Genomic DNA, 56,128 nt, shown 5'->3' on the forward strand with positions numbered 1-56,128 from the left:
AAAATTATCGTTAACCAACATTTCTCCGGAAGAGTTGCCCGCGTATGCCGAAAAGGCGGGGTTCGAGATTTTAAGACTATCTCCCGCCGAAGTATCCTCTTTTTACAGACTCCCAAAGTTGAAACATAAAGATCCTTTTGATCGATTATTAATCTGGCAATGCATGAGCAATAATATGTATCTGATTTCCAGGGATTCTGATTTACTTGATTACAGGGACCATGGCTTACAAATGGTCTGGTAGCCCGGCGGTATCCTTTATTTATGGTTTAACAGCTTTTTGATGTTCCGTATCCTGAAATCGTACGGGTTGAGGCGCGCGGCTTTTTCGGCACAGGCGCGCGATTCGTCGCGCCGCCCCAGCGCGAGGAGGCTTTCGGCGCGCTTGAGCCAGCCGCCGTAAAACTTCGGCACGATCTCGGTGACAAAGGCGAAGTCGCGCTCCGCCTCCTGGTAACGCCCGGACATGAAGCGCGCCTTCCCCATGCGGAGGAATGGCCATGGGTTGAGGGGATGCCGCCGGGCCGCGGCCCGGTATCGTTCCAGCGCGCGGTCGTGGCGTTCCCCGTCGAGGTGGAAGTCGCCTTCCAGTATATCGGTCACCCAGCAGTTCCCGCCGGCAGCGCGCCGGTGCGCTCGGAAATCTTTCTCGCGGTACCACGAGCGCTTTCGGATGGCGCCGAGCTCGTCCGCGAGCGTGCGGACCCAGCGGCCCACCTCGGCGTCGTCGCGCAGGTAGATGCCGTTATCCTTCGAGCGGAACCACAGCGAATCGTCGATGTCGCCGCGCGCCTTTACCGCGTCGTAGAGCGCGGTTCCGGGATAGAGCGCGACCGGCGAAACGATGCCGTCGCCGGGAAGGGTGCGCCGGATGAGCTTGATGGTCTCTTTGATGTCGGCGGCGCGCTCGGTCTCCATGCCGGCCATCAGGTAGAACGAGAGATAGGCCCCCGCGCGGCGCACGGCGGCCGACGCCTTCTCGATGTCGGCGACGGTCGTCCGTTTATCGTACATCGCGAGTATACGCTCCGAGCCCGACTCCACGCCGAGCTGTATGTGCTCAAGGCCCGCGCGCTTCATCTCGAGGAGCATCTCCCCGTCGAGCGTGTCGACGCGCGACTGGCAGTTCCACATTATGTAGAGCTTCCGTTCGCGGAGCAGACGGCAGAATTTCAGCACGCGCTCGCGGCGAAGGGTGAAGTTGTCGTCGCGTATCGAGAAGTAGATGATTCCGTAGGTCTTCACGCAGTGCTCGATTTCGTCGACGATGTGTTCGGCGCTCCGGAACGCGGTGGTGCGGCCCCACAGCCGCGGCGAACAGCAGAAGGCGCAGCGGTGCGGACAGCCCCGGCTGGTGATGATGTACTTGAACTGCTCGTTGGGGTCCATTCCGCGCATCGTACCGCCGAAGCGCGCCGGGAAGGGGAGCGCGTCGAGGTCCTTTATACGCTCTCCCTGTACGATGCGCTCCGAGGCCGGGGCCTTTTTTGCGTGCCGCGCGAGCAATTCGGCGAAAGCGAGCTCTCCCTCCCCGCGCACGACGTAATCGACCGCCTTCACCCGGCGCAAAATTTCTTCGCCCAGAAACGCGGCGTGGGGTCCCCCGGCGATGATGATGGTTTTCGGCAGTCTCTTTTTAATTTCGACGGCGAGCCGCAGCGAATCGGTCCGGTTGTGCGTGCAGACCGAAAGGCCCACCGCGTCGGGCTTTATGGACTGGATGTGCGCGGCCGCGGAGCGGACGCCCTCTCTGGAGTAATTCGCGAGCGTTACGTCGTGGCCCCGCGCCTCGAGCGCGGCGGCGATGGAAACCGCCCCCACCGGCATCAGGGAGAGAAAGTAGTCGTTCCGGTCCCGGTAATCGCACAGATATGCTACGAGTGTTTTCATCCCATCCCCCGTTAAAAAATTTCGGGAGCGCGGCACATACTTCTTGATTAAATTATGGCGTTTTTCCTACAATCCGTCCAAAATATATTAACTTGTCGCGTAACCGGGGAAACCGAATATTCCCGGGCTTTGCGACAGGCCTATTAACTTGTCGCGCATTCCCGGGGTTCGGGTTTTCCCCGGTTACGCGACGGCGCTTTCGCTCGACATTAGCATTTTTAAGGGCAAGGTCACCGTTCCCTGTTTTCGGCGCGGTGCGTGGAGCGAACCGGCAGGCGGTTTGAAGGCGGCATCGCTGTTTCGATAACAGGAGACGAGTACGGTAAAAATGAGTTTATGCACAACCCGCTTTACGCGAAGGATTACGGTCCTGCTTCCGCTCCTCGTCCTGCTTGCCCTTCCCGCGACCGGGCGCGCCGCGGACCCGCCCGCGGACCCGCTCCCCACAGAGGAGCTCAAACGGGAACTGGCCATCGTCAAGAAGGACGATTTTCTCATTTTCCCCCATGTGAATTACAAACCCGAAACGCAGATCGCCGGGGGGCTTGCCTTCCTCAGCTATTTCCGGATCGGTTCGGATTTTCCGCTCGATATACGGCCGTCGACCCTCGCGACCACGCTGACCTACACCCAGAAGAAGCAGTTCATCTGGCAGCTTTTCCCCGAGTTTTATCTGGACAACGAAAAGTACCACCTGGTGGGCGAGCTCGAGTACTATTATTATCCCAACTATTTTTACGGCGTCGGCAACGACACACCCGACGACGCGCGCGAGCAATACACCTCGTCGACCGTGCGCTTCCGCTCGGATCTCCAGCGCGAGGTCGCCAATCGGCTGTACGTGGGCTTCGTCTATCAGTATGAAAAGACGACGGTCGACGAAAGCGAGGAGGGCGGCGTTCTCGAGTCGGCGGGGGTGCCGGGCAGCTCCTCCAGCCTCGCCTCGGGCATCGGGATTTCGCTCAACCTCGACACGCGCGACAATGTCTTTTATCCCTCGAAGGGCGGCCTGTACCAGTTCAGCGCGGTGTCGTTCGACCGCATGTTTTCCAGTCGCTTCCAGTTCATCCGCCATACGTTCGATCTAAGGAAGTACGTGCCGCTGTGGCGAGGTCACGTACTTGCGCTCCAGGCCTATTCCAACATCATCTACGGAGAAGCGCCGTTCGAGATGCTCTCGCTCATGGGGGGAAAAAAGCTGATGCGCGGGCTTTTCGAGGGACGCTACCGCGACAACACGATGGTGGTGGCGCAGGGCGAGTACCGCATGCCGCTGTGGTGGCGCTTCGGGGCGGCGGCCTTCGCCGGCGTGGGCGACGTCGCGCGGCGCGTTCAGGACTTCGAGCCGGAGGAGTTCAAGTTCACCTACGGCGGCGGGCTGCGCTTCTGCATCAATCCCCAGGAAAAGATCAACGCGCGGCTCGACGTGGGTCGGAGCCGTGACCTCACCGGCTTTTACTTCACCATCGGCGAGGCGTATTGACGCGGCGGGGCGCCAATCGAAGCCTCCAGGCGACGATCATGATCATCGCCCGATCCTGACGCCATATCCGATCACTCCGGCGTGATGAGCTCCTCACCGACACGTTTTTTCAATAAGGCTCTCCTTTACCAAAGGAGCGGTGTGACGCACAGGATGTGCTAATGCCGGTGAAGCGACAGGAGGTCGCGCCTTTCGCCGGCGCGGAGGCTGAGATGGTATACATAGGCCGCGGCGGAAGCGGACCGGTATTCTGAGAAAGGCTCTCCTTTGCCAAAGGAGCGGTGTGACGCACAGGATGTGTTAATGCCGGTGAAGCGACAGGAGGTCGCGTCTTTCACCGGCGCGGAGGCTGAGATGGTATACACAGGCCGCGGTGAAGGCAGACCGGTATTCTGAATAAGGCTCTCCTTTACCAAAGGAGAGCTGCCGGAGGCTGAGAGGATTCAATCAGCTTCCGTATCCCATCGCAGACCATCGTAAATTCATTAAGCACATCCTCATTTGAAAAACGTGCTACGCGGAGGCCGTATCCTTCAAGGACTTGCGTTCTGAATTCGTCATACACCCTGCTCTCGGCGGCAGTATGAATCCCACCGTCAATTTCAATAACGAGTCTGTGTTTCGGGCAGTAGAAATCGACGATATAGTTATCAAGGGGTTTCTGGCGCAACACCGTGCAGTCGAGATTTTTTAGAAACCCGTGCCAGATTCTTTTCTCGGCATCGGTCATATTTTTACGCAATTCACGCGCCCGTTCCTTGAGTTTTGGATTATAGGGGATATGGAATCCCGTGGTTATAAGGCCGTTCTTCTTCATGATGTTCAAATCCCCCCGCCTCCGGCGCGCCCCCTTCGGTGAAGAGGGCTCCAGTTATGCGTATTTTCAGTGGAAGATTAATGCCTTTATTCTTTCCGACAGCAACACGTGCCGGAGGCTGAGATGGTATACACAGGCCGCGGCGGAAGCGGACCGGTATTCTGAATAAGGCTCTCCTTTGCCAAAGGAGAGCTGCCGGAGGCTGAGAGGATTCCCCCCTAAAAATCCTCATTTAGAATGCACTTCTAACCGATAGTAGAGTAAGCCGAAGACAGGACGCGGCCGATGACGGCATATTTCCAGGGAGGGATCGATGGCGGACCCCATTACGCGGATAGAAAAGGTGTTACGGGACGAGATTGACGTGTATTCCGGCCTCTACGCCCTTGAGGAGCGTAAGAGCGGCGCCATAATCGATAAAAACGGCAGACTGATGGAATCGATCTCGCGCGAACAGGAGGCGCTGCTATCGCGTGTGGAAAAGCTTGAGAAGACGCGCGTGCGCCTCATTTTCGAGATGGCGGCAGACGGGCCTTCGGATGACGCACCGTCCGCGCCGACGCTTACCGATATCGCCCGCCTCGTGGACGACAACTCGGCGGGGCGGATCGTCTCGATCGGGATGGAGCTTAAAGGGCTCCTCTCCCGTCTCGATTCGCTGTATAAAACCAACAAGCGGCTTATAGAGGACAACCTGGAATTTTACGATATTCTGCTCTCGGGCCTGAAAAGCACGGCGTCGATCTCGACCGGTTATTGCGTGAACGGGGTCGAGAGATCCCGGGTGTCGGGGGCGATGATCTTCAATAAAACGGTTTAGAGGAGTGCCGCCATGAATTCCACCTTTATGGGGATTGAAATAGGGAAACGGGGCCTGCATTCGCACCAGCAGGCGCTGCACGTCACCGGCCACAACATCTCGAACGCCGAGAACAAGGAGTACTCGCGCCAGCGCGTGGTTATCACCTCGGCCGATCCGCTGTACGTGCCGGCGCTCAACCGCTCAAATTCGCCGGGCAACATCGGCCAGGGCTCGGTGGTGCAGACGGTGGAGCGCATCCGCGACAGCTTCATCGACGACCGCATCGTCGCGGAAAAGGACGTAATGGGATACTGGAACACGAAAAACGATTTCATCCACCAGGTCGAAATGGTATATAACGAACCCTCCGACCAGTCGCTGCGAAGCCGCCTGGACCAGATGTGGAGGGCGTGGGAGGAGCTGTCGAAGTACCCGGAGGAGCGTTCGGCGCGCGAGGTGTTGAAGGAGAAGGCCGTAAGCCTCTCGAACGAGGTGAACCACGTCTACCGCCAGCTCGACGATCTGCAGAAAGACGCCAACCGCCAGGTGTTTCACCGGGTGAGCCAGGTGAACATGTACGCGCGCGACATCCGCGACCTCAACGAGCGCATTTTAAAGGCCGAGGCGCTGGGCGACAACCCGAACGACCTTAAAGACCGCCGCGACGCGCTCATCGAGAAGCTCTCGAACCTCATCAACATCAGCGTGGGAAGGAGCGACCGGGACGAGACCATCGTGTACATCGGCGGCGAGAACCTTGTGCAGGGCGAGGTGCTGCGGCCGCTCGAGGCGGTGATGGACCCCGACAACCACGGGTACCACAAGGTGGTGTGGCGCGACACAGGCACCGACGTGGAGATAAAGGGCGGCGAGATCGCCGGCCTCCTCGAGGCGCGCGATAAGATCATGCGCGAGAACATCAACGACGTCAACGCCTTCGCGATAAACCTGATCGATCTCACCAACGAGATCCACCGCGACGGTTTCGGCCGCCGGGGCGAGACCAACGTCGATTTCTTCCGCCATATCATGATAAGCGACAACGTGGAGGGCAACCACGACCTCAACAACGATGGCATCGCCGACGTCACCGCCGTCTTCAAGGTGGCGGGCGCAAACAGGCTCGACGCCTCGGCGGCGATCGGTATCGCCGGAACGCTCACCTTCGTTGCCAACCGCGAGCCCGAAACCGAGGTTCAAATAGATTATTCCCGCAACGACTCGACTAACAGCGTCATCAAAAAGATCAACGACGCGCGCCTTGGCGTGGCGGCGTACATCGACCACAACGGGCATCTCGCCGTCAAGGCGACCGTCGCGGGCGACACCGACAAAAAGAACTTCATGCTGCGCCACCTCGAGGATTCCGGACAGTTCCTGGTCGGTTTTTCGGGCGTATTGAAACAGTCGGGCGCGCAGGGGGCCTTCGATTACCGGCGGATCAACGACATCGTCAAACTGCTCCCGGACCGCGAACACATCACGATAACGCCGCAGTACAACCCGGCGGCCCACATGGCCGTGTCCGACGCGGTGATGGCCGATGTGGACAAGATCGCCGCCGCGAAGGGGCGCGACCTGGGCGGCACGGGCGATTTCAACACCACCAACGGCATAGGCGACGGCACCAACGCGCTTCTCCTTGCCGCGCTCAGGCACAAGAACGCCATGGTGGACAAAAACTCAACCTTCAACGATTTCTACACTTCGCTCATTTCGCGTATCGGCTCGCAGGGCGAGGAGGCCGGCGACCGCATCAAGAACCAGGAGACGCTTCTTAAAAACCTCGCCAACCTGCGCGAGTCGGTATCGGGCATCAACCTCGACGAGGAGATGGCAAACATGATCGCCTTCCAGCACGGGTATAACGCCTCCGCCCGGGTGATCAACACGATGGACAAGATGCTGGAAACCATACTGCGGCTGGGGGTATAAACCATGCAGCGCGTAACAAACCAGATGATCAACAACACCATGCTCCATAACCTGAACCGCCACAAGGCGGAGATGGACAAGACGCAGGACATGCTGGGCACGGGCAAAAACGTGCGCTTTCCGCGCGACAACCCGATCGCCACGACGAGCCAGATGATCTACCAGAGCAGGCTCACCGAGGTGGACCAGTACATCCAGAACCTGGGCGAGGCGAAGTCGCGCCTGGACGAGGTGGACACCGCGCTCCAGTCGGCGATGCGCATCTTCCAGCGCCTGCGGGTGCTCACGGTGCAGGGGGCCAACGGCATCTATTCCAACTTCGAGCGCAAGGAGGCCGTGGCCACCGAGATCAACGAGATGCTCGAGGAGCTCGTTGCCATCGCCAATACCAGGGGCGCGACCGGCAGGCCCATCTTCGGCGGTTTCCAGACCGGGACGGAGGAAATCCCCACGCCCTTCGTGCCGATCTACCAGACGCTCACCGCCGGCAACCAGGGCGATGCCATGACCGGCGTGGAATACCGCGGCAATATCGGCCGCATGCTGCGCGAGGTGGCCAAGGGCGAGTACCTCGACGTCAATGTTCCCGGCAACGAGGTGTTCTGGGCCACCAACCAGATACTCACCTCGAATAAAGACGCGACCAATTACGCCTCCGAAACCAACCAGCTTGTAAAAATCGACGGGCGCGAGCTTTCGATCAGCGCCGGCGACAACCTCGACGTGATCATCGACAAGATCAACAACGCCGGCCTCTCGGTCCGCGCGATCAAGGGCGGGCGCAACAACCTTATCATGGAGAGCACCACGCCCCATCAGGTATGGCTGGAGGACGTGGGCGGCGGGCGCGTGTTCAAAGACCTGGGGCTTGTCAACACCGATTACCCGCACCCGCCGAACAACCTGGACCCCACGGTCACCGTAAACGGAATGTCGATTTTCGAGATGGTGATCCAGCTCCGCGACGACCTGGTGCGCGGCGACCAGGAGCTTGTTGGAGGGCGCGACCTGGGGCTTCTCGACATGGCGCTGGATAACATTTTGCGGCATACGTCATCGGTGGGCGCCAAGCAGAACCGCGCGGACGAGCTCGCGAAGCGCTCGGAATACGACAAGTCGAACGTGCTGGCCATGCTCTCGAAGACCGAGGGGATCGACATTCCCGAGACCGTCATGAATTTCAAGTGGCTGGAATCGGTGCACCAGTACGCCCTGGCGGTGGGGGCGAAGACGATCCGGCCCACGCTGATGGATTTTCTGCGATAGGGCCCTTGGACGTTCAGTCCTAAGATCGCCCCGGTCCCCGATGGGACCGGGGCTCGCAATGACAGGTTATTCCAAGTGGCATGTCATCGCGAGGAGCGTAGCGACGCGGCGATCTCGAAAGGTGACAGTCCGGTCATGCAACCCGGTGTAAAGCGAGATTGCCGCGCCCCGATGGGACCGGGACTCGCAATGACAAAGCATTTGCCAAACGGTATATCATTATTTTGTTGCGGTATTCTGGGCATCGGCGTATATTGATCCTTCAAGGAGCGGCGCAGTGCTGGTAAAAATCACGACAAAACCATTCGGCGAGACAGAGGTGGATGAAAAGCAGATCATCGATTTCGATGACGGCGTCCTCGGTTTCGATTACATTAAAAAGTTCGCCATCCTCGATTCGAAGGACAATTCCCCCTTCAAATGGATGCAGGCGATGGGCAATCCCGAGCTCGCCTTCATCATCATACGCCCGGGCGATTTCATGTCCGACTATCGGCTCGTCGTGTCCCAGTCCGACCTGGAGGGAGTGGGTGCGGAAAGTCTCGATGGCGTGCTCGTCTTTGCCATCGTTACCATCCCCGCCGATCCCGCGGCGATGACGGCCAATCTCCAGGGGCCCATCATCATCAATCCAAAAAACAGGAAGGGGAGGCAGGCGATAAGCCTCAGCGAAGGCCACAGTGTGCGCCACGGGATACTCGACGAAATGAAGAAAGCCGCGGCACGGAAGGGATAGTAATGCTGGTACTGGCGAGAAGGCTCAACGAGAGCATCATCATCGGCGACGACATCGAGGTCGTGGTCATCGATATCAAAGGAGACCAGGTGAAGCTCGGCATTCGCGCGCCCAAGCGGATCAGCGTCCACCGCAAGGAGATCTACGACGAGATCCAGCAGGAGAACATAGCCGCCATGGGCTCGAACCTGCGGCCCGAGGCGCTTAAAAACCTTTCGGATTTCCTCTCCGGGGGGGCGGAGGACGGGGCCGGCGATAAGGGCGATGTCGATTCGTCCAAGAAAGGCAAGGACTGACCGCCCATGCCGGCCATTTTCTCGATTGAATATTTCATCCAGCTCCTCTGCGCGTTCGCGGCCGTTCTGCTGCTCAGGGAGTTTTTTGCGTTCAGGCGCGTACTTCCCGCCAAGTACCTGCTTACACCGCTTGTCACCTTCTGTGTCATCCTCTTCGCGCTCCTGGCGATCCACTCATCGGGCATGACGCGTTATTCGACCTTCATCCTCATGGGGCTCGTACTCTCGCTCGTCGCCGATACGCTCCTCATGATCGAGGAGATCAGCTTCTTCAAACACGGGCTGATATTTTTCCTTGCCGCTCACTGCTTTTACCTGGGGGCTTTTACCATAGGTTATTCCTTCAGCCCGTGGCACATCGCCGCCATACTCGTGCTGTGCGCGGGGATACTGCTGTTTTACCGTAAAATCCATCGTAAAACCGGCACCCATCATGTTTCGGTGCTGGTATACATGTTCGTTCTGGCGGCCATGCTCTTCTTCGCGATTTCGCACGTGGGCGATTCGGGAAGCACTCGTCCGGTGCTTCTGCCGGCGGGGGCGGCGCTCTTCGTGGTCTCGGACGTGGTGCTGGCGATCAATATTTTCATCAAGAAGATCCCGCACAGCACGGTCCTCACCTGGTCGCTGTACGCCCCGGCCCAGCTCTTCTTCGCGCTGTCGTGTTTTTATTGACGGCATCCCCCGGCTATTAATCTTGACTCCTCCCGGTCGGTACGTATAGCATTACCGCCATCCTGTCGGGAGGTTTGATTCATGGAAACGCGCTCGGGACAAAGAACCCTGTATCCGTTCATGGTCTGCGCATTGCTGGCCGTGCCCTTCGGCCGCGCGGCGGCCTATACCGATGCCGATTTGCGGCTGGCGATCGCGGAAAACGGAAAGGAGGAACGTCTCGCCGAATTCAGGGACAACGAGACGACGCTCAAACTCAAGCTCGAGGTGCTCGACCTCATCAACGAAAACCGCGCGCGTCACGGGATGCCGGCGGTCCGGCTCGATATCCTGGCCTCCCGCGTGGCGAGCAAGACGGCGTCCGAGGCCTCGAAGGGCGATTACTACGGGCACTGGAACCTGCGCGGCGAAAAGCCCTATCATCGCTATGCCTTCGCCGGCGGCATGGACCACGTGATGGAAAACGCGTCCATGATCCAGGGGGGCGGTCCCATGACGAAGGACTACCGTCAGGTGCTGTCGTTTATCAAACAGACGCACATGATGATGTACAACGAAACCCCGCCCAACGACGGACACCGGAGGAATATCCTTCTGCCCTCGCACACGCACGTGGGGCTGGGATTTTCCATGATCGAGAACCGCTTCCGCTACTACGAGCTGTTCGTGGACCGCTACCTCGAGTTCGACGCCGTACCCGCGGCGGTGAAGGCGGGTGAAAAGGTTACTGTATCGGGCGCCGTCGGCGTGCCGGGATACGGCGTCTTCTTCGCGACGGTGTACTACGAACCATTCCCCGAGCCGATGACCGCACCCCGGCTCCGCAGCATGGGCGGATATCCGGACTTTACCAGCGCCAGAGTGGTGAACCTGCCGTTCTGGCAGATCAGATACGACGACGCGAGCCGGAAGTTTTCGTTCGATTTTCCGACGACGCGCCAGGGCCTCTATTACGTGCATATCTACATCAAAAGGGGACATACCGGCAAGGAGCCGCCCTCCTCGGTTTCGACGGCAGGGCTTTCGCCGGTGTCCGGCATGGTAATACGAGCCGATTGACGATTGAATGAAATAATATTGTCGCAGGGAGAAATTCCATGTGGGATTACACCGATAAAGTCAAGGACCTGTATAAACATCCCAAAAACGTCGGCACCATCGATAACGCCGATGCGGTGGGCGAGGTGGGGAGCATTGTATGCGGCGACGCGCTGACGCTTTACCTGAAAATAGAAGACAACATCATTAAAGACGCGAAGTTTCAGACCTTCGGCTGCGGAAGCGCCATCGCTTCGTCGTCGGCGCTCACCGAGATGATCATAGGAAGGACCGTCGAGGAGGCCGAAAAGATCACCAACCGCGACATTGCCGATTACCTGGGAGGGCTCCCCGAGCAGAAGATGCACTGCTCGGTCATGGGGCGCGAGGCGCTCGAGAAGGCGCTGGCCGACTGGAGGGGCGAGGAGGTCGCACCGCACGAGGAGACCGAAGGCGATGTGATCTGCCAGTGCTTCGGCGTCACCGACCCGCTCATCCGCAAGGTGATCCGCGAGAACAATCTCAAGACGGTCGAGGACGTCACCAACTACACCAAGGCAGGCGGCGCCTGCGGCTCGTGTATACCCAAAATAGAAGACATCCTGAACGAGGAGCTTAAAAAACAGCCCGCCTCCGCCGGCGCCGAAGTGAAGAAGGAAAAGCTCCCGCTCTCGAACATAAAGCGCATGCAGCTCGTCGAGGAGACCATCAGCGACGTGGTGCGGCCCATTTTACAGAAAGACGGCGGGAACATCGAACTCGTCGATATCGACGGCAAGAAGGTGATGGTGGCGCTCCGCGGGGCGTGCGCCAACTGCCTGGTGTCCGACGTCACGTTGAAAAACCTGGTGCAGGAAAAGCTGCGCGAGTTCGTCGAGGACGACATTGAAGTTATAGAGGTGCGATAGGAGGCCATGGCGATGAACAGAACGGTGTATCTCGACAACAACGCGACCACGATGGTGGACCCGGAGGTCCTCGAAGAAATGCTTCCGTTTCTCAAAGAGCGTTACGGCAACCCCTCCAGCATGCACGACTTCGGCGGCGACGTGGCGCGCGACCTGGAGCGCGCGCGAATGCGGGTGGCGGAGCTTCTGGGCGCCGAAAACGATTACGAGATCGTCTTTACCGGCTGCGGCACCGAGTCCGACAATTTGGCCATCCTGGGAACGCTCGCCTATTTCCGGGACCGGCGCCACATCATCACCTCCAAGGTCGAGCACCCGGCCGTGCTGAACCTCTACCGCAAGCTTGAACGGGAGGGCTACCGCGCGAGCTACGTTCCGGTGGACCGCGACGGCAAGCTCGATATGGAATTTTTAAAGAAGTCGCTGGGCGATGACACGGCGCTCGTTTCCATCATGCACGCGAACAACGAGACGGGCGTCATCTTCCCCGTGGAGGAGATCGGTCGGCTCTGTCGCGAACGGGGAGTGCCCTATCACATAGACGGGGTGCAGGCCGCGGGGAAGATCCCGATCGACGTGAAGAAAATCCAGTGCGACCTTTATTCGATTTCAGGGCATAAATTCCACGCCCCAAAGGGGATGGGCGTGCTGTATATCCGGCGCGGCACCCGTATCCGGCCGCTCATGTACGGCGGACACCAGGAGCGCGGAAGGCGCCCCGGCACGGAGAACGTACCCGGAATCGTCGCCATGGGCAAGGCCGCCGAGCTTGCGCTCCAAAACCTGCCCGCGGAAGAAAGGGTGCGCGCGCTTCGCGACAGGCTTGAAAGCGGCATCCTCGCTCGCTTCTCGAACGTGCAGCTTAACGGCGCGAAGGACGCTCGCGTGCCCAATACCACGAACGTCGGTTTCGAGTACATCGAAGGGGAGGCGATCCTCCTGTACCTCAATGAAAAGGGGATCGCGGCGTCGTCGGGGTCGGCGTGCTCTTCGGGCTCGCTCGAACCCTCGCACGTGCTGCGCGCCATGGGGGTCCCTTTTACGGCGGCGCACGGCTCCATCCGCTTCTCGCTCAGCCGGTTTACGACCGGGGAAGAGGTTGATTACACGATTTCGGCGCTTCCGGAGATCATCGACCGGCTGCTGGAGATTTCGCCGTTCTGGGACAGCGCGACAAAACAGTGCCGGCCGGTGACGATTTAGGGCCGAACGGTTACGCCCGGTTTGTTTTAATTGGGTTCGGTGGAATGCACCGGCGAATCGTGCAGCCTGAGTGCGGGATTATTCCCCATGAAATACTGCATCGACCAGACGTCGGGGAAGAGGATGACGGGCCTGCCCCGGTCGTCCGCCCCCTGCGCGCAGCCGTGGGGAAGCGAAATGTCGGGATTGTCCGTCCCCTGCAGGTCCCCGAGCCATCGCGTAACGCTCCATTGCTTCATTTCGAGTTTCGATTCGACACCGTATTCATCCCCGAGCCTGTATTGCAATACCTCGAACTGAAGAGGGCCGACCGCTCCAAGCAGCGGGAGGTTGCCTGGGTGGTTTTTAAGAAAAAAGGATTGAACGATGTCCTCGGCCAGGAGGTGATCGAGCCCCTTTCGAAACGACTTGTAGCCGGAAGATGAAATGTTTTGAATGTACGCGAAACACTCCGGCGCGAACCGGGGGATTTCGTTAAAACGCAGGAGCGGGTCCGTGCTGAGAGTGTCGCCGATTCGGAAGTCCGCATTGGTGACGAATCCGATAATGTCGCCCGCGAAGGCCTCGTTGGCGGTTTCCCGTTCCCGCCCGAACACGTTATGGGAATTAGAGATACGTACTTCTTTGCCGCTGCGCGTATTGAAAACGCTCATGTCCCGAAGGAATTTTCCGGAACACACCCTGGCGAAAACCATCCTGTCCCTGTGCTGGGAGTTCATGTTGGTCTGTATCTTGAACACGAACGCGGAGAAGACAGGGCCCTCGAGCGGTACGGTGACATCGCCCGCCTTCCGGGGCAGGGGCTCTTTCGAATATTCCAGAAACCCTTTCAGCAGATGCTCGACGCCGAAATTATTGGAGGCGCTGCCGAAAAAAACCGGCGTCGTCCTTCCCCCGTGCACCTCGGCCGTGTCGAAGCCTCCGTGGGCCACGTCGAGCATTTCGATCTCTTCGATTATCTGTCTGTACGACGGTTCACTGAGTATGTTTTTTACGAGCGGGTCCGCGAGGTCGTGCACGGAAACGGGCGATTTATACGCGCCGCCGGGGACCTTTTCGTAGAGGTGGACCTCCCTGCCGATCCTGTCGTATACGCCCTTGAAGAAAACGCCGCTCTCAAGCGGCCAGCTTACCGGGTAGGCGTGCATGCCGAGCACCTTTTCGATCTGGTCGAGCAGATCGAGGGGAGGCATGGCGGGACGGTCCAGCTTGTTGATGAACGTAAAAATGGGAATGCCGCGTTTTTTACAGATCTCGAAGAGCTTGATCGTCTGGCTTTCAATGCCCTTGCCCGCGTCGATCACCATTATAACCGCGTCAACCGCCGCAAGCACCCTGTAGGTGTCCTCGGAAAAATCCTTGTGTCCGGGGGTGTCGAGAAGATTAAACCTGTATCCCCTGTATTCGAATTGTAAAACGGTGGAGGATATCGAGATGCCCCGTTTCTTCTCCAGTTCCATCCAGTCGGAGGACGTTTCCCGCTGCTTTTTCTTCGCGGTCACCGAACCCGCCAGCTCGATCGCGCCGCCGTAAAGCAAGAGCTTCTCGGTGAGTGTCGTTTTGCCCGCGTCCGGATGGGAGATGATGGCGAGGGTACGCCTCGATCCGATTTCGTTTTCAATGCCGTTGGTCATTTTTCATATATCCTTGCGTGATATCTTTATCAGGGCGGTTAATTGTCAAGAAAAGTTTATATATCGCGCAGACCGGCCGCCTGTTGATCGACATTCGGCAATCTCCACCAGTCGCGACGAAAAAAATAATTAAACATTGACAATTTTTTACACCTGTGGATAATTGGAAGCTATAAAATGTAATGGCCCGCTTGAAATACTCCTCTTCTTCTTTCCTATGAATGATTTCAGGTAAGCAAAAAAGGATTTTTTCGGGGCCGGCACTGCGGGGTTTCCCATGCAGATTATTACAACAGGAGTTTGTCAGTATGGCAGAAGGCGTAGTAAAATGGTTTAATGACCAGAAGGGCTTCGGATTCATTACGAGCAACACCGGCGGCGACGTGTTCGTCCACCACTCAAGCATCATCGGCGATGGCTTTAAGAGCCTTTCAGAAGGCGAAAAAGTGCAGTTCGAAATCGAAAAAGGCGAAAAAGGGCTCAGGGCTGTCTCAGTACGCGTTATATAACACGGTTGCTGTAATGAGGCGATAAAACCCTGGTTTTCCCAAAAATCAGGGTTTTTTTCCGCTTCGATACCGGGAACATTGTGTCTACCAGATTTTTCATAGGAGGTTTGCGTGGCGAAAAAGACCAGAGGATTTAAAAGCGAGAAAAGAAAGAAAGAGGTCGCACGCCAGAAAAAGCAGGAAGAGAAGCGTCTCCGCCGCCTGAACAAGGGGCCGGATGGCGAAGACCTTCCCGATGGATCCGAAATCGGCGACGAGGCCGGCGATGAGGTTGCCGGAGAAGCCGCTGAAGAAGTCGCCGAAAAGACCGCTGAAGAGGCTTAGCGGATTATTTCGTTAATCAGCTTGCCGAGCGTCTGGTCGTGGGTGTGGATGGTCTTCTGGTTGGCTTCGTAGCTTCGCTGGACCTCGATCATGTCCACCATCTCGCGAATAGCGCTCACGTTCGATTTTTCCAGAAAACCCTGAATTACCTTGATCTCACCAGGAGGGAGCGCCGGGCCGGAGAACTCCGTCTCCCGGTACAGGGTACCGCCTTCTTTTTTAAGCTCGCGGACGTTTTCGAAATCGGCGAGCTTAAGCCGGTCGATCACGACGGGCTGGGCCCAATCGTTGCTCGCCATGCTCACCGGATCGCGCGGATCGAGCGACATGTTCGCGTTGACGAGCACCTCTCCCCGCTCGTTTATGATGAAATTATTTTCCTGCACCCGGATGGGCCCGTTTTCCCCCATGAGGGGATAGCCCGTGTGGGTGACGATGACGCCTTCCTGGCTGATGGTGAACGCCCCGTCGCGCGTATAGCGCTCGCCGCGCTCGGTGTTCACCGTGAAAAAGCCTTTGCCTTCGAGTGCTATGTCGAAATTGTTCTCGGTGCGCTGCAGCGAGCCCTGGTCGAACTGGGTGTACACCTCGTTGACCTCGACCCCGGTGCCGAGCTTTCCCACAAGGGGCATGGTGTCGTACGAGCCGGCGGGCGTGATGCCGAGGCCGTCATCGTTGATGCGCCGAATGAGCATGTCCGGGAAGGCCTTGAAGAGCGTGAGATCCTTCTTGAAGCCGGTCTGGTCGACATTGGCCAGGTTGTTCGCGACGACGTCCATGCGCGCCTGCTGGGCGATCATTCCCGTGGCGCCGGTGTAGATTCCTCGGAGCATATCAGGGCTTTCCTCCTTCCTCCCTGATAATATCGGCACCCAGCGGGGATAACTTTTCAGATAATTTTTCGTAGCCGCGGTCCGAGTGATAGATGCGCCGGATCTCGGTGCCGTTCTCGGCGGCCAGCGCCGCGAGCACGAGCGCCGCCCCGGCGCGCAGGTCGGACATCATGACCGTGGCCGAGGTGAGCCGTTTTACGCCCTTTACGACGGCGACGTTGCCCTCGAGGGTAACGTCCGCTCCCATGCGGCGGAGCTCGCCGACGTGCGTAAAGCGGTTCTCGAAGATGGTCTCGATAATGACGCTGATTCCCGGCAGGGTGGTCATGAGCGCCATCATGGGTGCCTGGAGGTCGGTGGGGAAGCCGGGATGGGGCAGCGTGCGCACGATGGTGCCCCTCTGGCTTTTCCCGGGACGTATCCGCACGGTGTCTTTCGTTTTGTCGATGATATAGCCTATTTCGCCAAGGGTCGTCGTGAGCGCCTCGATATCGCCCGGTGCCGACTTCGTGACGGTGACGTCGCCCCGCGTGATCGCCCCTGCCAGTAGATACGTGCCGGCCTCAATCCGGTCGGGCATCACCGTGTAGCCTGCGGGAGTGAGTTTTTTGACCCCCTCGATAACGATGCGCTCGGTGCCGAGCCCCTTTATCTTCGCGCCCATCTTTATAAGGAAGTTCCCGAGGTCGACGATGTCCGGCTCCATGGCGCAGTTTTCGAGCACGGTGGCGCCCCTGGCGAGCACCGCGCCCATCATGAGGTTCGCGGTGGCGCCCACCGAGACCTGCCGCATGGGAAACTGGGCCCCGGCCAGACGCGCGGCACGCGCCTTGATGTAGCCGTGGTCGATGTCGATCTTCGCGCCCATGGCCTCGAAGCCGGAGAGGTGGATGTCTATCGGCCGCTCGCCGATTGCGCAGCCGCCGGGGAGTGACACGTCCGCCTCGCCGCAGCGCGCGAGCAGCGGCCCCATCACATACACCGATGCCCGCATGGTCTTTACGAGGTCGTAGGGCACCTCGGCGTTGCGAAGGGAGTTGACGTTTATTTTCAGCGTGTTCCGCGCGGTGTCGAATTCGCACCTGGCCCCGAGGTACTCGATGACCTTTATAATGGTCTTGACGTCCATGAGGTTCGGCACGTTTTTAAGCACCGTCTCTCCTTCGGCCAGAAGGCTCGCGACGATGATCGGGAGCGCCGCGTTCTTGGCGCCCGAAACGGGCACCTCGCCCTTGAGTTTTCTGCCGCCGCGTATCCGGTATATATCCATCGCCGTATCCTAAAATTTTCCTTTCTTGATGTCGTTGATGTCGTCGAGCTTCTTTTTGATGTCGTAAACCTCCCTGCCGAGGTTTTTGATGGTGCCCATGGCCTTCGTTCCCCCGAAGAGGATTACGAGGATGAGCACGATGATGACGAGTTCCCATATTCCGGGCATAGATTCCCTCCATTGAGCGCGGCACGGGCCGTGCCGTTTGTGCGGGTGGTTTCCGGTTGCACAACGGCCGTCTCCCGCCAACGGCCGATATATCCGTCCGGGGCGGGCTTTTGTCAAATGAAAAAGGGCGGGATTGAGCGGAGCCGTCTATTTATATCGAACCACGCTGCCGCGGACGTGGATGATGTCGACGGTTCCCAGCACCCAGTGCTGGCGTTCGTGCCACGTCCGCACGAAGATGAGATTATCGCCGCCCTTGACGGCCACGGCCTCTTCCATGGCCTTCTCCCTGTCGGCCCGGGGAGTGACCGGGAAAAACCAGAAGAGCCGGAAGGAACTGTGCTGCCCCTCGGCCTCACCCAGCACCTCGTAGTCCATTTTCTCCATGGGCCTGGCGCTGGCCATGACGTCGGCCAGATTGGTCCGTACGCTCACGCAGCCGGCAAGTGCCGCGACCGCGACGAAAAGCAGCGAGGGCATGATTACCCGTTTCGCCGAGAAGAGAATCCCCCTAATTTTTTCGCGCATCTTTTTTCTCCGTCGGGATGAATTTTATCACCTCGCCCTGAACGCTCACCGTGGTGATGCTGAAAAGAATGAACCAGAGGGTCCGCTCCCGGCAGGTCACGCCGACCATGGCGTCGCCGTTTTTCTTGCGAATGGCCTCAGCGAAAGCCCGGTCGACATCGGGCCTGCCGCGCATCCAGAGGCCCAGGAACGACCAGGTCGAGGAACTCCCGCCGGACCAGCCCAGGTTTTCGTATTTCGTGTTTTCACCTATCGGCACGGTCGATTCGAGCTTCGATACCGGTGTGCTCGCGCATGATGTGAACAGCAGTGCGCCGATGAGCGCGATGGCCGCTGTGCCGTGTTTTTTGTTGTGCATTGCGTGCTCCTTGTTCATCATATGGTGCGGATGCCCGCTGTGGGCGCGGGTACTCGCCCTGTGGCGCGGGTACTCGCCGGGCGCGGATGCTCGCCCTGTGGCGCGGATACGCATCCGGGCGTGGATACGCATCCGGGCGCGGATTCGAATCCGCGCTTTCAGAACTTCACCTCCACGCCGAAGTTGGGGATGATGGTGAGCCCCTCGGTCTCTACGATCTTCGGGTTGCTGTCGCTGTCGGTGTACCGGTAGTCCCATTCCTGGGTCGTTTTGGGCTGATGGTTGTAGACGTTGATGAGCTCTATGTACCACGAGATATATCCCCACGAGTGGTTGATCTTATACGTGTAGCGCAGATCGAGCCGGTGGTCGGCCTCGAAACGCGCGCTGTTGGGAGTGCCGTATATCGGCACGTATCGATTCCTGCCGGTTGCAGCCAAATAGTCAGGGTCAGGATCGGCGCCCACGATAGGATAATACGGCATCGACGTGTAATACTGGAACTTGCCGCTCAACTGGTGGCGGTTGTGCCGGTAGCCCAGCACCAGCTTGAATGCGTGCTCCTGCTCGTAGTCCGAATCGATATAGGTGTCGCCCCATTCGTCGCCCGCCAGGTTAGTGGGAACACCGTCATACCCGTCCTCGGTGGGAAGGCCCGATTTGTACTTGGACTGCGTGTAGGTGTAGTTTGCCCATCCGAAGACGCCGTTATGGTCTTCGCGTAAATCCTTTTTGATCAGCACCTCGAGGCCGTAGGCCTTTAACTTTCCGCTGGTAAGGCCTACGAGATATTCTCCCTCGCTTGTCGTGTGAGGGTAGGACTCGGCCAGGTCCCAATAGTTGTTGTAGAAACCTTCCATCTTTATCGTCCACATCCCGATCGCCTGTTCGATGCCGGCGACGCGGTGCAGGGCTTTCTCCGACTCCAGCTCCTCGCCGATCTTCGCGAGGTGCGGCATGTAATCGAAGAGATTCGGATTGGTCTGGAAGAAATAGCTGTATTTGCCCGCGGCAACCGACAGCGTGGTGCGGGTGGGGAATTCGTAGCTCAGCATTCCCCGCGGGTCCGAGGTGAGCTCTTTGGAGCGGTCCAGGTACTCGGCGCGGTAGCCGGGTGCGAAGGTGAGGCCGCCGATCGTAAGTTTCGCCTCGATGTATCCGCCGACGGTCTGGTTGGTGGTGTCTTCATCCAGCAGTATGGGAGTGAACTGGTCGGGATCGGCCGGGTCCCATCCGTCGTTCAGCGCATTGTTCTGGAGGGTTTTACCCCGGGCCGTGAAATGGTACACCGTGTATTCCGGGCCGCCGCGGATTTCCAGAATCTTCTCGATAAGTTGGAATTTAACGCGATCCTTCAGGCCGAATACATACGGCAGCGAGGTGATGTTGATATCCTTCCAGACCGGAGCCACCCCGTCGGAGGGGAGGTTTGCGTAGGTATACGATTTTGTCAGCGAGCCATAGGCGATAAGCCGGTTCGATATCCGCTCGTTGGGCTGCCAGGTGTAATAGAGACCCTGACCGTGCGCCATCTTGTCGGTCTTGAATTCGAGACCGTCCAGCAGCGGATCCTCGTTTTCTTCAAACTCGTCCTCCTCGGCGAACACGAAATAGTCCTTGCTTCCCATTAAGAGCACGGAGATGGAGTTACGGTTATTCAGGTAGTATTTCGCCTTTACCTGATAATCCCAGTAGTCGGGGACGCTTTCCAGCTTGTCGCCCGTTATGAGATAATACATGGTGGGGACCAGGAGCGAGAGATACCCGTACCGGCCGGAGACGATGAGATAGCCGGCGTTCTCGGTCTCTTCCTTGTCGATGTATCCTGTGGGCGAGGGGAAATACGGCTTCCCGTCCTTCGTTTTCAGTATGGGCGTCTGCACCAGGCCCGATGCCGAGATGAGGCCGATATCGGCGTATCCGCCGAACTCTTTCACGCTGTCGACTGTGTTGACGCTGATCACCGCCGCGTTCGCCGAGCCGAACCGGGCCGGGAAGGCGGACGAAAACAGGTCTATCTCGCTCATGAGATTGTTATTGATGACGGAATGCAGTCCCCCGAAATGCAGCGGCGAGTAGATGGGAATGTCGTCGATGAAATAGTTATTGTTGCGGTCCAGTCCTCCCCGTATCACCAGCGGGCCGAAGAAGCCGTCGGTGCGGATGACCCCCGGCAGCGAGGTCAGCGCGCTGATGGAATCGCCGAATGAGGCCGGTACCTCTTTCAGCTCCTTCACCGTCATGGTATAGCGCGACACCTTCTGGATGTCGCGTTCGCCCGTGATGGTGATCGCGGCGCCTCTTATGCTGATGGCGCCCAGGCGGAAATCCCGCACCATGTCGCGGTCTATCCTGATCTTCGTTTTAAGCTGCCGAAGCCCTTCCGACTGCACCATGATCGTGTATTCGCCCGGCTGTGGAATCTGCAGCGTGTAGCTTCCATTCTCGGCCGTGCGCGCCTTTACCCGGGCCTCGAGCACGATGACGGTGCCGAAATCAACCGGCTGGCGCTTGGTGTCGTCGTAGACCGTGCCGCGGAGCGTGAGCGCCTGCGCCGCGGCCGGCGCCATGAAAAGCAGCGCCGCCGCGATACACCACGAGCGTGCGGAAATTTTTCGCTTCACTAATCGTACCATGTCCGTTTATCCTATACTTCCAGTCTGAATTTCAACGGCATTTCCATCCTGATCGGCACCCGTTTCCCGTTTACCACGGGCGGACTGAACTGGGCGCCCATAAGGATGATCTTCGCGTCGCGGGCGAACTCCTTGGCGATTTTCGCATGGATTTCGGAGGGCAGGGCCTTCGAAAGCCGGATCCCCAGGATGCTCACATTCCGCACTTTCCCATTGGATGAAATCAGGAGTTCCACGTTGATGACGGCCTCGACGTTCATCTCGCTCGCTATCTTTGGATAGCGCTTTTCCAGTTTCCCGACAGGGCGCGGCGGCGCAATGTTCGGGAAGAACGCGAGGTCGACGGCATTCGGGTCGTCGCTTACTCCAACGGCCCGCTCCGCGTCGGCGCTGTCTTCGGCGGTGTCGCTTTTATCGATAGAAAGGTCTTTCTTCACGATGCGTCGCGGCGCCTGGACCGTTTCCATGTCAATGAACTGAATATTTTCCATCGGTATCAGATCTTCGCTGTTTATCTCCAGCGATTCGCCGGAGAAAAGGAGGAACCCCATAAACAACGCCGACACCAGGAATGAGAATCCATAGGGATGCCTCGATTCCCAGACCACGAATGTTTTCCATATTTTAAGTATCGTTTCCCTCGCTTTCATTGTCGCTTCCATTGTTCACCTCACCGTCCCGGCGGCGTCGTTTCGCGGGGTTCCGACATAAACACTACGTTCAGAAAGTCCTGCTCTTGTAGAATTCCGAGCACCTCGGATATATAGGCGTAGTCGAGGTTTTTGTCGGCCGTGATGGCGACGGGGCGGTCCTTCTCGCCCTGGCGCATGGCAAGGTCGTCGTGCAGGTTTTCCACGCCCACCCGTGTTCCGTCGAAGTAGATGTCGCCGTTACGCGAAATTGTCAGGTACAGGCTGTCCTGTTCGGCCCCCTGGGTGGTCCCCTTCGGCAGAATCACCTCGACCCCCTTGGGGGGTTCGGTGGTGGTGGAAGCCATAAAGAAGATCAGCAAAAGCAGCGCGAGGTCGGCCATCGCCGAGCCTATGGACAGGGGCCGCAGCTTCTTTAAATACGATCCCTTCCTCATATCCGCCCTCCCCTGTCGGCGTTTTTCAGGGAGACCCGGTTCATCCCGCTCTCCCTGGCGACGCTGAGCGTGTCCACAAGGCGTTCGTAGCGGACGCTTTTACCCATGTATATGACCAGAACGCCGTCCTTCACCGCACCGCTCCGCGCGATGAGTATTTTTTTAAATCCGTCCCGGTCCAGAACGGCGCTCTCATACCCGAAACCGTCGTTCCGGGGGTACACCTCGACAATCTGACGTTCGTGGAGCTGGACCGATCCGGCGGTCCTGGAGGGCAGCGAGAAGAATATGCCCTGGCGCAGTACGAATGATCCGGTCACGATGAAAAATATCAGCAGTAAAAAGGCCATGTCGGCCATGGAGGAGGATTCGAACGCGGGTCCCTGGGCCTCCCTGCGTCGCCGTTCGCGGCGGTGCAGTATTTTTACCAGAAGGTTCCGGTTGCTCATGACGAGTGGTCTCCGTTGATGATTTTATCGGAGAGCCTGGGCATGCCGCCGGTTATCGACGCGATGTACTCCTCGGATCGGGTGTACAGGTTCTGAATGGCGTTGGTGAAGACATAATAAAAGAAAAGGGTGGGCGCCGCCACGATCAGGCCGCCGGCCGTGGTCACAAGGGCCACCTGTATGCCGACCGCCACGACCTTCGCGTTGACGGTGGTGGCCGCGGCGATCGCGGCGAAGGCGCTGATCATGCCGATGACGGTGCCCAGGAAGCCGACGATGGGCGCCAGGTTTCCCATTCCCGAAAGGAGGGCCAGTCCCCGCTCGAGCCCGTTGGCGAAGACCTGAAAACGGTTTCTCAAATCATCTTCCATGTCCTCGCGGAATTTCGCCGGCGAGCTTTCCTTCGCGGCCCTGAGCATTTCGTCCAGCCGCTCTTTTTTCCATACGTTGAAGCGGGTGAAGAATATCATTCGCTCGATTATTATGGTCATGGATACCAGCCCCAGGAGCAGTATGAAAATCATAAGCGGGCCGCCCTGTTTGACCGTCGAGAATAGGTTGGTGCTTTCCGTCGCTTCCGTCGGGTCGCCGGCGACTATGGTATTGTCCGCCTGCACCTTCTCGACGGAATTGGCGTCCGCTTCGGGGGACGTATTTTTTTCAAAGGACTTTGCGGTTTCGTGCGTCGGTGCGCTTTTTTCCCGGGCGCCTGCCGGAGCGAACACGGCGGGGACGGCGGTAGACAGCGCCAGTGATACGATAACTGCGATACCGGTACGGGTTGTGCGAGTCATTACGGTTTCCTCCAAAACACGGTTATACTGAGTCCGCTTCAGGCCGAAGCGGGCGGTCATGCGATTTTGGGTGCGTCATATTCTTTACAACACCGAAGTGCCGTAAAATCGTTACCTGAAAAGCGAAAATTTTCCGGTACCGATCAATCAATCGAATACGAAAGGAATTAACCATGAAAAGATTAAAGGAAGATTAAACGAAGATTAAAATCCATTAATTGTTGTGAGTTTTCGGCAAAAAGACGAAAAAAACGGTACCCCGGCCCGGTTCGCTCTCGACTCGTACCATGCCGCGGTGGAGTTCGAGTATTTTTTTTACGATCGCCAGCCCCAGTCCGGTGCCGCCCGTGCTGTGGCTTCGGGAGGCGTCGACCCGGTAGAAACGATCGAACACCCGCGGAAGCGATTCGGCCGGAATTCCCGTCCCGTTGTCGCCGATGCTGACCATCACCTTCCCCGGTTCATCGGGCGATTCCCCGCAGCAGATCGTCACCTCTCCTCCCGCGGGAGTATGCCGGAGCGCGTTGGCCAGCACGTTGAAAAAAAGGCGCTTCAAAAGCCCGGCATCGCCGTCGATGACGACCTGAATGAAGGCGCCGAATTCCAGGGCGACACCCTTCTGCCGGGCGAGAAAACGCAGGCTCTCGCAGCTTTCCAGTATCACCCTGTCGAGATCGATCCGGCCGAACCCGGGGTTTATCCTTCCGGCGTCCATGCGCGACAGAAAAAGGAGGTCTTCGACGATACGCTCCAGTTTTTCCACCTCCTCGAGGGCGCTTTCGAGCGTGTCTCTGTATTCCTCGCCGCTGCGCACCTGCCGCATCGCCACCTCGATCTCCCCCTTCATTATGGTGAGAGGAGTGCGCAATTCGTGCGACACATCGTCGGTAAACTGTTTGGCCTGTGTAAAGGAGCGCTCGAGGCGGGCGATCATTTCGTTGAGTGTATCGGTAAGATCGGCCACTGCATCGCCTCCGCTCGCCGGTTTCAGGCGCAGGGACAGGTCCTCGGCCGTTATGCGCCTTGCCAGGTTGACGATTTCCCGCACCGGATGAAAGGAGCGTTTTACGAACAGGTAGCCCGCCAGCGAGATGATCCCCAGCAGGAGCGGTCCGACGAGCAGCGAGCGTATCAGTACCGTTCTGAAGGTGGTCTGGATGTCCTTCATCGTCATGCCTATCTGTAATAAATACCGCTGGCCGTCGAGGTCCCTGAAACGTATTGACGCAACGCGGATCGGAAAGTCGAGGACGTCGTGCATCGTCTCGATGACGTATTCTTCATGTTTCAACCGGTCAAGGGTTCCCTGGCCGACGGGAATGAAGTGCCTGGCGAGGGAGCGGTTCTTTATGAGCATGATGGGTGCGTCGGCGGGGGACGTGGGGAAGTCCCGCACCTGGCCGTAGGAAGGCCTTAGAAAAAAGTCATAATCGACAAGTCGGTCGAAGTCCTCGCGATAGGTTTCGATATCGGAATAGAAAGGTCCGTGTTTTCCGGAGAGATTCCCGGCCACGCCTCGGGCGTAGTGGGCCAGATTGCCGTCGAAGCGGTCGTTAATGTCGCTGGAAAAAATCGCATGGGAAAAATTCATGTAAACGAACACGAAAAACGCCACGATCATGACCGCCATGGTGGCGGTATACAGCATGATCAGTCGCGCCTGTAATGAAAGCCTCACCCCTTACTCCGAACGGACGGCATTATGGTTTATCCGCCTTCGTGTCCGACAGCATGTACCCGGCCCCCCGTATGGTGTGGATGAGCCGCCGGTTATCGTCGCGGTCTATTTTGTTGCGGAGATGGTGGATGTAGACGTTGACGGTGTTCGTCATGGAATCGTGGTTCATGTCCCAGACATGCTCGATAATCCGCGATTCCGACAAAACGATGCCGGGGTTTCGCATGAGGTATTCCAGCAGGGCGTATTCCTTCCCGGTCAGCCGGATGTCCACGCCCGCCCGTGCGACCCGCCGCCTCGACGGATCCATCTCGAGGTCGGCCAGGCGGAGCGTCGCCGTCCTGTATTCCTGTACCCGACGGAGCAGGGCGCGAACCCTGGCCAGGAGCACGTCGAATGAGAAGGGCTTGGTGAGATAGTCGTCGGCGCCGGAATCAAGGCCGCTGACGATGTCGTCGTTGGAGTCGCGCGCGGTGAGCATGAGCACGGGGGTCGGTTTACTTTTCGACCTGACATGCCGGCATATCTCCAGACCGCTCATGGAGGGCAGCATCACGTCCAGGATGATGAGGTCGTATTCATTCTCGACGGCCCAGTGGGCGCCGTCCTCCCCGTCGGAACATGTATCGACCGCGTACCCCTCCTCCTTCAGACCCTTCTGGATGAAGGAGGCCACCTTTGGATCGTCCTCTACAAGGAGTATTCTCATCGTTTTCTCCGGCGCTGCCCGTTAATAATAACTGCATCCACCGGAGACCGGACGTGTCAAAACCATTTTATATTTTTTTGGAAGTCCCGGGCGGTATTATTCGGCCGTATCCGCATGGTGGTTTGTGCGGCTGATATCGGTATCCGTGATGATTACGCAGTCCCCCTCAGTGCGCCGGAACGCGGTCGCGGTCCAGGCGCTTCTCCCTCGGTATGGACAGGTGCAGGCGCAATATGCTCTCAGGTTTCCAGGTGGCCCGTATCACCCCGCCGTGCTGCATGACGATGCGCTGCGTCAGGGCCAGGTCGAAGTTGAGCTCGCGGTTGCTTGTCGAATAGAAGGGATTGAACAGGAAGAGCGTTTCCTCCTTCTGCATGTCGGTGCGTATGTCGAGCATGAAATCCACCTCGAACGGGGTGAAGTTGAGGCGGGCCTTCAGCCTGCTTTCGCTGCGCGACAGCAGTATGGAGTGGCGCACGAGGTTGTACAGGCCGAGTTTCAGCCTGGCCCGGTCGACGTAGATATGGTATTCGCCCGGGTTTATGGCCGGCGCATCAAACGTCACCCGGTGCTCCAGCGAGAGCTTCTTCCCGTACTCGATCATCTGCCTGAAGAGGTTTACGATGTTTTCCTTCCGGAGCGATATCTCCGATGCGTCCGAGTATTTCTCGACCTGATCGACGATCCGGTGCAGGCGCTCGGTGTCCGAATGGATTATATTGAGAAAATTTCTGAAATTCTCCGGCCGCTCCTCTCCCGCATCGAGCTTTTTAAGCATCAGGTTGGTGTAGCCGCCGATCGAAACGATGGGGTTGCGAACCTCGTGCGCGACGCTCTGGGCGATCTGGCGGAGGTTTTCCATCTGGCTCATGTAGCTCCTGCCAAGCTGAACCAGCAGGTGCTTTTCGCGCCGGACAAGCCTCCAGACCTCGGTTATATCGCGAAGGATGATGAAAAAAAAGTATTCGCGCGGCGAGTCTCCTTCCCAGTGTGCGTAAGTCGATACGAGGAGGCGCACTGCACGGCTCTTCTTGTGATAGACGATCTCGTAGTCCTGGTGGTTGTCGCACGATTGGAAGGCCTGGAAGAGGAAGCGGTACAGTTCGGGGTTTCTGGACTGGAACAGGTTCTTGATGTTGATTTTGTGCCGCGGCCTGATTTTCAGTCCGAGCAAGGTCTCCGCGGCCCTGTTGCGGACGATCACGTTCTTCTGTTCGTCCAGGACCAGCACCCCCTCGTGGAGCCTGTTGATGAGCTCGATGGTGTGTTTGTCGAAGTTCATGTTCGCACCGGAAGCGGGCAGCGACGAACGTATACATCCCGCAAATCCCCGACAGCCCGCCGCTATGATAACGGCGCCGGCGGTGGAATGCAAAAGGATTTTTGACGGCGGCGTGGAATTAATTATTGACGAAAGGGGATGCGACGATATGGGTAGGTGGGCCGCGTTTTCAGCATGGGCCACGGGGAGTGGATGATGGCAAGGATTCTGTCCGGTATACAGCCTTCGGGCACGCTTCATCTGGGCAACTATTTTGCGATGATGAAGCGGATGATCGAATTTCAGCACGAGCACGAGCTGTTCTGTTTTATCGTCAATTATCACGCCATGACGAGCGTGCAGGACGGCGAAACGCTGCGAAAAAACACGCTTGACGCGGCGATGGATTTTCTCGCCCTGGGGCTCGATCCGGAGAAGTGCTTTTTCTGGGTGCAGTCGGACGTCCCCGAGGTGGCCGAGCTCACCTGGATACTCGGCTGCCACACCTCCATGGGGCTCCTCGAGCGCAGCCATTCGTACAAGGACAAGACCGCCCGCGGCGTGACTCCCAGCTGCGGCCTGTTCACCTATCCGGTTCTCATGGCGGCGGACATTTTATTGTACCAGGCAAACCTCATCCCGGTCGGCAGGGACCAGAAACAGCACGTGGAGATAACGCGCGACATCGCCCTTCGATTCAACGGAACCTACGGCGGGACCTTCGTCGTCCCCGAGCCGCTCATCGCCGACGAGATCGCGCTTATACCCGGCGTGGACGGGCAGAAGATGTCCAAGAGCTACGGCAACACCATCGACATCTTCGAGACCGAGAAGGAGCTGAAAAAAAAGGTCATGCGCATCGTGACCGATTCCACACCGGTGGAGGGGCCGAAGAATCCCGACACCTGCAACCTGTTCGCGCTCTATCGGCTCTTCGCCTCCACCGGGAAGGTCGGGGAACTGCGCGGGCGTTACCTCAAGGGAGGCACCGGCTACGGCGAGGTGAAGAAGGAGCTTTTCGGCCTCATCTGGGAATACTTCGCCCCGTTCAGGAATAAGCGCGAGCGGCTGGCCGGCGACCCCGCCGCCGTTATTGAGATACTCGCGAAGGGCGCCGAAAAGACACGCGCCGTCGCGGCGCTCACCCTGGACGACGTGAAGAAGAAGGTGGGGCTCCGGTACCGGTGAGATGACGCTCCAGGCGTCGTTCATACTGCTGCAGATCCTGATCGTTGTGCCGTTTGCCGCGGGATGGGCCCTGCGCCGGCGCTTCGCGCGCCCGGAAGAATTTACTCGGAAACTCATCCTCTATAACCTCATTTCAGTCGAACCGGCCCTCGTTCTCTGGAGCACCTGGGGCCTGGCCCCCGCCCGGGACCTGGCCGTCCTTCCGCTCGCCGGGCTCCTCCTCGCCGCGGCCGGCTGGCTTCTTGGCGTGCCCATCGGCACGGCGCTCGGCCTTTCCGGAAGGCGCAGGACCGCGTTCCATATCACCTCTTCGCTCGCCAATCACGGCTTCACCATGGGCGGCTTCGTGTGCTTCATGCTTCTCGGCGAAAAGGGGCTGGGCCTTTCCTTCATCTTCACCGCGTACTTCATGCCTTTCATCTTTCTTGTCGTGTTTCCCTACGCTAACAGCGCGCGCCGGGGAGGGACCGGATTCGCCCGTCTCGCGCGCGAATTCATCCGCAACCCGAGGAACATGCCGCTGTACGCGATTCTGGTCTCGGTCCTTTTTCACACGCTGGGAGTCCCGCGCCCGGACTTCGCGTTTCCGCTTGAAGCGCTCATAGCAGTCTCCATGAGCGTCTATTATTTTACGCTGGGCATGAGCTTTTATCCCGGAGAGGTGCGCGGCGCCATGCGCGAGAACGCGTGCGTGGCGCTCCTCAAATTCGTCGTCGTGCCCGCGCTCGCGGCGCTCGTCCTCGGGATGTTGCCCCTCGACCCGGCCGTGCGGGCGGTGATCCAGATACAGGCGTTCATGCCGGCCGCCGTCTACTCGGTCATTACGGCCGTGCTCTACGATCTCGACGCGCCCTTCGCCTCGGGTGTCTTCGTGGTGAATACCCTTCTCTTCCTCGCGGTCGTTCTTCCCCTCATCTTCCTGCTGCGGAGTGCGTTCGTCCCGGCGTGAGACTCCGCCCCGTCCAATCCGACCGCGTCCGGGCGCGGCGGTATTTGCCTTGACGTCGGGTGGCGGATTTGATTCATATCGATGAAGTTGCCGCATGTCCCATGAATTACGCCTTACAAAAAGGGTGCACAGTCATGAACCATACAGACGCGGCGTACCTCGAACCCACGGCGATACTCGACAGCGACCATCCCAGAGTGCGCGCCTTCGCCGCGGCGGCCATAAATGGCTCCTCGGGGCGGATTGAGAAGGCCGTGCGGCTGTTCTACGCCGTGCGCGACGGCATCCGCTACGATCCCTATACGCCCTTTCACCTTCCCGGGCATTACCGGGCGAGCGAAGTGATCGCCCGCGGCAGGGGCTACTGCGTGGCCAAGGCGGCCCTTTTATGCGCGTTGGGCCGCTCGGCGGGAATCCCGTCGCGCATCGGATTCGCCGATGTGCGCAACCATATCGCCACCAGGGAGCTCATCGACACGCTCGGCTCGAACCTCTTCGTCTATCACGGCTTCACCGAGTTTTATCTTGAGGGGAAGTGGGTGCGGGCGACGCCGGCGTTCAACCGTGAGCTCTGCGAACGGCACGCCACCGCACCGCTGGAGTTTAACGGGCGTGACGACTCGATATTCTCCGAGTACAACCGCGAGGACAGGCGCTTCATGGAGTATGTCGCCTACCACGATACGTATGCCGACGTGCCCGTCGGCCTCATCATCGCAGAATGGGAAAAGGAGTACGGCGCAAAACGCGTACGGCAGTGGATCTCGCTCCACGAGGCCGCCATGGGCGGCCCCGTGCGCGATTTCGACTCCGAAGAGGTCGTGAAGGGGTAGGGCTATTCGGCCCCGTCGCGGCTGGCGAGGTCCAGGATTAGGAATTTGTGCGTGCCCGCGCGGTTTATGAGCAGAAGCACCTTGGACCGTCCCTTCAGCGAGCCGACCGCTTTGTTGTACGTGTTGACGCTGTCGATCGGACCGCGCTCAATTTCCTTGACGACGTCGCCCGGCGCGATTCCCGCGCGCATGGAGGGCGAGCCGGGCTTCACCTGCGTGACGATCACCCCCGACTTCTCCGGCGAGCGGTACTTGTAGGCGAGATCCTCGTCGATGTCTTTCACCACCATGCCGAGCATGTCCTCCCTGTCGCGGACGTCGCGGTCGGCGACGGGCGGCGTTACGGGCATGGCGCCGATGGTCATCTCGAGCGGGACTGCCTTCCCCTCGCGAAAGACGTCAACCTTCACTTTAGAGCCGGGCTTTCTGACAGCAACGACGCGGCGCAGGTGATTGACGTCGCTTATCGCGACGCCGTCGATCATGGTTATGATGTCGCCTTTGTTAAGCCCCGAGCCCTCGGCGGGCGATTCCTTTATGATGTCCGCCACGAGCGCACCGCCCGTGCCCGCGTACTTGAAGGCTTCGGCGATGTCCCTGGTGACGTCCTGGATGTAGACGCCCAGCCAGCCGCGCGTCACCTTTCCGCCGGCGATGAGCTCGCCCGCAACCTCCTTTACCATGTTGGCCGGGATGGCGAAGCCGATGCCCATATAGCCGCCGCTCTTGGAGAAGATCGCCGTGTTGATGCCGACGAGCTTTCCGTCTATATTGATAAGCGCACCGCCCGAATTCCCGGGATTGATCGCCGCGTCGGTCTGGATGAAATACTCGTAATCGGCCAGTCCCACGCTCTGGCGGCCGGTTGCGCTTACGATTCCGGTGGTCACCGTGTGCGAGAAGCCGAAGGGATTGCCGATGGCGATGACGAGCTCCCCGACCTCGAGCTTCTCCGAGTCGGCCATCTCGATTGCCGGCAGGTCGGCGGGCGCCTTGCCGTCGATTTTAATTACGGCGATGTCCGTGGCGGGGTCGGCCCCCAGCACCGAACAGTTGAACTCCCTGCGGTCCGAGAGGGTTATCCTGATCGACCTTGTGTCCTTTATGACGTGGTGATTGGTCACTATGTAGCCGCGCTTGTCGATGATGACTCCCGAGCCCATCGCCTTGGGCTCGATCTGGTTTTTGAACGGAAATTTATTGAGCGGATTACCGAACATGTCGTATTCGTGCAACTGGTTTTTCGGCATCTCCCTTATCGCTGAGATGTTCACCACCATCGGCATGCTGCGCCGTATGACGGGTATGACGCTCTCGTTGTATTTTTTAAGAAAATTTTCCTTTATCTCCGGCGGCTTCTTCACGGGGGCCTTTTTTTCGGCCGAAAAACCGGCTGCGGAACCGAAAAACAGGCAGGCGATTGCGGCCGCTGTAGTGCATGATCGTAAACGCTTCATTCGTCGTGCTCCTCTCTGGTGCATGCTCTTCCCCGGAGGCGCGCCTTCGGGGGGCGGGGGCGTCCGCTTTCGCGGCTGTCCGTGCCATTCCGGAATGGTGGGTGTATTTCCACGATTTGTAAAGATATTTTTCAATTCATGCCGTGTTGATAACAGGGGCGGTATTTTTATTGATTCGGACGCGTGGCATTTATATACTGCATACAAAACCGGCGGGCAATTTTCCGGGGGAGTGTTATAAAGCGCGCGATTGGTCCTTTCGAATCATCATGCAGTACGGGGAGTCTTCCATGGGTAAAATCACTCGATGCGGAATAGCGCTCTCGTTCGCGGTGCTTGCAGCGGCAGTACCGCTTCGCGGGGGCGCCGCCCCCGCACCGCACGGGGAAATCCTCGCCGCAATACGCGAAAACGCCGTACGCGCATACAGGGCCTACGACGGCGTCGAGTCTCACCGGCTGGGCCGTTCGCACATCTACGATTCGCGCACCGGTGAGCTCGTCGAGTCGTCGGAGGTGCTCATGATTCGCAGGGAGTATTTCCGCAGGCGACCGGAGTTCACCGCGCTGCGCTACATAAAGAACGGCGTGGAGCTGCCTCCCCGGAAATTCGGCTACCGGACGCGCGAACCGTTGCACTTACCCTTCGACGACGACAACGACCTCAATTACAATGAGCGGATCGTGGGGACGGCCGTCATAGAGGGCGAGCGCTGCCATGAGGTCGAGATAATCCCGAAGCGGAAGACCACGCGCCACTTCAACGGCCGCGCCTTCTTCGCGGTGAACGGGCTCGCCCTGCGCTATCTCGAGGGCACCCTGGCGGACAACCCGCTGGGAGTGAAGAGCCTGCGGCTCCGCGTCCACTTTCGAAGCCTCGGCGAGGCCGCGGTGATCGAGCGTGGGGAATACCTCATCGACGTCCACGTGCCCATCCTCTATCCGCACAGGAGGATCGTTCACAGCTTCACCTCGAGCGACGACCGGCTAATCCCGAAAAAAACGGACTGACACGACGCCGCGCGGCTTTTTTTGTTGAAAGCCGGCGTGCGCGGACGATCATATGAACATCGTGCAGGCCATTCCGGGCGTGGTGGTACGGCCGCCCGAATGACCGCGGCGGAGGGGGCGATGATAACATCAGTCTGCGTGTACAGCTCGTCGAGCGACGCCGTCGATTTGGAGTATTTCCGCGCGGCCGCGGAGATGGGTGCGCTCATCGGGGCGCGGGGAATGGAGCTCGTCTACGGCGGGGCGAACGTGGGGCTGATGGGTACGCTCGCCCGCGCCGCGAAGGATGCCGGGGGCCGCGTGACCGGCGTGATCCCCCGGACTTTCAGCGCGCGGGGACTGGCGTTCGAAGCGGCCGACGAGCTCGTCCTCACGGATACGCTGCGTGAACGCAAGGCCGTGATGGAGGAACGCGCCGGAGCCTTCGTCGCACTCCCGGGCGGTTTCGGCACGCTCGAGGAGACGCTCGAGGCGATCACGCTCAAACAGCTTGGAAGCCACGACAAACCCGTGGTGTTCGTCAATACCTCCGGGTTCTATGACCGCCTCATCGACCTGTTCGAGCGCCTTTACGCGCTCTGTTTCGCGAAGGGCGAAAGCCGCTCGCTCTATCACCTCGCTCCGGATCCGGAAGGCGCGATGGCGTACATCGACGGATACAGCCCTGTCGCGCTTCCGGAGAAATGGTTCTGAGGGTGCGCTGCCGGGATGCGTGTCCGCGAACGCGCCGCTTCCCGCTCGGTCCGTCGGGCAGAAATTGTGGTTGATCGCCGTCCCAGTTTTGGAGTACCCTGTCCGGAGAAGACGTGCGGTGGATCCGCAAGCCATGCAATAGCCCATGATGAAAACCGAAAGCCCCTTCACCGACGCCGCCGGACGGCGCATCCGCGGGCGCGACGCGATCGAAGTCAAATACGGCGATCGCTATACCGTCATCCACGACGCCGCGAGCGGCCGCTTGACCGCGGTCGATTTCACCGGCCATCACCGCATTGCGCCCGCGCGCCTTATGCGCTATTGCAAGGTGGTGGAGCTTCGCGACCCGGCTGAGGCGGGGATAGTATGCGCGGACTGATCATCCGCATACTGGGCGTCCTCGCCGCCGCGCTCATCGCCGGGCACTCGTCCGCGCAGGCCGAGTACAAGGAGGTGAGGCTCCAGGGAACGGAGCTCTACTCCGAGCTCTTCCTGCTCGAAGAGCTCGACCTCGCGACGCTCGAGACGGGGCGGGACCACTTCGACGCGGCCTCGCGCAAAATAAACGCATTCTACCATAAACAAGGCTACATCCTCGCTATCTGCTATCTCGTAAAGGAAACCGACACCCATCTCGTACTCCATGTCGACGAGGGGAAGCTTGGCCGGATCGTCTTCCAGCGGCTGAACACGCTCGACACCATTCGGGTGCGCTACGACTTCAGACTGCCGTTCAGGCTCTACAACAAGTATACGGTGCAGGACCGCATCAACCGCCTTAAAAAGAAATACGGATTCAAGAACATCCAGGCCGTCCTGAAACCCACCAGGAGCTATGAGCGGGCCTTCTTCCAGATCGACCAGAAAATCGGCATACCCATCGTCGGAGGCGTGCAGCTTCCATTTTTCAGGGATTTTGACTATCGATATGACCTCGATATAAACATCGTGCGCACTCCGTCGGCCGTGTCGGGCGGGGCGGCCGTGAGCTACGGCTTCGACATCAACTACACCAAGGGGCTCATCCCTTATGCCAAGTACCGCCATCCCTCGCTCATCACGGAGGGCGACCGCCTGGAAGCGGGGACGTCGATGGGAATCTACTACGGCCTGGACCTCGATTTTGCGGCCATCCCCCGCTATACCTTCATCGAGGTCGAAACGAGGTACCGTTTCACCCCGACGCTCGGCGGCTACTTCACGCCGCTTATCAAGGGCAAGGGGCACAACTCGCGCGCCTCGCGCGCCGATCTCGGTCTCTCGGAATACAACTTCACCATCCTCCGCGCCACGGCCGATCCGGGCGTCACCCTGTTAAAGAAGCTCAGCATGTACGCCGGTTATGGCGCCGAGAAGGCCTTTGTCTTCGACAGCACCGTCGATGAGAGCGCCCCGCGGCCGGTTGAAGTCAACAAAGAGACGCAGTTCTGGAACATCGCCGAGGGGTCGATCGTGCTCGACTTCCTGCCCTTCGCCGAGGACGACATCATCCAGAGGAAATTCAACCTGTCGTACAGCCATTATTTCGAGAGCACCGGTATCCATCGGCAGCGCTTCAACGAGTTCCTGTTCGACGGGCGCCTCGATATCGACCTGCCCAACCTGGACATCTTCGCCTTCAGGTTCGATTACGCGCGCCTTACGGGGGATGTGCCGTTTTATCACGATCGTGCGGTGAGCGGCAGGAGTTTCAAGGGGTTTATGGGGAAGGGGTACTACTCGCACGAAATCGCGCGCGTCTCGAACGGGTACATGATGTCGTTTTACCGCGAGTTTTTCTACGCGGGGGTTTACGTCGACGGCGTGCACTTCAAGGGATACGGCCACAATTTCAACAACGACCTCAAGGGCGACCAGTACGGCCTCGCCTCGGGCCTGGCGGGCCATTTCATAGTTTTCGACCAGTTCGAGTTCAATATCTCTTACGGGCCCGACTACCTGTACTCGGATAAATCCTCGCAGATGAACCTGAGCTTCGACCTTCGAAAAAAGTGGTGATGTTTCCCTTCGCCCCTCACTCCCCCGCGAAGAGCGAGTCCAGATAGCGCCCGTACCCCTCAATGCCGCCCGAGCCCAGCGCCTCGACGACACCGGTGCCCACGATGAAACCGCCCGCAAGAGCCGCCGCCGCGCGCGCGTCGTCGGCGCTTCGTATGCCGAAGCCCAGCACCACCGGGACGGCGCTCGAGCGGCGCGCCTGCCGTATTTTCGAGCGCGTCGAGGAATCGAGGGTGAAGCCGCTTCCGGTTATGCCCCGGATCGAGACGAAATAGAGGAAGCCACGCGCCGCGCGCGCGATCTCGCGAATCTGCCCTGGGGTGTTCTCGGGCGTTGCGAAGTTGATGTAGTCGAGTCCCTGTGCGCCGAAGGCGTCGCGGAAGGGCGCGCTCTCGACGAAGGGGACGTCGGGCACAATGACGCCGTCGGCGCCCGCGCGCTTCGAGAGGTCCGCGAAGCGCGCGAGGCCCCTGTTATGGACCGGGTTCGCGTAGGTCATGAAGTAGATACGCTTCCCATCCGGCGCTTTCGCGCGGATATCCGAAACCGACCGCGCGAGGTCGTCCAGCCTGAAGCCGCGCTCCAGCACCGCCTCCGCGGCGCGGGCGATAACGGGCCCGTCGGCCACGGGATCGGAGAAGGGGACACCCACCTCGAGGAAATCGAATCGCTCCATGCCCAGAAGCGCGGCCGCTTTGAAGCGCTCCGCGTCGGGATAGTCGCCCATCAGGTATACGCCGTTATAGCCGTTCATGCCTTTAACGCCTCCTCGATTATTCCCACGTCCTTGTCGCCGCGACCCGAGAGATTGACGAGCACGGTCTTTCCGCGAAGTTTGCGGCGGTTCCTCATGACATAGCCCAGCGCGTGGCCGCTCTCGAGCGCCGGGAGTATTCCTTCGATGCGCGAGAGCGCCAGGCAGGCGTCGAGCGCGTCGCGGTCGGAGCATTCCGCGTAACGGACCGCGCCGCTGTCCTTGAAGAAGCTGTGCTCCGGGCCCACCCCGGCATAGTCCAGGCCCGCCGAGACGGAATGCACCGGGAGCACCTGCCCCTCGTCCGTCTGCAACAGATAGGTGCGGCTCCCCTGGAAAATTCCGGGGCGGCCCCTCCCGAGCGAGGCGCTGTGGTCGCCCGGCGCGTGCGAGCGCCCCCCCGCCTCCACGCCGACGAGCGTGCCGCCGGGCGATCCGAGAAATGCTGAAAATATCCCGGCGGCATTGCTCCCCCCGCCCACGCAGGCGACCACCATGTCCGGGTCGCGCCCCGTTATGCGGCGCATCTGTGAGCGGGCCTCCCCGCCTATCACCGACTGGAAATCACGCACAATCCGGGGAAAGGGCGCCGGGCCGATCACCGAACCGATGAGATAGTGGGTGCGCCGCGCGCTCGCCACCCAGTCGCGCATGGCCTCGCTCACGGCGTCCTTGAGCGTTCGCTGTCCCGATTCGACCGGCACCACCGAGGCGCCAAGGAGGCCCATGCGGTGGACGTTCGGCGCCTGGCGCGCGACGTCCTCGGCCCCCATGTAGACGCAGCACTCCATGCCCAGAAGGGCCGCCGCCGTGGCCGTGGCCACGCCGTGCTGACCGGCGCCGGTCTCGGCGATGACGCGCCGCTTGCCCATAAATTGAGCCAGGAGTATCTGCCCCAGCGTGTTGTTGAGCTTGTGCGAGCCGGTGTGCACCAGGTCTTCGCGCTTGAGGTAGAGTTCCAGGCCAAGCTTCGCGGAGAGCCGCCGCGCATGGTAGACCGGCGTGGGCCTTCCCGCGTAGTCGGCGAGGAGCCGCCGGTGCTCGCGGCGAATGGCCGCGTCTTTCCGGAAATGCCGGTAGGCGGCCTCCAGTTCGTACAGCGCGTTCATCAGGCTTTCGGGGACGAAACGACCGCCGTACTCGCCGAAGTAGCCGCGTTTATCGGGCATGTTTCTCATGATACACCTCACTCAGTGCGTCGAATAATTGCCGAATCTTTTCCTTCGATTTGATGCCGGGCGCGTCCTCTATCCCCGACGACACGTCGATGCCGAAGGGTCGCGCCGCGGTGAAGAGCCGTTCGACGTTCGCCGCGTTTATACCGCCCGCGATGATGGTCTTTTTGACATGCATAAAGCCGCAAAGCGCCCCCCAGTCGAAGGACTTTCCCGTTCCGCCGCCGGAGAGTTCGTCGTAGCGGTCGAGAAGCAGGAGGTCGTCGTCCACGGGCGCCCGGACCGACGCTAAATCAGCCGCATCGCGCAGGCGGTGTGCGTCGATGATCCGGATACGCTCCCGCAGCTTTTCGGCCGTCGCGCGGTCGTACACCTGCGCGAAGTCAAGCCGGGCGCTTTCCGCCAAGCGCGCAATCCCGTCCGCGTCGGTGCCGGTGAAGACGCCCACGCGCAGAATGCCCGTGCCGTCGAGCACCCGGGCGAGCACGCCGGCGCGCTGTGCGCTCACGAACCGTGGCGATGCCGGATGAAACACAAAGCCCGCTGCCGACACCGGAAACTCCGCCGCCGCGGCCAGGTCCTCCTCGCGCGTGAAGCCGCAGAGCTTAACAAACACGGCGCATCTCCCCGAGGAGGACTTGGGGATCGGCCGCGCGCATGAGGGCCGTCCCCACCAGGAAGAGCCGCACGCCCGTATGCTCGCGTGCCCGGCGCACGTCATCGGCCGAATCGATTCCGCTGGCGCAGACGCGCGTGATGCCGTCGGGAACGGCGCGCAGCGTTGCGAAGGCGGCATCGCGCTCGATCGCGAGCGTTTCGAGGTTTCTGGTGTTTACCATTACGATTCGCGGCGAAAGGGCAAGCATGCTGTCGAGCTCGCGTTCATCATGCACCTCCACAAGCGGCGCAATGCCGATGTCGAGCGTGCGGCGGTAGAGCGCGGCGAGGTCGCGCCGCGAGAGCATGCGCGCGACCAGGAGCACGAGGTCGGCCCCGAGCGCCGCGGCCAGGTCGATCTGCTCCGGGAAGCGAACAAACTCCTTGCAGAGCACGGGAACTTTTACCGCGCGCGCGGCGGAAGCCAGATCGTCCCACGAGCCACGGAAATACGTGGCGTCGGTGAGGACGCTGATGGCGGCGGCCCCCGCTTTCGCGTAGCGCGACGCCCGTTCACCGGCCCCGGCATCGGAGATGCGTCCCGCCGAGGGCGAGGCCTTTTTTATTTCGGCGATGATGCCCGTCGCGCCCTCGAGCACGGCCGGGCCGTTTGCCGCGCGCGAACGCGGCGGCGCGGCTGCAAGGCGCGCGCTGATGTCCGGAAGCTCGCGGCGCTTCAGCGCGGGCATTTTTCCCAGGCTGAAGCGCTTAGTGCGCATGGCGCTCTTCCCTGAGTGCCGAGAGCGTGGAGAGCACGGCCCCGCCGTGGATTGCACCCAGGGCCGTCGTGTAATACGACGGGATATCGCCCTCGCCGCGGTGGGCGAAGAGCGAGAGCGCGGCGTTGAGCGCGATGAGCTTGCCAAGGGGCGTTGGCGCGGACGAACCGATGGTTTCGATAAAACGGTCGGCGTTCTCCGCAGCCGTAAGGTTTTTGGGAAGCGTCGATGCTTCCTCGGATGTGATAAAGCGCTCCGGCTCGATGGTAAACGAGCGTACGCTTCGCCCGCTGACCACGCGCACCTCGGTGGGCGCCACGGGCGAGACCTCATCCATGCCGTCCGCCGCCGAGTAGACCACCGCAAAGTCGTAATCAAGCTGTGCGGCGACGCCCGCGTAGAGCGGGAGCAGGGACGGGTGAAACAGGCCGATCGCCTGCCGGCGCGGCGCGGCCGGGTTGGTGAGCGGCCCCAGGTAGTTGAAGATGGTGCGCACGCCAAGGGCCTTGCGCACCGCGCCGGCGAACCTCATGGCGGGATGATAATTCGGCGCGAAGAGGAAGACGAAACCGCGCTTTCGGAAATAGGCGGAGGCGTCGACGCCCGTAAGGCCTATCGGCACATCCAGCGCCTCCAGGAAATCGGCCGAGCCGCTTTTACTCGACACCGAGCGGTTGCCGTGTTTGGCTATGGGAACGCCGAGCGCGGCGAGCGTGAGCGCCACGGCGCTGGACACGTTGAACGAGCCCGAGTGGTCGCCCCCGGTGCCGCAGGTGTCGAAAAGCCCCCTGTCGCCGAGCTCGCAGGGCGCGGCGAATGCGCGCATGGAGCGCACCGCGCCCAGTATCTCCTCCGGCGTCTCGCGCCGCACTTTAAGCGCCACCACGGCCGCGGCGATCTCGATCTCCGAGACGGCCCCCTGGAATATGGCATTGAAAAGCCCCTCGCTCTCGAGGGCCGAGAGGGTGCCCCCCTCGGAAAGCCTTCGTATCTCATGTATCGCGCTCATCCGCATCCTCCTGTAAAATTCCTGAGCATTGTCAGACCGTGTTCGGTCAGGTACGACTCGGGGTGAAACTGCACGCCCCATGCGTTTCGTTCGCGGTGGCGCACCGCCATGATCTCGCCATCGGAGGCGCGCGCCATTACCTCCAAACACGCCGGAAGCGAGTCCTCTCGCGCGGCCAGGCTGTGGTAGCGCACCGCGTCGAACTCCTCCGGCACGCCGGAAAAGAGCTCGCCGCCGCGATGGCGCACGCGGTCCACCTTGCCGTGCATCACTCGCATGGCGCGCACCACTTCTCCACCGAGAACAAGCACCATGGCCTGCATCCCCAGGCACACGCCCAGAAGCGGCGTGCCGTTACTCGTACGGATGATGTCGAGCGTAATGCCGGAGTTCTCCGGTCCGGAAGGCCCCGGCGAAAGAATGATGCCGCGATAGCGGTGAAGATCGATCGACGAGAGCGGCGTGTCGTTGCGCACCACCTCGATCTCTTCGCCCAGCACGCGGAAGTACTCCACCAGGTTGTAGGTGAAGGAATCGTAGTTATCTACCATTAGCAACACGGGCGGCCTCCTCCATATCGTTTTCGCGCGCGTACCGAAGGCTTATCGAAAGGGCGCGCAGCTTGTGGACGATCTCGTCGTACTCGCGCTCGGGCACGCTGTCGTGCACGATGCCCGCGCCCGCCTGGATGTAGCGATGAACGCCGTCGAACACCGCGGTGCGGATGGTGATGCAGGTGTCCAGGCAGCCGTTGTAGCCGATATAGCCGACCGCCCCTGCGTAGACGCCGCGCGCGTGTCCCTCCATGGAGTCGATGAGCTCCATCGCGCGCACCTTCGGGGCGCCGCTCACCGTGCCCGCCGGGAAGGTCTCGCGCAGCGCGTCCACGGCGTCGCGCCCGGGGCCGAGCGTACAGCGCGTAAGGGAAACGAGGTGGATGACGTGCGAGTAGTCCTCGGGCTCCATAAAGCGCTCCACCCGTACGCTCCCTGGCGCGGCGATGCGGCCCAGGTCGTTGCGCGCGAGGTCGACCAGCATGAGGTGCTCGGCGCGCTCCTTGGGGTCGCCGAGGAGCCGGGCGCGGTTCTCGCGGTTTTCGCGCGCCGTCTTCCCGCGCGGCAAGGTTCCCGCTATGGGTTTAAGGAACACCGTGCCACGGTCCACCTTAACGTGGATCTCGGGCGAGCTTCCCACTATGTAGCGCCCATTCTGTTTAAGGAAGAACATGTAGGGCGACGGATTGACCGAGCGGAGCTTGAGATAAAAAAGGTAGGGGTCCACGCGGTCACTGATGTCGGCGCGCATGCTCAGCACCACCTGTATGGCCTCGCCGGCGGCGATCTCTTCCTTCGCGGCGCGCACCTTCTCCTCGAAGACCGCGCGCTCCTCGCGGAAGCTCATGGAAATCGGCTCCGGGCGCGAGGGAAGATACGGCAGGGTGGTGCGCGAGACGCGCGCGATGATGTCGCGCTCCATCTCCTCCAGGCGCCCGGCCGCCCGGAGGTATTGTTCGGCGATCGGCCGCTCCGGGTCCACGTACAGGCAAACGGCCGCATGACTGCGATCCAATCTATTGTCGTACACGATGAAGTCGTCAACTTGAACAAGGAAGGCCGCGGGAACGTCAGCATCACGCCGAACGCTTTTCCGCAGAATTCCGGTCTCGTTCACCAGGTCGTACGCGAAATAGCCGGCCAGCCCACCGTTGAAGCTCCCGAAACGCGGGTATGAGGGCGAGCTGAGGCGGGCCAGGTCCTCTTTCAGGAAGTCGAAGAGGTTGATGCGCCGGCGCGTGCGCACGCCGTCGACCTCCTCATCCACAAAGGGCGGCGTGCAGCACAGCGTGCGGCGCGCCCCCAGGCCGATGAACGAAAAACGGTTCCACGCCCCGCCGGCGCGCGCGCTCTCGAGGAGCACCACCTGCGGCGCGTCCTCGAGCGCCTTCAGGAGCGAAAGCAGCCCCACCGCCGAGAGGTTGAGCTCGCGGTAGAGCGGTATCCGGTTGTGGCGGCGCGCCAGGCGTCGCACGGCCGGCAGCGAAGGATAGAGGGGCGTCATGTCGTTTCTCCTGTGTGCTGAAAATAAAAAGGCCGCGGGATCGCTTGCGATTCCCACGGCCTTTTTGCCCGTAAAAAAGCCGCGGGTGGTTGCCCACCCGCGGCCTGCATTTTCAGATTATGCCATAACCGTGCCGGAGGACAACCCCTTGGTCGTCCACCACCAGCACTGCCTCGCGATGTTCGTTCTCGTTTTCATTGCGCTTGTGTGCGTTCCGGTTCTCATTGACTGCGGGATTATGGGGGATGTATCGTGTGGGTGTCAAGGATTTTTTAGAATTTTTTTTGGGGCGATTGCAAGTAAGCAAGCGAGCTGCAAACATCCCGGAAAACACGCCAGATGCGGCCTCATCGTACAGGCGGAAATAATGGTTTTAACGCTTGATAAAAACATCCCCCCATTGTCATCTTGCAAAATAGTAGTGATAGATAATAAATCCATGAAATCATGTACGCGGTAATAATTGAAATCGATAATCAATAAACCACTGTCCAAATGGTGGAACGACGTCAAAGAACACTACCGGCCCGATGAAATATTGAAATTTCTTCAGAATAACAGGCATATTCTTGAAGATCGCATCTCCCGACTGGATAACAATAAGTACCTGTACAGATGGGTGCACCGATTCTTCTCGCTGTTCTCGGAAGTCGCGGGAATAATCGACCGCGTTTTCTCGCTCGTCCTGCGCCTTCTCCTGCTCATGCCCGTGGTGCGAATCGGAATTCAAAAATATCGGGACTGGATAAACCATTTAAATTTCAGGGAATTCGTCGAGTTTATAAGGGCGAAAATGTACTCTCTCAGACATCCTCCGCACAACGAGGGCGAGATGAGACTCATCGAAGAGATCATGGAGTACGCCTCGAAACATGGTTTCGATTATAAAACGCTGATTCCCGGAGCCCGGAAAAAATACGTTGAAAAGAAAAACCAGTTGATGCAGCATAAATATTTTCAGGAGTTTTCAAAAACGGTGCTCGAAAGGCTTCTCGCCATTCAGTTTTCATTTCACCGCAATATTTTCCCCGTACTCCCCGATTCGGCGTTCTGGCATAAATTCTTCGAGTTCCTTGAGCGCAGAAAAGTCATCGATGTAATCCTCGTAAATAAAAATGAAAAACGCACCTCTTTCAAATCTGGCACATCGGAAGAAATAGCCTCGACTGACGTAATGGGTATTCTGAAACGTTTGACCGCGATCAAAAACGCCGGCCGCCGTATCTTTTTTATCGGCCATCACGAGGGATATCTCGGACCGTATTTTGTACGAAGCGTCATCCGCAAACTCGGGTTCGATACGCTGACGAAAAACTGCAACACGGTTGTTGGCCCAAGAATGTTTTCCAATCTCGTTCTTCGAAACGGCGCGGCAAATGTCGGGAATCTTTTTCTCACCGTGCCATCGCAGAAAACGACGTCAATCCAGACCCGCGGGCTCGCCGAGGAGCTCCGGAAAACCGCGAAACGGACCCAGTGCCTCATAAAGATGCCCGACCCCGGTCTTAAAATGATACTGGAAAACGAATACGCCGACTTCATGAACGCGTTCGTACGGGGCGACGCCAAAAGCTTCGAGATCTGCACCTCCTCGCTCGAACTGGGCGAGCTTCGGGATCTCAGGGCGTTTTTCAAAAAATACGGCTTCCCCGAAACCATGAAAGAGTTCAGCATGGAGGATTACACCCTGTTCAAAAATGTCCTGGGCGAGAGTTTCCTGATCTTCCCCGAGGGCTCGCGCTCCTACGTGGACCCCGACGGTGCGGTGGTGATGAAATACATCAACCCCAAATACTTCGAGGCGTACATGAGGCCGGGCGATTACATAGCCCCCGTCAACCTTGTCGGCGGATCGGACCTCACCCGGGGCTGGCGCCTCAAACGCGCGATGCTCGGCATATCGATGGACGACCCGTTCGAGGTAACGGCCAAAATGCTGAAAAACTTCGAAGAAGCCGGCCTCGCCGTAATGAAAAAAATAGCGGCCCTCCCCAATATAAAAATCGTGCGGTTCAAGGAAGAGATACAGTTCAGATCGTAAGCCGCGGACCGTTTCGACCTCACCCCCTCACCCCCTCACCCCCTCTCCCATTAAGCTCGGAAGAAAGGAGAGGGGGAGTTGACATGATGAGCTTAAGGTTTAAGAGCCCTCGCCCTTCGGGAGAGGGCGCGCCGGCGGCGGGGTGAGGGCGAAACGGGCCCGGCGTCGTTTCGCTCGTCCTCGCCGATGGAAGGCAGTCCGGCGACATGCAGATCGGCGGGCTTCTCTCGCTCGGCGTGTCGAACGCCGACGAAACGGGACCGGCGCCTCGGCCGGGAATTATCTTGACGGCGACCCCGCGCCATGGGGGGACGCGTCGATGGACCCCGGCGCTTAATACGAGCCCGTACTTTATCGCCAAGAGCTTCGCGGTGCTCTACCCGGCGCGGACGGCGGTGTCCGACCTCGAGATGGAGGGCATGGCCTATTTCGCGACGGTGCCGCCGGGCTTTCGTGTCGCTTTGCATTGTTCCCGATACCGCTCGGAATGAATCACTGTTTGCTGCCGTGCGTGGAAAACAACCGGGTATGGTATCGTTCCGCCGAAATCTTTGCGGAATATATAAAAACTGGTTCTTGAACACATGACGCTATTGCTGGAAAAATATAATAAGTTACATAGCGGCAAAACAATCAACCGAACTCGAATCCGCCGCTCTCAGGGCCCGGTCGGAGGGGAGGACCGTTTTAGCGGAGCTTGCCGATGGAAGGATAATCGGTTTCCCGGCGGATCGTTTTGCCATTTTGAAAACCGCCGGCGAAGACCAACTCAGGGAAGTCCCCCTGCGCCCGAATGGATACGCGCTGCGCTGGGAATCGCTTGAAGAAGACATCACGGTGCCGGGCATAATCGCCGGTCATTTCGAGCCGCCCTGATTCATCCTCTAATTCCCCATCCTCCACAAAAACCGCGTGACAATCCGCTCCCCCAGCCGTAGCCTTGCGCGCATGGTGTTCGTAGCGCAATGTTTCAACCGGATAGTCCCGGTATGCGAAAAGTGAACCGGCCTGCGACCCGCCTGCCGGGACAATGCGGATCAGGTGGTAAAATACATTGACATCCGTCGCGACTGATGTACAATAAAGACACCTGAGAAAATGAGTCAAACGCGAGACGTTACATAAACATCTGTTGCGGCCATGGAAATTAAAGAAAAAACCGGCTATTGGACCAACCTTGCCGTCGACGACCTCGACTCGGCCGAGATAATGCTGGAAAAGAAGAAATACTTGCAGTCGGGCTTTTACTGCCATCAGACGATTGAGAAGATTTTAAAGGCGTATTACTGGTACACCAGAGAGCAGGATCCACCCTATACCCACAACCTGATGAAACTTGCGGAGGCCGGCGGCCTGGTAGAGCTGTTGACCGAGGAACGGAAAAGGCTTATGGATATATTGATGCCTCTTAATATCGAAGCGAGGTATCCCGATAACAAGATGGCGTTGCTGAAAACGCTCACTCATTCGAGATCAACGGGACTATACCGGCAGACAAAAGAGATGTTTTTATGGATGAGATCACTGATAGAAAAATAAGGGAATACGCCGATCTTGTCAGGCGCATCATGCCCGTCAGCGCGATCGTTTTATACGGCAGCCATGCGCGAGGGGAAGAGCGCGGGGACAGCGATATCGATATCGCCGTTGTGGTCGACGAGCTGAGAGGGGATTTTCTCGATGTAAACGCGCGCCTGTTCGCCCTGTGTCGCGAAGTGGACGTCGCGATAGAGCCGAAGCTCATTGTAAAAAAGAACAACGCGAGCGGGTTCCTCGAAAGCATCTTGAAGTACGGTAAAGTGATCGATCCCGAATAATCTCCCCCGCCCCGAACAAAAACCGCGTGACAATCCGCTCCCCCAGCCGTAGCCTTGCGCGCATGGTGCTCATCTCGCTCCAGTCCGGAAGCAACGGCAACTGCGTTTACGTGGAGTCCGGCGGCGTGCGCCTCCTCTTCGACGCAGGGATCAGCGGCCGAAGGGCGCGCGAGCGGCTGGCCGCACACGGGCGCGACATCCGCGGCGTCGACGCGCTCATTATATCGCACGACCACGCCGATCACGTCTCATGTGCGGGCGTGTATCACCGCATGTTCGGAGCGCCGCTTCTCGTCTCCGATCGCACGCTCGATGCGGCGTGCGCGAAGTATGAGATGCGACGCCTGAGCGACGTGCGCCATTTCCGGCCCGGCGAAACGCTCCGCTTCGGACACGTACGCGTACAGACCATCCCAACGCCCCACGACGGCGCCGACGGGGCCGCCTTCGTGGTCGATGACGGAAATGTCCGTCTTGCCGTCCTTACCGACCTGGGGCACGTCTTCGGCGACCTGCGTTCGGTCATCGCCTCGGCCGACGCCGTTTTCCTGGAAAGCAACTACGATCCGGGCATGCTCGCCGGTGGGCCGTATCCCGCCGCGCTCAAGCGGCGTATCAGCGGCGCGGGCGGGCACCTCTCGAACGAGGAGGCGGCGGCGCTCCTTGCCGGTTCCGCTTCGTCTGGGCTCAGATGGGTGTGCCTGGCGCACCTTTCGCAGGAAAACAATACGCCCGAACATGCGCTTGCCGCGCACCGGAACGCGCTGGGAAGCGGCGTTGTCCTGCACCTGGCCCCGCGTTACGGCACATCCCCCTTGCTCAAACTCTGAGGACTCGGGAAGGGCCGCGAATCGCCCGCCGGTCTGCCTCTAAAAACGGATTGACCGCGGGCCCGAAGCGTGTGTATACAGCCTGTTATGGCGCCACGGCGCCGATATCATACTGCATGGAGGAAGCACGATGCCGTTTCTATCCTGGAACGATAAATACGCGGTCGGCGTCGCCGAGATCGACGAGCAGCACCGCCACCTCTTCAAACTCACCAACGATTTCCACGACGCGCTGACCGTCGGCTCGGCGAGGCGGAACCTGGGCGACGCGCTCGACGCGCTGGTCGACTACGCCCGCCGCCACTTCGGCTCGGAAGAGAAGCTCATGAGCGAGTGCGCTTATCCGGAGCTCGCGAACCAGAAGATCGAGCACGACCGGCTTACACGCGAGGCGCTCGAATTCAGGGCGCGCTTCATGGAAGGGAAGCCCGTCTCGACACTCGAGTTCGCCAAAGTTCTCTCGGACTGGCTCGTCAATCATATCATCGTAATGGACAAGAAGATCGGCATCTACATCAAAACGAGGGGCGCGAAGTAGCGGTAATCGCAAACACGCCGCGGGTATCGCTCCCGCGGCGTGTCGGTAATAAGCGTCAGGGTGCGCGTTCAGCCCTCCGTCATCAGTATTCCCCGTTTTCGACCGGGAATTCGTATTCGGATGCCGGCTTAACCGGAAGCAGCTTTTTGTAAATCGCTATCGAGATAAATCCCGCCACGTACATCCACAGGCCGAAGATCGCCGAGGTGAAGAACATCGAGCTGTAGAAGTCGCCCATGTAATCCTGAATGAGAAGAGCGATCGCCATGGCGAGCGAGGCGTTGCGCAGTCCCGTCTCGAGCGAAATGGCCCTGGTCTGATAGTTGTTGATGCCGATGAGCTTCGGAATCACGGCCCCGAGGAGCATTCCCATCAGCGTCAGGACGAAGACCATGGTGTAAAACGCGAATCCGTAGCGCTCGGTGTCGGAGAACATATCGAGGTTGCCGAGCAGCCCCGCGCCGATGAGGAAGAGGAGCGCGATGACGCCAAGCGCCGAGAAGAAAGGCGTCGCCTTCGTCGCGAAGTTCGGCCAGCGGTTGCGGACCGACATGCCCACCGCAAGCGGGACGATCACCAGTATGATGATGGTCTGGATGACCATTTTCACCGGGATGCTGACCTCGGGAACATGAGCGCAATAGACCGTGAGCAGAAGCGGTGTGAAGAAGATGGAGAGCACCGTCGAGAACGAGGTGAGCGAAATCGAAAGCGCGAGGTCGCCCTTGGCATAGTAGGTCATGAGGTTCGAGGTGACCCCGCCGGGGCTCACCGCGATGAGCACCATTCCGACGAAGACGAAGGGGAATGCCTCGTAAAAACCGAGCGCCCTGCCAAGCCCGACGGCGACAAGCGGCATGATCGCCCACTGTAAAAACGCGCCGGCAAGCATACCCTTCGGTTTCTGGAACACGATCTTGAAGTCCTTCATGGTAAGAGTGAGGCCCATGCCCAGCATTACGAAAAAGAGCATGAGGACGATCGATATCTTGAATATCCTGTCCAGAGGGAGCTGTTTGGGCTTCTCCATGAAATGGGCGAATAAGTAGGTCTCGCCGTCCACGGTTCCCTTTATGGTCTGGATCTTGAACGTCAGCCTGTCCTCGAGCATTTTTTCGAGGTTCGCGTAGCGCGACGCTAAGCCCTCTTTTTCGAGTGTTTCCTTCGACGGTACGGCGAGGATGAAAAGCTCTCCCTTGATGCTGCGCACCAGAAAGATGCTGGTCGCATCACCGGTCACCGTGGCCGCGCTTGCTTTTAAAAGCCTCAGGTGGCCCTGAAACTCGGTTTCGTTCGCGTTCCTCCAGTCCAGCTTCCTCGACGCCTCGTTGAGCTTCTTGATGAGCGTCAGGTCTCCGGTGCCCTTTGCGGCTATGGAAAGGCGGCGGTACATATCTTCGTCGGCGTATGCGATGGATGAAACGAATAGCGCGATGACCAGCGCCACCGTCGCTCGAATGGCGGTTGCGGCTCTTCCGCCTTTTAGACCGGTTTGATTCATTATCCAACCCCCTGTTGTTTTTATCTGCCCGTCTCTCAGTCGCGGCGGGCCGCGATAGAGGTGATGTACAAGACGCCGGCCGTCCGTGTGTCCCCGGATCGTAAAGTGATTTGTTCAAAAGACCACCTGCCGAATTTCTCCGGCCATGGCGGAATATCCGTACGCCGTTTAGCGTGTCCAAAGAACAAAATTTACATGAAGACGACACACTGTACACATATAACCTTATCGAGAATGTGTCAATTATTTATTGCGGGACCGGCCTCGCCTCTGAAATACTATTTGCATTAATAATCCGGCGCTTCCATAATCAGGTATCTGGTGTGAGAGAATCAAATGACCGGGAAACGATATATCGCCGCGATTGCGGTACTGGGCCTTGCCGGAATGGTGTTGCATGACGGGTGTTCCCGCGGGGACAATGTCAAAATAGCCGTCATGACCAGGCTCCAGTCCGGGTCCACCGTAGGGTCGAGCGAGATCAACGCCTGCAAGCTCTTCCTTGAAGAGCGCGGAGTGCGGAACATCGAGATCGCGCCTTTCAACGACGACTGGGAGCCAAGGCGGGCCCTCGAGGCATATGCCGAGATGCGTTCGCAGGGTGTACGGATACTGATTACCAGCCACGTCTCCACCTGCGCGCTCGCCCTGCGGGAATCGATAAACAGGGACCGGGTCTTCACCATGGTCACCGGCTCGGCCACTGAAGAGCTCTCGGGAAGCGACGATTATATATTCCGCAACGTGCAGGACGTCCGCACCGAGCAGAAGAGCATGGCCGAATACGTCAACGGCCTTCCGGGAGGGGCGCTTCTCGTTATCCGCGATACTGACAACCATTCATACACCACGCCGGCACTGGGGTATTTCCTGGCGGGTCTTAAAAAGCACTCGGTCCGGGTGATCGACTTTTCGGTCTCCTCGCTCGATACGGCGGCGCTCGAGGGCGAAATACGAAAACGGCCCTTCGATAACGTTTATATGCTTGTGGGCGGATACAAGGTGGTGGCGGGAACGATCGCCCAGATGGCGAAAAAGGCGAGCCCCGGCGCCCGGATACTCTTTACCCCCTGGATGAAGACCCCGGCCCTTCTGCAAACGCTCGGCGGCGCCGTGAAGGACGCTGTTATGCCTTCGCATTACCCGCCCCGGGGCGAGTCCAGGGCCGTCGACGAGTATGTGACCGAATTCAAAAAGCGTTTCGGCTACGCCCCCACGTACATCAGCCTGAACGTCTACGCGGCCCTGGAGATACTTTCGGCCGCGGTCGCGGAGGGAAACACGACACCCGATGAAATCAAATCCTATATTCTCGAAACAAAAAGGTTTGAGACCAGGTTCGGCCCGGTGGTCTTCGATGCGTACGGCGACGTCACGAGGCCGTTGTACTTTATAACAGGTCTCGAAAATGAATTTTAGGCCGATGCGCTCCATACGAAACATCTTCGCAGCGCTCGAGGGCGTCACTCTGGTTGTCGCGATCCTCTTTGTGGTGGTGCTTTTCCGCCTCATTGGGGGCGAGATTAAGAATTCTTTTCTTAGAGGCCAGGCGCTCGATGTAGACATGGTCGAGACGACCATCATGCGTTTCATCGAGGAGAACAGAAGCCTGTTCGCCGTTTTTGTCGGCATACCCGACAAAAACACGTCCTCCACGCTCCTTGACAATTTTACCGATATATATTACTGCGATACCGGTTACGTCATTACCCGTATCGTCAAGAAAGAGCCGGGAAGCCCGATTTTTCCCGGTTACGACCTGGGCGAAAACATGCTCTCGGGAATGCTCGCGAAGATCGACGGCTCAACGCCGGTTGTTTCGGCCGTGTTTCGCTCGCCCGAGGACGAGCGGCTGAGCGTCTACGTGGGCGCGCGGACGGGTCCGGGGTATTTGGTTGGCAGGATCGGGTTCGCCCCTCTCAACTCGGCGCTTCAGAGAATCGCGGATCACAGCGGCAGTATCGTGATCATCGCCACGGAGGACGGTTATATTCTTTCGAGTTCGGGAAACCCGCTGAACATCCATATATTGCCCGACGGAGAAAGCAGCGAGATGAACGTCGCCGGGGTCGATTACCTTTACATGCGCAAGCACAGCCAGGCACTCGGCAAAGACATCGCCATCCTCACGCCGGGCAGCACGGTGTACGCGCTTTTAAACAGCGTAGAGCGTTACTCGCGCCTGTTCATCATACTCTTCGCGCTGATAATACTCGCCAAGATCGTCGGGCAGACGGTGCTGATCATGCGCCCCTTCGACAGGTTCAGCGCCCTCATACGGCGCTGGGAGCCCGACGCGCCGGCCACCGAGGTCCCGCCGGAATTTTTTCAGTACGAGGAGATCGCTTCGCTCTATAAAAGCTTCAACGACAAGTCGGAGCAGATACATGACGCGGTGAAGGCGCTCCGGGAAAGCGAGGGGCTCCTTAAAATTCAGCGCGATCTCGGCATGGCGCTGGGAAGCGCCGCGGAGCTCGCTCCGGCGGTCGAGCTCATACTCGAGGCCGCGCTCAGGATCGAGGGGATTGACAGCGGGGGCATCTATCTCGTCGACGAAGAGACGGGTGCGGTCGAGCTGGCGTGCTCCGCCGGCCTTTCAATTGAATTCATGAACGCGGTGAAACGGTACGACGTTGATTCCCCGAACGCGCGCGTTGTCATGGAGGGGCTGCCGCGCTATCTCGAGCGTCACGAAATCGGCGATAATACGCCGGACATAACACGGCAGGCGACTGTCTTGCGGGAGGGACTAAAGGCGCTTGCCGTGGTGCCGGTCCAGTACCGGGGCAAGAGCATCGCCTGTATAAACCTTGCCTCCAGGAGCGTCTCCCTCATCCCGCAGTCCTTGCGCGACACGCTCGAGTCAATGGCCTCCATGCTGGGTAGCGCTATCGTCCGCATACAGAACCAAGGCCGGGTGGCGGCCTCGCTGCGCGAAAAGGAAATCCTCCTTAAAGAGATACACCACCGGGTGAAGAACAATTTCCAGGTGATAATAAGCCTGCTCAACCTGCACTCGAATAACATAAAGAACGAGGAGCTGCTGCGGCATTTCAACGATTCGCGCAACCGCATCCGCGCGATGGCCCTCATCCACGAGAAGCTCTACCAGTCAGGCGATTTCGCCAACGTAGACTTCGCCGCGCACATGGAGACGCTCGCCTCGGAGCTCTGTTCGCTCTATTCCTCTCCCTCGAATCCCGTCGCGTGCAGGTTCAACGTCGAGCGGATCAACATCCCGATCGATCTCGCCATTCCCTGTTCGCTCATCGTCAACGAGATCCTTTCCAACTCGTTTAAATACGCGTTCCCCCCTTCGTGGGGGGGGAGCGCCGAAATACTTCTAAAAATGCGCGGGCGGGAAGACGGTTCGGTCGAGCTTGAAATATCGGATAACGGCGTCGGAATCCCGGAGGGCGTCGAGATGGGGGCGGCCGATGCCCGGACGCTGGGCCTTTCCCTCATCGGCCTCCTCGCCCACCAGATAAAGGCGACGCTCGAGCTTGACAGGGCCGGCGGAACGCGCTACACCATCGTTTTCCGGGGCGGGGAGTAGCGCGAATTTATTTGTTGATTATTCACGGTTCGAATGTAGCATCTGCGTATCTTCTCCGTGATTTACGTCCCCGGCGGTCTCCGGTAATCGCGAAGGTAGCGGACCCTCCGGGCAACTCCACCGATTAAGGGGTATTCCATATGGCGACCGTTGCGAGGGCCTCGAAGAAGGAGATTTTCGGCTGGGCGATGTTCGATTTCGCCAACTCGTCGTACACCACCGTCATCGTCACCGTGGTCTTCAGCGTCATCTTTCCGCGGCTCATCGTGGGCGACGCGCCCGAGTACCGCACCGGCAATCTGCTCTGGAGCCTCTCGCTCTCCATGAGCTATTTCCTGGTGCTGCTCTCCGCGCCCGTGTTCGGCGCCATCATGGACTACACCGCCGCCAAGAAGAGGTTCCTCTTCGCGGCGACCCTGCTGACGGTGCTTGCCACATCATCACTTTATTTCGTGACTCCCGGCGCGGTGTATCTGGGGATGTTTCTCATCGTGATCTCGAACATCGGCTTCTCGCTCTCGGAGTCGTTCGTATCGAGCTTCCTGACCAACCTCGGGCCTCCCGAGGACCTTGGCAAGATCTCCGGCTACGCTTGGGGCTTCGGCTATTTCGGAGGCCTTTTTTCGACGGCGCTGGTGATGTTCGGGCTCGGCGCGATCACCATGGAGAACTTCCCAAGCCTTCGCTTCGTCGGTCCCATTACAGGCGCCTTCTTCCTGCTGGCGGCCATTCCCACCTTCCTGTGGGTGCGCGAGCCCGGGAAGCCGCGGACGCTTCCCGCCGGCCGCAGCTACGTCGGTATCGGTATCGAGCGCATCCGCAAGACCATCGTCGACATAAAGGATTATCGCGACCTCGCCATCCTTCTCGGGTCCTTCTTCTTCGCCTATGCGGGACTCTCGATCGTCATAAGCTTTGCGTTCATCTACGGCGACCAGGTGATCAAGTGGACGCCGCTGACGCAGATGCTCATGTTCGTCATCACGCAGTTCACCGCGGCCGGCGGCGCGTTTTTCTTCGGCCTCCTTCAAGACCGCTGGGGCCCCAAGCGCACCTTCATGCTGACGCTCGTGCTGTGGGTCATCGCCGTCACGCTCATCTACGGGGTCGACGACGTTACCGGCTTTCTCAACGGCCTCATGGGCACGTCGATCGAAACGCAGAAGATGTTTCTGGTCGTGGGATCGCTCGCGGGCCTCGGCCTGGGCGCCACGCAGTCGGCCTGCCGGGCAATGGTCGGAATCTTCGCGCCCGAGTCCAAGTCGGGCGAGTTCTTCGGCCTGTGGGGGCTTACCGGCAGGCTCGCCGCGATCTTCGGCCTCATGGGACTGGGCTTTTTACAGGTGTTGTTCGGGCTGAAGAACGCGGTGCTGTTGTGTTCGATATTCTTTGTCATCTCGATCTGCGTGGTCTTCTTCGTCAACGAGAAGCGCGGCCGTGCGGCCGCCGTTGAGCACGAAGGCGAGTGATGAACCTCTCGGTCATGGGCGTTTCCGGGAGCCCCGTTAAGAACGGCAATGTCGAGCTTTTCATGCGCGCGATGCTCGGCGAGGCGGCGCGGCGCGGCGCCTCGGTCGAGGCCGCGCACCTCTCGCGGCTCGACGTCCGCGACTGCGTGCACTGCAATTTCTGCCTGCGGAAACAGGAGCCGGGCCGCTACTGCTCCATCAAGGACGACGCGCAGGGACTCTTCGAAAATGCCGAGCGCGCCGACATCCTCCTGCTCGCAAGCCCGGTCTATTTCATGCGCACGAGCGGCCGCATGGCCTGTTTTCTGGACCGCCTGCGCGTCTTCGTCTTCGGAAACGTCGCCGGCGGAAGGATGCGCGACAAGATCGGCGTGAGCGCCGCGGTGGCCTGGGCGCGCCACGGCGGGTTCGAGACCACGCACCTGTCGCACCTGTACGCATTCCTCACCCTCGAGATGATACCCGCCAGCGCTCACGATTCCATAAGCCCGCTGGGCGCCTCGGCCGTGGCGAGCAAAGAGGGCGCCGGGGGATTCGACCCGGAGGTGCGCCTTGGCGCGGAACGCGACCTCGCGGGCATCGAATCCGGCCTGGCGATCGTCGCGCGCGCGATGGATCTCGCCGCGGTGATGAAGCGGGGAATGTGTTAGGCCCCGCCGAAGGAATAATCGCATGAAACTCACCCTGCCATACGGGCGAACGGGGCTCGAACTCGAGCTTCCCGATTCAGTCACCATCATTCGGGGAGCGGGCGCAGCGGCGCTTCCCGATCCCGTCCGCGCGCTTGCCGCGTCGCTCGAAAAACCGATCGAATCCGCGTCCCTGCGGGACCGAGTGAAGGGTAAAGACCGCGTGGCGATTGTCCATTCCGACATCACCCGCGCCACGCCGAACGGCCTCATCCTGCCGCCCATCCTCGAAGTCCTGGCGGCGGCGGGCGTGCCTGAACGTAATATTACGCTGATCAACGCCACCGGTATGCACCGGGCGCAGACCGACACGGAGCTGCGCTCCATGCTGGGCGACGATATCGTCGCGCGCCATAAAATCGTCCAGCACGACGCGCGTGATACCGCGATGCTCGTCCGTGCGGGCGCCACCTCTTCCGGAAACGAGTTGTACCTCAACCGCGCATGGATGGAGGCGGATTTCCGCATAGCGACCGGCTTCATAGAGCCGCACTTCTTCGCCGGGTACAGCGGAGGCCCCAAGGCCGTATTGCCGGGTGTAGCCGGAGAGTCGAACATCCTGTACAACCACCGCGCCTCGAACATCGATCATCCGCGCGCGACATGGGGCGTTACCGACGGCAATCCTGTATGGGAGGAGATGGCGGAAGCGGCACGAATCGCGCGTATGGATTTCCTCGTAAACGTTGCGCTGGACGGCGCCGGGAATATAACCGCGGTATTCGCGGGAAGCCCGGAGGCCGCGCACCGGGCCGGTTGCGCGCACGTTCGAGCGCACGCCATGGCGGTCGTCGACGCGCCGTTCGATATCGTGATAACGTCGAACAGCGGCTATCCGCTCGACCAGAACCTCTACCAGGCCGTGAAGGGGATGAGCGCCGCCGCCGGGGTTACGGCATACGGCGGCTCGATCATTCTGGCGGCCGCCTGCGAGGAGGGCCTGCCCGAGGGGAGCTGTTACGACCGGCTGCTCTCGCGCTTCCGCGACCCCGAGTCGTTCCTTACGGCGCTCGAGGACGGCGGCGTTTACGAGGCCGAGCAGTGGCAGGTGCAGGTGCAGGCGAAGATTCTTTTTAAAAACGAGGTGTTTCTCTACAGCGACGGACTCGCCGATTCCGAGATCGAGCGGGCGATGCTTCGCCCCTGTGCCGATATCCCATCAAAGCTTGCCGAGCTCCTCAAGCGCTACGGGGAGCGCGCACGCGTCGCCGCGCTCCCCGACGGGCCGCAGTGCATACCGTATGTGCGGTAGTTTGTTAAATTTATATTAGAGTTGTTGAGTAACTGGGAATGAGGGCCGTTTTACAAGTCTATTCTAAATAAAGCCGATCTCCGGTTCGGCTGAACGGCAGCGCGCGGGGAAAAGGCTCCGAAGCCTGCGGAACTCGGACAGAGCGGGGAAGACTCGGACAGAGCGGGGAAGACTCGGACAGTCCTCGGCTTCTCCGCCCTTTTCCCCGCGCGCTGCCGTGGCATGTTTGAATTAAAATGACCCAGCCGACCTCCATCAGTCGACAAGGCCGAGCGGTCTGCCGTATGCCATGTTCCTCCCGCGCGGACTCCGGGGCGGAAATTTTTAATCGAAATTTTAGAACATCAGGTACCCCTGCACCAGCAGAAGCTGGCCGGCCAGGTAGGTGCTCATGGTGTACACGCGCTCGTTCGCGATCTCGCGGGCGAACTTGTTGTAGGCGTTGATGATGTCCGAGACCATGAAGACGAAGGAGCCCGCCATCGCCGTAAGCACTCCGCCGAGCAAGGCCGATCCCATGGGAAGCACCGTGGCGGCGCCCATCGCCACGAAGATGACGGTGTAGGCGAGTATCGCTTTTTTCATCGCGCCAGCATGCGGCCCTATGAGCCGGTAGCCGAACACGCCCGTGGCGATATAGGGAAC

General features: G+C 59.5%; 59 protein-coding genes (1 of these 59 cut by a window edge). 33 read left to right on the top strand and 26 right to left on the bottom strand.

The window, feature by feature from the left end; all coding sequences use genetic code 11:
• On the top strand, positions 1–244 hold a 244-nt coding region (locus tag VLM75_12415; GenBank protein HSV97717.1), incomplete at its 5' end, for a type II toxin-antitoxin system VapC family toxin.
• A gap of 14 nt (positions 245–258) precedes the next feature.
• Here VLM75_12415 and VLM75_12420 read toward each other — a convergent pair.
• Positions 259–1,890 carry a cobalamin-dependent protein gene (locus VLM75_12420; protein ID HSV97718.1) on the bottom strand — a complete coding sequence of 544 codons (1,632 nt, stop codon included), beginning with the start codon at positions 1,888–1,890 and terminating at the stop codon, positions 259–261.
• A gap of 328 nt (positions 1,891–2,218) precedes the next feature.
• On the opposite strand from VLM75_12420, the gene VLM75_12425 reads away from it, so the two are divergent.
• Positions 2,219–3,373, top strand: coding sequence for a BamA/TamA family outer membrane protein (locus tag VLM75_12425; protein ID HSV97719.1), 1,155 nt, complete (start codon positions 2,219–2,221; stop codon positions 3,371–3,373).
• A gap of 409 nt (positions 3,374–3,782) precedes the next feature.
• Here the strand turns inward: VLM75_12425 and VLM75_12430 are convergent, their stop codons facing one another.
• Positions 3,783–4,190: a DUF559 domain-containing protein gene (locus VLM75_12430; protein HSV97720.1), complete on the bottom strand. Its 408-nt coding sequence runs from the start codon at positions 4,188–4,190 to the stop codon at positions 3,783–3,785.
• Between the two features lie 313 nt (positions 4,191–4,503).
• Between VLM75_12430 and VLM75_12435 the strand changes: the two genes are divergently transcribed.
• The 9 genes from VLM75_12435 to nifS all read left to right on the top strand — a co-directional run bounded on the left by VLM75_12435 (position 4,504) and on the right by nifS (position 13,049).
• Positions 4,504–5,010, top strand: coding sequence for a flagellar protein FlgN (locus VLM75_12435; protein HSV97721.1), 507 nt, complete (start codon positions 4,504–4,506; stop codon positions 5,008–5,010).
• A gap of 12 nt (positions 5,011–5,022) precedes the next feature.
• Positions 5,023–6,927 carry a flagellar hook-associated protein FlgK gene (gene flgK, locus VLM75_12440; GenBank protein HSV97722.1) on the top strand — a complete coding sequence of 635 codons (1,905 nt, stop codon included), beginning with the start codon at positions 5,023–5,025 and terminating at the stop codon, positions 6,925–6,927.
• Between the two features lie 3 nt (positions 6,928–6,930).
• Positions 6,931–8,193, top strand: coding sequence for a flagellar hook-associated protein 3 (locus VLM75_12445; protein ID HSV97723.1), 1,263 nt, complete (start codon positions 6,931–6,933; stop codon positions 8,191–8,193).
• A gap of 277 nt (positions 8,194–8,470) precedes the next feature.
• Entirely contained in the window at positions 8,471–8,929 is a 459-nt protein-coding gene (fliW, locus tag VLM75_12450; GenBank protein ID HSV97724.1) for a flagellar assembly protein FliW, read from the top strand.
• 2 nt (positions 8,930–8,931) lie between these two features.
• Positions 8,932–9,225: a carbon storage regulator CsrA gene (gene csrA, locus VLM75_12455; protein HSV97725.1), complete on the top strand. Its 294-nt coding sequence runs from the start codon at positions 8,932–8,934 to the stop codon at positions 9,223–9,225.
• A gap of 6 nt (positions 9,226–9,231) precedes the next feature.
• A complete protein-coding gene (locus VLM75_12460) occupies positions 9,232–9,900 on the top strand; it encodes a lysoplasmalogenase (GenBank protein ID HSV97726.1) in 669 nt (222 codons plus the stop codon).
• A gap of 81 nt (positions 9,901–9,981) precedes the next feature.
• On the top strand, positions 9,982–10,959 hold the full coding sequence (locus VLM75_12465) for a CAP domain-containing protein (GenBank protein HSV97727.1): 978 nt from the start codon (positions 9,982–9,984) through the stop codon (positions 10,957–10,959).
• A gap of 38 nt (positions 10,960–10,997) precedes the next feature.
• Complete coding sequence (gene nifU, locus VLM75_12470) at positions 10,998–11,846, top strand: Fe-S cluster assembly protein NifU (protein ID HSV97728.1); 849 nt, start codon at positions 10,998–11,000, stop codon at positions 11,844–11,846.
• Between the two features lie 12 nt (positions 11,847–11,858).
• Complete coding sequence (gene nifS, locus VLM75_12475; protein ID HSV97729.1) at positions 11,859–13,049, top strand: cysteine desulfurase NifS; 1,191 nt, start codon at positions 11,859–11,861, stop codon at positions 13,047–13,049.
• Positions 13,050–13,075: 26 nt separating this feature from the next.
• Here nifS and VLM75_12480 read toward each other — a convergent pair whose 3' ends face one another.
• Entirely contained in the window at positions 13,076–14,683 is a 1,608-nt protein-coding gene (locus VLM75_12480) for a peptide chain release factor 3 (protein ID HSV97730.1), read from the bottom strand.
• Positions 14,684–14,991: 308 nt separating this feature from the next.
• Here VLM75_12480 and VLM75_12485 point away from each other — a divergent pair, with 308 nt between their 5' ends.
• Both VLM75_12485 and VLM75_12490 read left to right on the top strand, forming a co-directional pair.
• Complete coding sequence (locus VLM75_12485) at positions 14,992–15,192, top strand: cold-shock protein (GenBank protein HSV97731.1); 201 nt, start codon at positions 14,992–14,994, stop codon at positions 15,190–15,192.
• Between the two features lie 111 nt (positions 15,193–15,303).
• Entirely contained in the window at positions 15,304–15,516 is a 213-nt protein-coding gene (locus VLM75_12490; GenBank protein HSV97732.1) for a hypothetical protein, read from the top strand.
• Here the strand turns inward: VLM75_12490 and flgF are convergent.
• The 13 genes from flgF to VLM75_12555 form a co-directional block, all read right to left on the bottom strand.
• On the bottom strand, positions 15,513–16,349 hold the full coding sequence (flgF, locus tag VLM75_12495) for a flagellar basal-body rod protein FlgF (protein HSV97733.1): 837 nt from the start codon (positions 16,347–16,349) through the stop codon (positions 15,513–15,515). The genes VLM75_12490 and flgF overlap by 4 nt on opposite strands.
• Position 16,350: 1 nt before the next feature.
• Positions 16,351–17,619 carry a UDP-N-acetylglucosamine 1-carboxyvinyltransferase gene (gene murA / locus VLM75_12500; GenBank protein HSV97734.1) on the bottom strand — a complete coding sequence of 423 codons (1,269 nt, stop codon included), beginning with the start codon at positions 17,617–17,619 and terminating at the stop codon, positions 16,351–16,353.
• Positions 17,620–17,628: 9 nt separating this feature from the next.
• Positions 17,629–17,787, bottom strand: coding sequence for a twin-arginine translocase TatA/TatE family subunit (locus VLM75_12505; GenBank protein HSV97735.1), 159 nt, complete (start codon positions 17,785–17,787; stop codon positions 17,629–17,631).
• A gap of 147 nt (positions 17,788–17,934) precedes the next feature.
• A complete protein-coding gene (locus VLM75_12510; GenBank protein HSV97736.1) occupies positions 17,935–18,315 on the bottom strand; it encodes a hypothetical protein in 381 nt (126 codons plus the stop codon).
• Entirely contained in the window at positions 18,299–18,673 is a 375-nt protein-coding gene (locus VLM75_12515) for a hypothetical protein (protein HSV97737.1), read from the bottom strand. Before VLM75_12515 ends, VLM75_12510 begins: the two co-directional genes overlap by 17 nt.
• Positions 18,674–18,831: 158 nt before the next feature.
• Entirely contained in the window at positions 18,832–21,309 is a 2,478-nt protein-coding gene (locus tag VLM75_12520; GenBank protein HSV97738.1) for a TonB-dependent receptor, read from the bottom strand.
• A gap of 11 nt (positions 21,310–21,320) precedes the next feature.
• Positions 21,321–21,959 carry an energy transducer TonB gene (locus tag VLM75_12525; GenBank protein ID HSV97739.1) on the bottom strand — a complete coding sequence of 213 codons (639 nt, stop codon included), beginning with the start codon at positions 21,957–21,959 and terminating at the stop codon, positions 21,321–21,323.
• 20 nt (positions 21,960–21,979) lie between these two features.
• On the bottom strand, positions 21,980–22,396 hold the full coding sequence (locus tag VLM75_12530) for a biopolymer transporter ExbD (GenBank protein HSV97740.1): 417 nt from the start codon (positions 22,394–22,396) through the stop codon (positions 21,980–21,982).
• On the bottom strand, positions 22,393–22,845 hold the full coding sequence (locus tag VLM75_12535; protein HSV97741.1) for a biopolymer transporter ExbD: 453 nt from the start codon (positions 22,843–22,845) through the stop codon (positions 22,393–22,395). Before VLM75_12535 ends, VLM75_12530 begins: the two co-directional genes overlap by 4 nt.
• A complete protein-coding gene (locus VLM75_12540) occupies positions 22,842–23,639 on the bottom strand; it encodes a MotA/TolQ/ExbB proton channel family protein (protein HSV97742.1) in 798 nt (265 codons plus the stop codon). Before VLM75_12540 ends, VLM75_12535 begins: the two co-directional genes overlap by 4 nt.
• Before the next feature lie 214 nt (positions 23,640–23,853).
• Complete coding sequence (locus VLM75_12545; GenBank protein ID HSV97743.1) at positions 23,854–25,317, bottom strand: heavy metal sensor histidine kinase; 1,464 nt, start codon at positions 25,315–25,317, stop codon at positions 23,854–23,856.
• A gap of 22 nt (positions 25,318–25,339) precedes the next feature.
• Positions 25,340–26,026 carry a response regulator transcription factor gene (locus VLM75_12550; protein HSV97744.1) on the bottom strand — a complete coding sequence of 229 codons (687 nt, stop codon included), beginning with the start codon at positions 26,024–26,026 and terminating at the stop codon, positions 25,340–25,342.
• A 166-nt stretch (positions 26,027–26,192) separates the two neighbouring features.
• On the bottom strand, positions 26,193–27,308 hold the full coding sequence (locus VLM75_12555) for a histidine kinase dimerization/phospho-acceptor domain-containing protein (GenBank protein HSV97745.1): 1,116 nt from the start codon (positions 27,306–27,308) through the stop codon (positions 26,193–26,195).
• Positions 27,309–27,503: 195 nt separating this feature from the next.
• Between VLM75_12555 and trpS the strand changes: the two genes are divergently transcribed.
• The 3 genes from trpS (at position 27,504) to VLM75_12570 (ending at position 30,257) form a co-directional block, all read left to right on the top strand.
• On the top strand, positions 27,504–28,475 hold the full coding sequence (trpS, locus tag VLM75_12560; protein HSV97746.1) for a tryptophan--tRNA ligase: 972 nt from the start codon (positions 27,504–27,506) through the stop codon (positions 28,473–28,475).
• A 1-nt stretch (position 28,476) separates the two neighbouring features.
• Positions 28,477–29,424 (top strand): AEC family transporter, encoded by a 948-nt coding sequence (locus VLM75_12565; protein ID HSV97747.1) that lies wholly within the window; start codon positions 28,477–28,479, stop codon positions 29,422–29,424.
• A 134-nt stretch (positions 29,425–29,558) separates the two neighbouring features.
• Positions 29,559–30,257 carry a transglutaminase-like domain-containing protein gene (locus tag VLM75_12570; GenBank protein HSV97748.1) on the top strand — a complete coding sequence of 233 codons (699 nt, stop codon included), beginning with the start codon at positions 29,559–29,561 and terminating at the stop codon, positions 30,255–30,257.
• A 2-nt stretch (positions 30,258–30,259) separates the two neighbouring features.
• Here VLM75_12570 and VLM75_12575 read toward each other — a convergent pair whose 3' ends face one another.
• Entirely contained in the window at positions 30,260–31,714 is a 1,455-nt protein-coding gene (locus VLM75_12575) for a Do family serine endopeptidase (protein ID HSV97749.1), read from the bottom strand.
• 290 nt (positions 31,715–32,004) lie between these two features.
• On the opposite strand from VLM75_12575, the gene VLM75_12580 reads away from it, so the two are divergent.
• The 4 genes from VLM75_12580 to VLM75_12595 all read left to right on the top strand — a co-directional run bounded on the left by VLM75_12580 (position 32,005) and on the right by VLM75_12595 (position 35,418).
• Positions 32,005–32,724 carry a hypothetical protein gene (locus tag VLM75_12580; GenBank protein ID HSV97750.1) on the top strand — a complete coding sequence of 240 codons (720 nt, stop codon included), beginning with the start codon at positions 32,005–32,007 and terminating at the stop codon, positions 32,722–32,724.
• A gap of 120 nt (positions 32,725–32,844) precedes the next feature.
• Positions 32,845–33,417, top strand: a complete 573-nt coding sequence (locus VLM75_12585; GenBank protein ID HSV97751.1) for a TIGR00730 family Rossman fold protein — start codon at positions 32,845–32,847, stop codon at positions 33,415–33,417.
• 145 nt (positions 33,418–33,562) lie between these two features.
• The gene (locus VLM75_12590) at positions 33,563–33,799 is read left to right on the top strand and encodes a hypothetical protein (GenBank protein ID HSV97752.1); all 237 of its coding nucleotides are present in this window, start codon (positions 33,563–33,565) and stop codon (positions 33,797–33,799) included.
• Positions 33,787–35,418 (top strand): hypothetical protein, encoded by a 1,632-nt coding sequence (locus VLM75_12595; GenBank protein ID HSV97753.1) that lies wholly within the window; start codon positions 33,787–33,789, stop codon positions 35,416–35,418. Before VLM75_12590 ends, VLM75_12595 begins: the two co-directional genes overlap by 13 nt.
• 16 nt (positions 35,419–35,434) lie before the next feature.
• On the opposite strand, the gene trpA is transcribed toward VLM75_12595, so the two are convergent.
• The 7 genes from trpA to VLM75_12630 are packed head-to-tail and all read right to left on the bottom strand — an operon-like array spanning position 35,435 to position 41,790.
• Positions 35,435–36,172, bottom strand: coding sequence for a tryptophan synthase subunit alpha (trpA, locus tag VLM75_12600; GenBank protein HSV97754.1), 738 nt, complete (start codon positions 36,170–36,172; stop codon positions 35,435–35,437).
• The gene (trpB, locus tag VLM75_12605) at positions 36,169–37,350 is read right to left on the bottom strand and encodes a tryptophan synthase subunit beta (protein HSV97755.1); all 1,182 of its coding nucleotides are present in this window, start codon (positions 37,348–37,350) and stop codon (positions 36,169–36,171) included. Before trpB ends, trpA begins: the two co-directional genes overlap by 4 nt.
• Positions 37,331–37,963, bottom strand: a complete 633-nt coding sequence (locus tag VLM75_12610; GenBank protein HSV97756.1) for a phosphoribosylanthranilate isomerase — start codon at positions 37,961–37,963, stop codon at positions 37,331–37,333. The genes trpB and VLM75_12610 overlap by 20 nt, the downstream gene beginning before the upstream one ends.
• Entirely contained in the window at positions 37,953–38,723 is a 771-nt protein-coding gene (locus VLM75_12615; GenBank protein HSV97757.1) for an indole-3-glycerol-phosphate synthase, read from the bottom strand. Before VLM75_12615 ends, VLM75_12610 begins: the two co-directional genes overlap by 11 nt.
• On the bottom strand, positions 38,713–39,732 hold the full coding sequence (gene trpD / locus VLM75_12620; protein HSV97758.1) for an anthranilate phosphoribosyltransferase: 1,020 nt from the start codon (positions 39,730–39,732) through the stop codon (positions 38,713–38,715). Before trpD ends, VLM75_12615 begins: the two co-directional genes overlap by 11 nt.
• Complete coding sequence (locus VLM75_12625) at positions 39,729–40,283, bottom strand: aminodeoxychorismate/anthranilate synthase component II (protein HSV97759.1); 555 nt, start codon at positions 40,281–40,283, stop codon at positions 39,729–39,731. The genes trpD and VLM75_12625 overlap by 4 nt, the downstream gene beginning before the upstream one ends.
• Positions 40,273–41,790: an anthranilate synthase component I family protein gene (locus VLM75_12630; GenBank protein ID HSV97760.1), complete on the bottom strand. Its 1,518-nt coding sequence runs from the start codon at positions 41,788–41,790 to the stop codon at positions 40,273–40,275. Before VLM75_12630 ends, VLM75_12625 begins: the two co-directional genes overlap by 11 nt.
• Here VLM75_12630 and VLM75_12635 point away from each other — a divergent pair.
• From VLM75_12635 to VLM75_12670, 8 genes are all read left to right on the top strand, one after another.
• Positions 41,789–42,250: a hypothetical protein gene (locus tag VLM75_12635; GenBank protein ID HSV97761.1), complete on the top strand. Its 462-nt coding sequence runs from the start codon at positions 41,789–41,791 to the stop codon at positions 42,248–42,250. The genes VLM75_12630 and VLM75_12635 overlap by 2 nt on opposite strands.
• Positions 42,251–42,253: 3 nt before the next feature.
• The gene (locus VLM75_12640; GenBank protein HSV97762.1) at positions 42,254–43,831 is read left to right on the top strand and encodes a hypothetical protein; all 1,578 of its coding nucleotides are present in this window, start codon (positions 42,254–42,256) and stop codon (positions 43,829–43,831) included.
• 206 nt (positions 43,832–44,037) lie between these two features.
• Positions 44,038–44,322 carry a hypothetical protein gene (locus tag VLM75_12645; GenBank protein HSV97763.1) on the top strand — a complete coding sequence of 95 codons (285 nt, stop codon included), beginning with the start codon at positions 44,038–44,040 and terminating at the stop codon, positions 44,320–44,322.
• A 118-nt stretch (positions 44,323–44,440) separates the two neighbouring features.
• Complete coding sequence (locus VLM75_12650) at positions 44,441–44,707, top strand: DUF2442 domain-containing protein (GenBank protein ID HSV97764.1); 267 nt, start codon at positions 44,441–44,443, stop codon at positions 44,705–44,707.
• A gap of 264 nt (positions 44,708–44,971) precedes the next feature.
• Positions 44,972–45,370, top strand: a complete 399-nt coding sequence (locus tag VLM75_12655; GenBank protein HSV97765.1) for a HEPN domain-containing protein — start codon at positions 44,972–44,974, stop codon at positions 45,368–45,370.
• Complete coding sequence (locus VLM75_12660; protein ID HSV97766.1) at positions 45,343–45,648, top strand: nucleotidyltransferase domain-containing protein; 306 nt, start codon at positions 45,343–45,345, stop codon at positions 45,646–45,648. The genes VLM75_12655 and VLM75_12660 overlap by 28 nt, the downstream gene beginning before the upstream one ends.
• 26 nt (positions 45,649–45,674) lie before the next feature.
• The gene (locus VLM75_12665; protein ID HSV97767.1) at positions 45,675–46,478 is read left to right on the top strand and encodes an MBL fold metallo-hydrolase; all 804 of its coding nucleotides are present in this window, start codon (positions 45,675–45,677) and stop codon (positions 46,476–46,478) included.
• A gap of 130 nt (positions 46,479–46,608) precedes the next feature.
• Positions 46,609–47,016 carry a bacteriohemerythrin gene (locus tag VLM75_12670; GenBank protein HSV97768.1) on the top strand — a complete coding sequence of 136 codons (408 nt, stop codon included), beginning with the start codon at positions 46,609–46,611 and terminating at the stop codon, positions 47,014–47,016.
• An 82-nt stretch (positions 47,017–47,098) separates the two neighbouring features.
• On the opposite strand, the gene VLM75_12675 is transcribed toward VLM75_12670, so the two are convergent.
• A complete protein-coding gene (locus VLM75_12675; protein ID HSV97769.1) occupies positions 47,099–48,517 on the bottom strand; it encodes a bile acid:sodium symporter family protein in 1,419 nt (472 codons plus the stop codon).
• A 336-nt stretch (positions 48,518–48,853) separates the two neighbouring features.
• Between VLM75_12675 and VLM75_12680 the strand changes: the two genes are divergently transcribed.
• The 5 genes from VLM75_12680 to larA all read left to right on the top strand — a co-directional run bounded on the left by VLM75_12680 (position 48,854) and on the right by larA (position 55,483).
• A complete protein-coding gene (locus VLM75_12680; protein HSV97770.1) occupies positions 48,854–49,936 on the top strand; it encodes an ABC transporter substrate-binding protein in 1,083 nt (360 codons plus the stop codon).
• On the top strand, positions 49,926–52,073 hold the full coding sequence (locus VLM75_12685) for a histidine kinase dimerization/phosphoacceptor domain -containing protein (protein ID HSV97771.1): 2,148 nt from the start codon (positions 49,926–49,928) through the stop codon (positions 52,071–52,073). Before VLM75_12680 ends, VLM75_12685 begins: the two co-directional genes overlap by 11 nt.
• Before the next feature lie 140 nt (positions 52,074–52,213).
• Positions 52,214–53,542, top strand: coding sequence for an MFS transporter (locus VLM75_12690; GenBank protein HSV97772.1), 1,329 nt, complete (start codon positions 52,214–52,216; stop codon positions 53,540–53,542).
• Positions 53,542–54,192 (top strand): flavodoxin family protein, encoded by a 651-nt coding sequence (locus VLM75_12695; protein ID HSV97773.1) that lies wholly within the window; start codon positions 53,542–53,544, stop codon positions 54,190–54,192. Before VLM75_12690 ends, VLM75_12695 begins: the two co-directional genes overlap by 1 nt.
• Positions 54,193–54,214: 22 nt before the next feature.
• The gene (larA, locus tag VLM75_12700) at positions 54,215–55,483 is read left to right on the top strand and encodes a nickel-dependent lactate racemase (protein ID HSV97774.1); all 1,269 of its coding nucleotides are present in this window, start codon (positions 54,215–54,217) and stop codon (positions 55,481–55,483) included.
• 336 nt (positions 55,484–55,819) lie between these two features.
• On the opposite strand, the gene VLM75_12705 is transcribed toward larA, so the two are convergent.
• Positions 55,820–56,128, bottom strand: the 3' end of a protein-coding gene (locus VLM75_12705; GenBank protein ID HSV97775.1) for a lysoplasmalogenase. The gene runs 351 nt beyond the window's last position; the window shows 309 of its 660 coding nt (coding positions 352–660); the start codon falls outside the window, past its right edge — the gene reads right to left on this strand; its stop codon occupies positions 55,820–55,822.

Source organism: Spirochaetota bacterium (genome assembly GCA_035477215.1).
Classification (GTDB): Bacteria; Spirochaetota; UBA4802; order UBA4802; family UBA5368; genus MVZN01.

What these genes read in the sequence shown, in the direction of transcription:
- VLM75_12420 (HSV97718.1), bottom strand. Translation starts at nt 1,890, where the DNA reads ATGAAAACACTCGTAGCATATCTGTGCGATTACCGGGACCGGAACGAC.
- VLM75_12425 (HSV97719.1), top strand. Translation starts at nt 2,219, where the DNA reads ATGAGTTTATGCACAACCCGCTTTACGCGAAGGATTACGGTCCTGCTT.
- VLM75_12430 (HSV97720.1), bottom strand. Translation starts at nt 4,190, where the DNA reads ATGAAGAAGAACGGCCTTATAACCACGGGATTCCATATCCCCTATAAT.
- VLM75_12435 (HSV97721.1), top strand. Translation starts at nt 4,504, where the DNA reads ATGGCGGACCCCATTACGCGGATAGAAAAGGTGTTACGGGACGAGATT.
- flgK (HSV97722.1), top strand. Translation starts at nt 5,023, where the DNA reads ATGAATTCCACCTTTATGGGGATTGAAATAGGGAAACGGGGCCTGCAT.
- VLM75_12445 (HSV97723.1), top strand. Translation starts at nt 6,931, where the DNA reads ATGCAGCGCGTAACAAACCAGATGATCAACAACACCATGCTCCATAAC.
- csrA (HSV97725.1), top strand. Translation starts at nt 8,932, where the DNA reads ATGCTGGTACTGGCGAGAAGGCTCAACGAGAGCATCATCATCGGCGAC.
- VLM75_12460 (HSV97726.1), top strand. Translation starts at nt 9,232, where the DNA reads ATGCCGGCCATTTTCTCGATTGAATATTTCATCCAGCTCCTCTGCGCG.
- VLM75_12465 (HSV97727.1), top strand. Translation starts at nt 9,982, where the DNA reads ATGGAAACGCGCTCGGGACAAAGAACCCTGTATCCGTTCATGGTCTGC.
- nifU (HSV97728.1), top strand. Translation starts at nt 10,998, where the DNA reads ATGTGGGATTACACCGATAAAGTCAAGGACCTGTATAAACATCCCAAA.
- nifS (HSV97729.1), top strand. Translation starts at nt 11,859, where the DNA reads ATGAACAGAACGGTGTATCTCGACAACAACGCGACCACGATGGTGGAC.
- VLM75_12480 (HSV97730.1), bottom strand. Translation starts at nt 14,683, where the DNA reads ATGACCAACGGCATTGAAAACGAAATCGGATCGAGGCGTACCCTCGCC.
- VLM75_12485 (HSV97731.1), top strand. Translation starts at nt 14,992, where the DNA reads ATGGCAGAAGGCGTAGTAAAATGGTTTAATGACCAGAAGGGCTTCGGA.
- flgF (HSV97733.1), bottom strand. Translation starts at nt 16,349, where the DNA reads ATGCTCCGAGGAATCTACACCGGCGCCACGGGAATGATCGCCCAGCAG.
- murA (HSV97734.1), bottom strand. Translation starts at nt 17,619, where the DNA reads ATGGATATATACCGGATACGCGGCGGCAGAAAACTCAAGGGCGAGGTG.
- VLM75_12505 (HSV97735.1), bottom strand. Translation starts at nt 17,787, where the DNA reads ATGCCCGGAATATGGGAACTCGTCATCATCGTGCTCATCCTCGTAATC.
- VLM75_12510 (HSV97736.1), bottom strand. Translation starts at nt 18,315, where the DNA reads ATGCGCGAAAAAATTAGGGGGATTCTCTTCTCGGCGAAACGGGTAATC.
- VLM75_12515 (HSV97737.1), bottom strand. Translation starts at nt 18,673, where the DNA reads ATGCACAACAAAAAACACGGCACAGCGGCCATCGCGCTCATCGGCGCA.
- VLM75_12520 (HSV97738.1), bottom strand. Translation starts at nt 21,309, where the DNA reads ATGGTACGATTAGTGAAGCGAAAAATTTCCGCACGCTCGTGGTGTATC.
- VLM75_12525 (HSV97739.1), bottom strand. Translation starts at nt 21,959, where the DNA reads ATGAAAGCGAGGGAAACGATACTTAAAATATGGAAAACATTCGTGGTC.
- VLM75_12530 (HSV97740.1), bottom strand. Translation starts at nt 22,396, where the DNA reads ATGAGGAAGGGATCGTATTTAAAGAAGCTGCGGCCCCTGTCCATAGGC.
- VLM75_12535 (HSV97741.1), bottom strand. Translation starts at nt 22,845, where the DNA reads ATGAGCAACCGGAACCTTCTGGTAAAAATACTGCACCGCCGCGAACGG.
- VLM75_12540 (HSV97742.1), bottom strand. Translation starts at nt 23,639, where the DNA reads ATGACTCGCACAACCCGTACCGGTATCGCAGTTATCGTATCACTGGCG.
- VLM75_12550 (HSV97744.1), bottom strand. Translation starts at nt 26,026, where the DNA reads ATGAGAATACTCCTTGTAGAGGACGATCCAAAGGTGGCCTCCTTCATC.
- VLM75_12555 (HSV97745.1), bottom strand. Translation starts at nt 27,308, where the DNA reads ATGAACTTCGACAAACACACCATCGAGCTCATCAACAGGCTCCACGAG.
- trpS (HSV97746.1), top strand. Translation starts at nt 27,504, where the DNA reads ATGGCAAGGATTCTGTCCGGTATACAGCCTTCGGGCACGCTTCATCTG.
- VLM75_12565 (HSV97747.1), top strand. Translation starts at nt 28,477, where the DNA reads ATGACGCTCCAGGCGTCGTTCATACTGCTGCAGATCCTGATCGTTGTG.
- VLM75_12570 (HSV97748.1), top strand. Translation starts at nt 29,559, where the DNA reads ATGAACCATACAGACGCGGCGTACCTCGAACCCACGGCGATACTCGAC.
- VLM75_12575 (HSV97749.1), bottom strand. Translation starts at nt 31,714, where the DNA reads ATGAAGCGTTTACGATCATGCACTACAGCGGCCGCAATCGCCTGCCTG.
- VLM75_12580 (HSV97750.1), top strand. Translation starts at nt 32,005, where the DNA reads ATGGGTAAAATCACTCGATGCGGAATAGCGCTCTCGTTCGCGGTGCTT.
- VLM75_12585 (HSV97751.1), top strand. Translation starts at nt 32,845, where the DNA reads ATGATAACATCAGTCTGCGTGTACAGCTCGTCGAGCGACGCCGTCGAT.
- VLM75_12590 (HSV97752.1), top strand. Translation starts at nt 33,563, where the DNA reads ATGATGAAAACCGAAAGCCCCTTCACCGACGCCGCCGGACGGCGCATC.
- VLM75_12595 (HSV97753.1), top strand. Translation starts at nt 33,787, where the DNA reads ATGCGCGGACTGATCATCCGCATACTGGGCGTCCTCGCCGCCGCGCTC.
- trpA (HSV97754.1), bottom strand. Translation starts at nt 36,172, where the DNA reads ATGAACGGCTATAACGGCGTATACCTGATGGGCGACTATCCCGACGCG.
- trpB (HSV97755.1), bottom strand. Translation starts at nt 37,350, where the DNA reads ATGAGAAACATGCCCGATAAACGCGGCTACTTCGGCGAGTACGGCGGT.
- VLM75_12615 (HSV97757.1), bottom strand. Translation starts at nt 38,723, where the DNA reads ATGCGCACTAAGCGCTTCAGCCTGGGAAAAATGCCCGCGCTGAAGCGC.
- trpD (HSV97758.1), bottom strand. Translation starts at nt 39,732, where the DNA reads ATGAGCGCGATACATGAGATACGAAGGCTTTCCGAGGGGGGCACCCTC.
- VLM75_12625 (HSV97759.1), bottom strand. Translation starts at nt 40,283, where the DNA reads ATGGTAGATAACTACGATTCCTTCACCTACAACCTGGTGGAGTACTTC.
- VLM75_12635 (HSV97761.1), top strand. Translation starts at nt 41,789, where the DNA reads ATGTCGTTTCTCCTGTGTGCTGAAAATAAAAAGGCCGCGGGATCGCTT.
- VLM75_12630 (HSV97760.1), bottom strand. Translation starts at nt 41,790, where the DNA reads ATGACGCCCCTCTATCCTTCGCTGCCGGCCGTGCGACGCCTGGCGCGC.
- VLM75_12645 (HSV97763.1), top strand. Translation starts at nt 44,038, where the DNA reads ATGCAGATCGGCGGGCTTCTCTCGCTCGGCGTGTCGAACGCCGACGAA.
- VLM75_12655 (HSV97765.1), top strand. Translation starts at nt 44,972, where the DNA reads ATGGAAATTAAAGAAAAAACCGGCTATTGGACCAACCTTGCCGTCGAC.
- VLM75_12660 (HSV97766.1), top strand. Translation starts at nt 45,343, where the DNA reads ATGGATGAGATCACTGATAGAAAAATAAGGGAATACGCCGATCTTGTC.
- VLM75_12670 (HSV97768.1), top strand. Translation starts at nt 46,609, where the DNA reads ATGCCGTTTCTATCCTGGAACGATAAATACGCGGTCGGCGTCGCCGAG.
- VLM75_12675 (HSV97769.1), bottom strand. Translation starts at nt 48,517, where the DNA reads ATGAATCAAACCGGTCTAAAAGGCGGAAGAGCCGCAACCGCCATTCGA.
- VLM75_12680 (HSV97770.1), top strand. Translation starts at nt 48,854, where the DNA reads ATGACCGGGAAACGATATATCGCCGCGATTGCGGTACTGGGCCTTGCC.
- VLM75_12685 (HSV97771.1), top strand. Translation starts at nt 49,926, where the DNA reads ATGAATTTTAGGCCGATGCGCTCCATACGAAACATCTTCGCAGCGCTC.
- VLM75_12690 (HSV97772.1), top strand. Translation starts at nt 52,214, where the DNA reads ATGGCGACCGTTGCGAGGGCCTCGAAGAAGGAGATTTTCGGCTGGGCG.
- VLM75_12695 (HSV97773.1), top strand. Translation starts at nt 53,542, where the DNA reads ATGAACCTCTCGGTCATGGGCGTTTCCGGGAGCCCCGTTAAGAACGGC.
- larA (HSV97774.1), top strand. Translation starts at nt 54,215, where the DNA reads ATGAAACTCACCCTGCCATACGGGCGAACGGGGCTCGAACTCGAGCTT.